The organism is Paraburkholderia sp. SSBN10T, assembly GCF_056619545.1.
The window spans coordinates 1-55,494 of record NZ_JBWQQI010000038.1 but is presented as its reverse complement, the minus strand read 5'-3'; the positions used below and the strand labels follow the sequence as shown (position 1 = coordinate 55,494).

General features: G+C 62.8%; 44 protein-coding genes. 12 read left to right on the top strand and 32 right to left on the bottom strand.

From position 1 onward, the window contains the following. The first annotated feature begins 193 nt into the window (after window positions 1-193). A complete protein-coding gene (gene acnD / locus AC1ECK_RS35435; RefSeq protein WP_480327743.1) occupies window positions 194-2,791 on the top strand; it encodes a Fe/S-dependent 2-methylisocitrate dehydratase AcnD in 2,598 nt (865 codons plus the stop codon). Window positions 2,792-2,801: 10 nt separating this feature from the next. Continuing rightward, window positions 2,802-3,992, top strand: coding sequence for a 2-methylaconitate cis-trans isomerase PrpF (gene prpF / locus AC1ECK_RS35430; protein ID WP_480327741.1), 1,191 nt, complete (start codon window positions 2,802-2,804; stop codon window positions 3,990-3,992). A gap of 85 nt (window positions 3,993-4,077) precedes the next feature. On the opposite strand, the gene AC1ECK_RS35425 is transcribed toward prpF, so the two are convergent. Both AC1ECK_RS35425 and AC1ECK_RS35420 read right to left on the bottom strand, forming a co-directional pair. Further along, window positions 4,078-5,121, bottom strand: coding sequence for a peptidoglycan DD-metalloendopeptidase family protein (locus AC1ECK_RS35425; RefSeq protein WP_480327739.1), 1,044 nt, complete (start codon window positions 5,119-5,121; stop codon window positions 4,078-4,080). A 527-nt stretch (window positions 5,122-5,648) separates the two neighbouring features. Next, a complete protein-coding gene (locus tag AC1ECK_RS35420; RefSeq protein WP_480327737.1) occupies window positions 5,649-6,803 on the bottom strand; it encodes a porin in 1,155 nt (384 codons plus the stop codon). A 581-nt stretch (window positions 6,804-7,384) separates the two neighbouring features. Between AC1ECK_RS35420 and AC1ECK_RS35415 the strand changes: the two genes are divergently transcribed. Together AC1ECK_RS35415 and AC1ECK_RS35410 are read left to right on the top strand one after the other, a co-directional pair. Continuing rightward, window positions 7,385-8,494: an OpgC domain-containing protein gene (locus AC1ECK_RS35415; RefSeq protein ID WP_480327735.1), complete on the top strand. Its 1,110-nt coding sequence runs from the start codon at window positions 7,385-7,387 to the stop codon at window positions 8,492-8,494. Between the two features lie 99 nt (window positions 8,495-8,593). Beyond that, window positions 8,594-9,565, top strand: coding sequence for an alpha/beta hydrolase (locus AC1ECK_RS35410; protein WP_480327733.1), 972 nt, complete (start codon window positions 8,594-8,596; stop codon window positions 9,563-9,565). Here AC1ECK_RS35410 and AC1ECK_RS35405 read toward each other — a convergent pair. Further along, window positions 9,507-10,586 carry an AI-2E family transporter gene (locus AC1ECK_RS35405; protein ID WP_480327731.1) on the bottom strand — a complete coding sequence of 360 codons (1,080 nt, stop codon included), beginning with the start codon at window positions 10,584-10,586 and terminating at the stop codon, window positions 9,507-9,509. The genes AC1ECK_RS35410 and AC1ECK_RS35405 overlap by 59 nt on opposite strands. A 337-nt stretch (window positions 10,587-10,923) precedes the next feature. Here AC1ECK_RS35405 and AC1ECK_RS35400 point away from each other — a divergent pair, with 337 nt between their 5' ends. Then, a complete protein-coding gene (locus tag AC1ECK_RS35400) occupies window positions 10,924-11,223 on the top strand; it encodes a DUF3331 domain-containing protein (protein ID WP_480327729.1) in 300 nt (99 codons plus the stop codon). Between the two features lie 22 nt (window positions 11,224-11,245). Here the strand turns inward: AC1ECK_RS35400 and AC1ECK_RS35395 are convergent, their stop codons facing one another. The 5 genes from AC1ECK_RS35395 to AC1ECK_RS35375 all read right to left on the bottom strand — a co-directional run bounded on the left by AC1ECK_RS35395 (window position 11,246) and on the right by AC1ECK_RS35375 (window position 15,828). Next, complete coding sequence (locus AC1ECK_RS35395) at window positions 11,246-12,187, bottom strand: alpha/beta hydrolase (protein WP_480327727.1); 942 nt, start codon at window positions 12,185-12,187, stop codon at window positions 11,246-11,248. Window positions 12,188-12,229: 42 nt separating this feature from the next. Continuing rightward, window positions 12,230-12,724 (bottom strand): thioesterase family protein, encoded by a 495-nt coding sequence (locus AC1ECK_RS35390; RefSeq protein WP_480327725.1) that lies wholly within the window; start codon window positions 12,722-12,724, stop codon window positions 12,230-12,232. Window positions 12,725-12,858: 134 nt separating this feature from the next. Then, a complete protein-coding gene (locus tag AC1ECK_RS35385) occupies window positions 12,859-13,824 on the bottom strand; it encodes an L-carnitine dehydrogenase (protein WP_480327723.1) in 966 nt (321 codons plus the stop codon). Between the two features lie 40 nt (window positions 13,825-13,864). Then, window positions 13,865-14,794 carry a 3-dehydrocarnitine:acetyl-CoA trimethylamine transferase CdhC gene (cdhC, locus tag AC1ECK_RS35380; protein WP_480327721.1) on the bottom strand — a complete coding sequence of 310 codons (930 nt, stop codon included), beginning with the start codon at window positions 14,792-14,794 and terminating at the stop codon, window positions 13,865-13,867. Window positions 14,795-14,850: 56 nt separating this feature from the next. After that, window positions 14,851-15,828, bottom strand: coding sequence for a choline ABC transporter substrate-binding protein (locus tag AC1ECK_RS35375; RefSeq protein WP_480327719.1), 978 nt, complete (start codon window positions 15,826-15,828; stop codon window positions 14,851-14,853). A gap of 300 nt (window positions 15,829-16,128) precedes the next feature. Here AC1ECK_RS35375 and AC1ECK_RS35370 point away from each other — a divergent pair, with 300 nt between their 5' ends. Continuing rightward, a complete protein-coding gene (locus AC1ECK_RS35370) occupies window positions 16,129-17,124 on the top strand; it encodes a GlxA family transcriptional regulator (protein ID WP_480327717.1) in 996 nt (331 codons plus the stop codon). Between the two features lie 39 nt (window positions 17,125-17,163). Here AC1ECK_RS35370 and AC1ECK_RS35365 read toward each other — a convergent pair whose 3' ends face one another. The 3 genes from AC1ECK_RS35365 to betC form a co-directional block, all read right to left on the bottom strand. Further along, the gene (locus AC1ECK_RS35365; protein ID WP_480327715.1) at window positions 17,164-18,306 is read right to left on the bottom strand and encodes a porin; all 1,143 of its coding nucleotides are present in this window, start codon (window positions 18,304-18,306) and stop codon (window positions 17,164-17,166) included. Window positions 18,307-18,604: 298 nt separating this feature from the next. After that, on the bottom strand, window positions 18,605-19,561 hold the full coding sequence (locus AC1ECK_RS35360) for a choline ABC transporter substrate-binding protein (RefSeq protein ID WP_480327713.1): 957 nt from the start codon (window positions 19,559-19,561) through the stop codon (window positions 18,605-18,607). 79 nt (window positions 19,562-19,640) lie between these two features. Further along, entirely contained in the window at window positions 19,641-21,179 is a 1,539-nt protein-coding gene (betC, locus tag AC1ECK_RS35355; protein ID WP_480327711.1) for a choline-sulfatase, read from the bottom strand. Window positions 21,180-21,338: 159 nt separating this feature from the next. Here betC and AC1ECK_RS35350 point away from each other — a divergent pair, with 159 nt between their 5' ends. The 4 genes from AC1ECK_RS35350 to AC1ECK_RS35335 all read left to right on the top strand — a co-directional run bounded on the left by AC1ECK_RS35350 (window position 21,339) and on the right by AC1ECK_RS35335 (window position 24,714). Further along, window positions 21,339-22,253 (top strand): choline sulfate utilization transcriptional regulator, encoded by a 915-nt coding sequence (locus AC1ECK_RS35350; protein WP_480327709.1) that lies wholly within the window; start codon window positions 21,339-21,341, stop codon window positions 22,251-22,253. A 242-nt stretch (window positions 22,254-22,495) separates the two neighbouring features. Next, on the top strand, window positions 22,496-23,368 hold the full coding sequence (gene purU / locus AC1ECK_RS35345; protein WP_480327707.1) for a formyltetrahydrofolate deformylase: 873 nt from the start codon (window positions 22,496-22,498) through the stop codon (window positions 23,366-23,368). Between the two features lie 213 nt (window positions 23,369-23,581). Then, on the top strand, window positions 23,582-24,409 hold the full coding sequence (locus tag AC1ECK_RS35340) for an RNase A-like domain-containing protein (protein ID WP_480327705.1): 828 nt from the start codon (window positions 23,582-23,584) through the stop codon (window positions 24,407-24,409). Between the two features lie 11 nt (window positions 24,410-24,420). After that, a complete protein-coding gene (locus AC1ECK_RS35335; RefSeq protein ID WP_480327703.1) occupies window positions 24,421-24,714 on the top strand; it encodes a contact-dependent growth inhibition system immunity protein in 294 nt (97 codons plus the stop codon). A gap of 495 nt (window positions 24,715-25,209) precedes the next feature. Here AC1ECK_RS35335 and AC1ECK_RS35330 read toward each other — a convergent pair whose 3' ends face one another. The 10 genes from AC1ECK_RS35330 to AC1ECK_RS35285 all read right to left on the bottom strand — a co-directional run bounded on the left by AC1ECK_RS35330 (window position 25,210) and on the right by AC1ECK_RS35285 (window position 37,569). Then, entirely contained in the window at window positions 25,210-26,085 is an 876-nt protein-coding gene (locus AC1ECK_RS35330; protein ID WP_480327701.1) for a glycine betaine ABC transporter substrate-binding protein, read from the bottom strand. A 126-nt stretch (window positions 26,086-26,211) separates the two neighbouring features. Next, a complete protein-coding gene (locus AC1ECK_RS35325; RefSeq protein WP_480327699.1) occupies window positions 26,212-27,357 on the bottom strand; it encodes an FAD-binding oxidoreductase in 1,146 nt (381 codons plus the stop codon). 45 nt (window positions 27,358-27,402) lie between these two features. Further along, on the bottom strand, window positions 27,403-28,644 hold the full coding sequence (locus AC1ECK_RS35320) for an aromatic ring-hydroxylating oxygenase subunit alpha (RefSeq protein WP_480327697.1): 1,242 nt from the start codon (window positions 28,642-28,644) through the stop codon (window positions 27,403-27,405). A 41-nt stretch (window positions 28,645-28,685) separates the two neighbouring features. After that, window positions 28,686-29,465: an electron transfer flavoprotein subunit beta/FixA family protein gene (locus tag AC1ECK_RS35315; RefSeq protein WP_480327695.1), complete on the bottom strand. Its 780-nt coding sequence runs from the start codon at window positions 29,463-29,465 to the stop codon at window positions 28,686-28,688. Beyond that, a complete protein-coding gene (locus AC1ECK_RS35310; RefSeq protein WP_480327693.1) occupies window positions 29,462-30,661 on the bottom strand; it encodes an electron transfer flavoprotein subunit alpha/FixB family protein in 1,200 nt (399 codons plus the stop codon). Before AC1ECK_RS35310 ends, AC1ECK_RS35315 begins: the two co-directional genes overlap by 4 nt. Window positions 30,662-30,665: 4 nt before the next feature. Further along, window positions 30,666-32,585 (bottom strand): (Fe-S)-binding protein, encoded by a 1,920-nt coding sequence (locus AC1ECK_RS35305; RefSeq protein ID WP_480327691.1) that lies wholly within the window; start codon window positions 32,583-32,585, stop codon window positions 30,666-30,668. A 2-nt stretch (window positions 32,586-32,587) separates the two neighbouring features. Continuing rightward, a complete protein-coding gene (locus AC1ECK_RS35300) occupies window positions 32,588-34,651 on the bottom strand; it encodes an oxidoreductase (RefSeq protein WP_480327689.1) in 2,064 nt (687 codons plus the stop codon). Window positions 34,652-34,688: 37 nt separating this feature from the next. After that, entirely contained in the window at window positions 34,689-35,222 is a 534-nt protein-coding gene (locus AC1ECK_RS35295; RefSeq protein ID WP_480327687.1) for a DUF5943 domain-containing protein, read from the bottom strand. Between the two features lie 34 nt (window positions 35,223-35,256). Then, window positions 35,257-36,228, bottom strand: a complete 972-nt coding sequence (locus AC1ECK_RS35290) for a dipeptidase (RefSeq protein ID WP_480327685.1) — start codon at window positions 36,226-36,228, stop codon at window positions 35,257-35,259. A gap of 66 nt (window positions 36,229-36,294) precedes the next feature. Next, complete coding sequence (locus tag AC1ECK_RS35285) at window positions 36,295-37,569, bottom strand: serine hydroxymethyltransferase (RefSeq protein WP_480327683.1); 1,275 nt, start codon at window positions 37,567-37,569, stop codon at window positions 36,295-36,297. Window positions 37,570-38,043: 474 nt separating this feature from the next. Between AC1ECK_RS35285 and AC1ECK_RS35280 the strand changes: the two genes are divergently transcribed. Together AC1ECK_RS35280 and AC1ECK_RS35275 are read left to right on the top strand one after the other, a co-directional pair. Next, a complete protein-coding gene (locus tag AC1ECK_RS35280) occupies window positions 38,044-39,090 on the top strand; it encodes a GlxA family transcriptional regulator (protein WP_480327749.1) in 1,047 nt (348 codons plus the stop codon). 250 nt (window positions 39,091-39,340) lie between these two features. After that, a complete protein-coding gene (locus AC1ECK_RS35275; protein ID WP_480327681.1) occupies window positions 39,341-41,887 on the top strand; it encodes an adenosylcobalamin-dependent ribonucleoside-diphosphate reductase in 2,547 nt (848 codons plus the stop codon). 63 nt (window positions 41,888-41,950) lie between these two features. Here the strand turns inward: AC1ECK_RS35275 and AC1ECK_RS35270 are convergent, their stop codons facing one another. The 11 genes from AC1ECK_RS35270 to AC1ECK_RS35220 all read right to left on the bottom strand — a co-directional run bounded on the left by AC1ECK_RS35270 (window position 41,951) and on the right by AC1ECK_RS35220 (window position 53,315). Beyond that, window positions 41,951-42,259, bottom strand: coding sequence for an H-NS histone family protein (locus AC1ECK_RS35270; protein WP_480327679.1), 309 nt, complete (start codon window positions 42,257-42,259; stop codon window positions 41,951-41,953). An 83-nt stretch (window positions 42,260-42,342) separates the two neighbouring features. Then, a complete protein-coding gene (locus AC1ECK_RS35265; protein ID WP_480327677.1) occupies window positions 42,343-43,485 on the bottom strand; it encodes an EAL domain-containing protein in 1,143 nt (380 codons plus the stop codon). Between the two features lie 75 nt (window positions 43,486-43,560). Continuing rightward, window positions 43,561-44,877 carry a glycosyltransferase family protein gene (locus AC1ECK_RS35260; RefSeq protein ID WP_480327675.1) on the bottom strand — a complete coding sequence of 439 codons (1,317 nt, stop codon included), beginning with the start codon at window positions 44,875-44,877 and terminating at the stop codon, window positions 43,561-43,563. Further along, window positions 44,874-45,563: a class I SAM-dependent methyltransferase gene (locus tag AC1ECK_RS35255; protein WP_480327673.1), complete on the bottom strand. Its 690-nt coding sequence runs from the start codon at window positions 45,561-45,563 to the stop codon at window positions 44,874-44,876. Before AC1ECK_RS35255 ends, AC1ECK_RS35260 begins: the two co-directional genes overlap by 4 nt. Further along, window positions 45,544-47,349 (bottom strand): glycosyltransferase family 9 protein, encoded by a 1,806-nt coding sequence (locus AC1ECK_RS35250; RefSeq protein WP_480327747.1) that lies wholly within the window; start codon window positions 47,347-47,349, stop codon window positions 45,544-45,546. Before AC1ECK_RS35250 ends, AC1ECK_RS35255 begins: the two co-directional genes overlap by 20 nt. A gap of 71 nt (window positions 47,350-47,420) precedes the next feature. Continuing rightward, window positions 47,421-48,548 (bottom strand): DUF2827 domain-containing protein, encoded by a 1,128-nt coding sequence (locus AC1ECK_RS35245; protein ID WP_480327671.1) that lies wholly within the window; start codon window positions 48,546-48,548, stop codon window positions 47,421-47,423. Window positions 48,549-48,680: 132 nt separating this feature from the next. Then, window positions 48,681-49,235 carry a hypothetical protein gene (locus tag AC1ECK_RS35240; RefSeq protein ID WP_480327669.1) on the bottom strand — a complete coding sequence of 185 codons (555 nt, stop codon included), beginning with the start codon at window positions 49,233-49,235 and terminating at the stop codon, window positions 48,681-48,683. A gap of 5 nt (window positions 49,236-49,240) precedes the next feature. Further along, window positions 49,241-50,401, bottom strand: coding sequence for a DUF2827 domain-containing protein (locus AC1ECK_RS35235; RefSeq protein ID WP_480327667.1), 1,161 nt, complete (start codon window positions 50,399-50,401; stop codon window positions 49,241-49,243). Beyond that, a complete protein-coding gene (locus AC1ECK_RS35230) occupies window positions 50,398-51,552 on the bottom strand; it encodes a DUF2827 domain-containing protein (protein ID WP_480327665.1) in 1,155 nt (384 codons plus the stop codon). The genes AC1ECK_RS35235 and AC1ECK_RS35230 overlap by 4 nt, the downstream gene beginning before the upstream one ends. 64 nt (window positions 51,553-51,616) lie before the next feature. Further along, on the bottom strand, window positions 51,617-52,342 hold the full coding sequence (locus tag AC1ECK_RS35225) for an OmpA family protein (protein ID WP_480327663.1): 726 nt from the start codon (window positions 52,340-52,342) through the stop codon (window positions 51,617-51,619). Window positions 52,343-52,445: 103 nt separating this feature from the next. Next, a complete protein-coding gene (locus tag AC1ECK_RS35220) occupies window positions 52,446-53,315 on the bottom strand; it encodes a YadA family autotransporter adhesin (protein WP_480327745.1) in 870 nt (289 codons plus the stop codon). Between the last annotated feature and the right edge of the window lie 2,179 nt (window positions 53,316-55,494).

The following is a 55,494-nucleotide window of genomic DNA, read 5'->3' as shown; positions in this document are numbered from 1 at the left end:
TACGGCGGGCTGGAGCGCGCACATCATCGAGCAACGCATCGACAACAAGATCATCCGGCCGAGCGCGAACTACACCGGTCCGGACAACCTGAAGTTCGTGCCGCTCGCAAAACGCTGATCGGGAAAGCGCGATAATCGCCGGTGATGTCCGGCGATTATCACATTGAGCACTACATTCTTACTCCCCCACGGTATGAACACTGCAAACCGCAAACCGCTGCCAGGCACCAAGCTGGACTTCTTCGATACGCGCGCCGCGGTCGAAGCGATCCAGCCGGGCGCCTACGACACGCTGCCGTACACCTCGCGCGTGCTGGCCGAAAACCTCGTGCGCCGTTGCGACCCGGTGTCGCTGAACGCCTCGCTCAGGCAGATCATCGAACGCAAGCGCGACCTCGATTTCCCGTGGTTTCCGGCCCGCGTGGTCTGCCACGACATCCTCGGCCAGACCGCGCTCGTCGACCTCGCCGGCCTGCGTGACGCGATTGCCGCGCAAGGCGGCGACCCGGCGCTGGTCAATCCGGTCGTGCCGACGCAACTGGTGGTGGACCACTCGCTTGCGGTCGAATGCGGCGGTTTCGATCCGGACGCGTTCGCCAAGAACCGCGCCATCGAAGACCGGCGCAACGAAGACCGCTTCGACTTCATCAACTGGACCAAAAAGGCGTTCAAGAACGTCGACGTGATTCCGCCGGGCAACGGCATCCTGCATCAGATCAACCTGGAACGCATGAGCCCGGTGGTGCAGGTCAAAGACGGCGTAGCGTTTCCCGATACGCTGGTCGGCACCGATTCGCATACGCCGATGGTGGATGCGCTCGGAGTGATCGCCATCGGCGTGGGCGGCCTCGAAGCGGAAAGCGTAATGCTGGGACGGGCTTCGTATATGCGTCTGCCCGATATCGTCGGCGTCGAACTGACCGGCAGGCCGGGTCCGGGGATTACCGCGACGGACGTGGTCCTGTCGCTGACCGAATTCCTGCGCAAGGAAAAGGTGGTGGGCGCGTATCTGGAGTTTTACGGCGAAGGCACGGCGAACCTCACGCTGGGCGACCGCGCCACCATCGCCAACATGGCGCCTGAGTTTGGCGCGACGGCCGCGATGTTCTATATCGACGAGCAGACCATCAAGTATCTCAAGCTCACCGGCCGCGACGACGAACTCGTCAAGCTGGTGGAGGCCTACGCGAAGCAAACCGGCCTGTGGGCCGACAGCCTGAGCAACGCGCAATACGAACGCGTGCTGACGTTCGACCTGTCGAGCGTGGTGCGCACGCTCGCTGGTCCGTCGAACCCGCACCGCCGTTTGCCGGTGTCGGAGCTGGCGGCGCGCGGCATCAGCGGCAAGGTCGAGAACGAAGCGGGTCTGATGCCCGACGGCGCGGTGATCATTGCGGCAATCACGAGCTGCACCAACACCAATAACCCGCGCAACATGATTGCCGCGGGGCTGCTCGCGCGCAACGCGAATCAGCGCGGCCTGACCCGCAAGCCCTGGGTGAAAAGCTCGCTCGCGCCGGGATCGAAGGCCGTCACGCTGTACCTCGAGGAAGCGAAGCTGCTGCCGGAACTGGAGCAGCTCGGCTTCGGCGTGGTCGCTTATGCGTGTACGTCGTGCAACGGCATGTCGGGCGCGCTGGACCCGGTCATCCAGCAGGAAATCGTCGGACGCGATCTCTACGCGACGGCCGTGCTCTCCGGCAACCGCAATTTCGACGGCCGGATCCACCCGTATGCGAAGCAGGCCTTCCTCGCCTCGCCGCCGCTGGTGGTGGCCTACGCGATTGCCGGCACGATCCGCTTCGACATCGAGAAGGATGTGCTGGGCACCGACGCCGCGGGCAATCCGGTGCTGCTCAAGGACATCTGGCCGTCCGACGAGGAGATCGACGCGATCGTTGCGTCGAGCGTCAAGCCGGAGCAATTCCGCAAGGTGTACGAACCAATGTTCGCGGTCACGGCCGACACCGGCGAACAGGCCAATCCGCTGTACGACTGGCGGCCGCTCAGCACCTATATCCGCCGCCCGCCGTACTGGGAAGGTGCGCTCGCCGGCGAGCGCACGCTCACGGGCATGCGCCCGCTCGCCGTGCTCGGCGACAACATCACCACCGACCACCTGTCGCCGTCCAACGCGATCCTGCCGGATAGCGCCTCGGGCGAGTATCTGGCGAAAATGGGCCTGCCGGAGGAGGATTTCAACTCGTACGCGACGCACCGCGGCGATCACCTGACCGCGCAGCGCGCCACCTTCGCCAACCCCACGTTGAAGAACGAAATGGTGCTGGAAGACGGCAAGGTGAAGGCCGGTTCTTTGGCCCGCATCGAGCCCGAAGGCAAGGTCACGCGCATGTGGGAAGCCATCGAAACCTATATGGAGCGCAAGCAGCCGCTGATCGTGATTGCCGGGGCCGACTACGGCCAGGGCTCGTCGCGCGACTGGGCCGCCAAGGGTGTGCGTCTGGCCGGCGCGGAAGCGATCGTCGCCGAAGGGTTCGAACGCATCCACCGCACCAACCTCGTGGGCATGGGCGTGCTGCCGCTCGAGTTCAAGCCGGGCGTGAACCGCCTGACGCTCGGCATCGACGGCACCGAAACCTTCGATGTGATCGGCGAGCGCAAGCCGCGCACCGCCCTCACGCTGGTAATCCAGCGCAAGAGCGGCGAGCGCGTCGAAGTGCCGGTAACCTGCCGTCTCGACACCGCGGAAGAAGTGTCGATCTACGAAGCCGGTGGCGTGCTGCAGCGTTTTGCGCAGGACTTCCTCGAATCGTCGAAAGCAGCGGCTTGAGGAGATCAACATGAGCCACGTACCGCAGATCAAGATTGCCGCCACCTACATGCGCGGCGGCACCAGCAAAGGCGTGTTCTTCCGGCTGCAGGATTTGCCCGCCGCCGCCCAGACGCCGGGCGCGGCGCGCGATGCATTGTTGATGCGCGTGATCGGCAGCCCGGACCCTTACGGCAAACAGATTGACGGCATGGGTGGGGCGACGTCGAGCACGAGCAAGACCGTCATCATCGCGAAGAGCAGCAAGCCCGATCACGATGTCGACTATCTGTTCGGCCAGGTATCCATCGACAGGGCTTTTGTCGACTGGAGCGGCAATTGCGGCAATCTGTCAGCCGCAGTGGGACCGTTCGCCATCAGCGCCGGGCTGGTCGAGGCGAGCCGCATTCCGCACGACGGCGTGGCTATCGTGCGGATCTGGCAAGCCAATATCGGCAAGACCATCATCGCTCATGTGCCGATCACGAACGGCGCCGTGCAGGAAACCGGCGACTTCGAACTGGACGGGGTGACCTTCCCCGCCGCCGAGGTGCAACTCGAGTTCATGGATCCGGCCGCAGAGGAAGACGGCGCGGGCGGCGCCATGTTCCCCACCGGCAATCTGATTGACGACCTCGAGGTGCCGGGCATCGGCACCTTGAAGGCCACCATGATCAACGCGGGGATTCCGACGATTTTCGTCGACGCCGAGGCGATCGGTTACAAAGGCACCGAACTGCAGGACGCGATCAACGGCGACGACAAGGCGCTGGCGAAGTTCGAGACGATTCGCGCGCACGGCGCGGTGCGCATGGGCCTGATCGCGCATATCGACGAAATCGCGACGCGGCAGCATACGCCGAAGGTCGCGTTCGTCGCGAAGCCCGCCGCGTACGTGGCCTCGAGCGGCAAGCAGGTTGCCGCTGGCGATGTCGACCTGCTGGTGCGGGCGATGTCCATGGGCAAGCTGCATCACGCGATGATGGGCACGGCTGCGGTGGCCATCGGCACGGCTGCGGCGATTCCGGGCACGCTGGTGAATCTCGCGGCCGGCGGCGGCGAACGCCAGGCGGTGCGCTTCGGTCATCCGTCGGGCACGCTGCGCGTGGGTGCGCAAGCCGGCCAGGTGGACGGCGAATGGGTCGTCACGAAGGCTGTCATGAGCCGCAGCGCACGCGTCCTGATGGAAGGCTGGGTGCGGGTGCCCGGCGATACGTTCTGAGCGCCCCCAAGATGCGAACCTGAAATCGAGCGAAAGCGCCGGCCGTCCGCGAGGATGCCGGCGCGCCTTCACCCTGCGTGCAAACTCAGCCTTGCCTGGGCGGCAGATACGGCATCGGATCGACCGGTTTGCCGTCGCGGCGCACCTCGAACAGTACCGAGACGCGCGAGTTGTTTTCGTCGCCCATCTCCGCGATTTCCTGCCCTTGCCGCACGATGTCGCCGGTCTTCACCAGCAGCTTGCGATTGTGTGAATACGCAGTCAGAAAGTCCTTGTTGTGCTGGACGATGATCAGGCTGCCGTATTCGTTGAGCCCGGTTCCCGCATACATGACCTTGCCGTCGGCGGCTGCGCGCACCGGATCGCCCGGCTTGCCACCGATCTCGATGCCGCGCGTCTCACCGGGCTGGAAGCCTTCGACCACCTTGCCCTGCGCGGGCCACGCCAGCACGACACGGCTGGCGTGACGCGACATCTGAGCGTCGATCTGACGCGTTTGCGCGGCACTGGGTGCGGGGGAGTCGTTTGAGGTTGTCGAGGCTGTGGATGTGGAAGCCGCTGCAGTGGCCAGTGCTGCCGCTGCAGTACCCGACGCAGCCGCCGCCGGGGCTGCCGCCGCATTTGCTGCGGCGCCTGCCACAGCATTGGACGCCGGCACCGCTGCCGCCGCCGTCTTCGCCGCTGCCGCGGCCCTGGCCGCAGCGTCTGCAGCGGCGGCCTGAGCGGCGAGCGCTGCAGCAGCAGCCGCGTCAGCCTCCTTCACCGCCTCGGGCGAGGCGACGTGCAGCACCTGCCCCAGCTTCAGCCGAGTGGACGGTTTCAGGTGGTTCCACGCCAGCAATTGCTTGACACTGCAGTGATGCTGCTGCGCGATATGGCTCAGCGTATCGCCACGCCTGACGCGATACACGAGCGGCTGCGCCGCCTTCAACCTGGCCGCGCTGGCCGCCGCCGATGCCTGTAACGACGCCGTCGCCGCCGCATCCGACGCTGCGGCAGCTGCTGCTGCCGCGGCCGTTGCCGCCGGAACCCCTGAGGCGGCGCCATCCGCCTGCGTACCCGGCTGCGCCACGTTCGCACAACCGCTGATCGCCACTGCGACCCAGACGCCAGCAACGCTGGCCATCATGGTTTTGTCGAAACGACTTCTCAACAAATTCGACTCCTGCTTTGTTCTTGGCGAGCCCGAATGCTCCCGCGTCGCGGGCGATGCGCGCATTCGTGCGAAGCGCTGCGATCTCGCGAACCGGGGAACCGCCTCGTTGCGGCTATCACCCGTGCCCTGCCTGCCATCCGGCACTTGTGCAGCAGATATCTCAAAAATGAGGCGATCTACCACAAAAAGGGCCAGACAGACGATTAAAATTCAAGCGGAATTGTAAAATGCGCCGGACAAAAAGCGAGCCGTCCGAACAGACTGATACAAATCCTTACGTTCGGTATTGCGGGGAATGTGACCCGCGATAACGTTTTCTTTAACGGCAAATCGTCATAAAAACTTGAATTCCGGCAGGAACGGCGGCTCGCAGGCGGCGCGCCCAGCGATGGGAGTCGTTGCGAAACAGATGGCGAAAAAACGGCCGCCCTTTTTCGAGGTAGCGGCCGTTTGCGTTTGCCTGCCGCGCAACCTGGCGCAGCAGCGCAGGCGCCAGTCGTTCAGAACTTGTGGCGGATCGCGGCGCGCACCGCGAACTGGTTAGATGACGACGATACGCCCGCCGAGCCCGGGATATAGGCATCGTCGAGCACGGTATCGGTCTTGTCGCCGGTCACTTTCTGATACGCCGCCTGGAAATAGAAATCCGTGCGCTTGGACAGGTTGTAGTCGGCCATCAGCCCGAACGTGTGGTATTTCGGATTCTCATTGCCTGAGGTGGCATCCATGGTGGCTGCCGTGTAGACATACTGCACGCCCACGAAGAAGGCCGGCGTGAACTGATACTTGCCGTTCACCTCGAAGTTCTGGAACTTGAGTGCCGTCAGCGTGCCGCCGTTGGGCGGCGTGATCGAACCGACGTATGCCGAAGTATCGGTCGCAGCCGGTTCCCCGACGTTCGTATTGGTATAGACGAAGCCGACCGTCGCCGCGCCGAACGTGTAGTTGACCCCGCCGCCGAATATGCGCAGGCGCTCCGAGATGAAATTGGCGTCGTCGGTCGCAATCGCGCCGCTCGTCGTCAGGCCGGGATTGTTGGCCTGCAGGTAGGCGCCCGTCACCAGCAGGCCGCCGTTCGTATACTGGCCGCCGAGGCTGTACTGCCGGTTGTTGGCGAAATTCGTAGCGTTGCTGAAGCTGTACGTGCCGCCGAACTGCAGGCCCGCGAAGTCCGGACTCGCGTATTTGACCGTGTTGTTGACCCGGAACGAGTTGTCGGTATTGTCGTTGTCGTAGGGATGCGAGAGCAGGTAGCCGCCCCAGTTGCCGTTAGCCGTGGTCTGCGCAAGATAATCGACCAGCGAGTCGTACTGCCGGCCGAGCGTCACCGTACCGTAGTTGGCCGCCGTCAAACCAACGAACGCCTGGCGGCCGAACATCCGCCCACCCTGTCCGAGCGCCCCGCTGTTCACGTCGAAACCGTTTTCGAGGTCGAAAATCGCCTTCAGGCCGCTGCCGAGATCCTCGGAACCCTTGAGGCCCCAGCGGCTGCCTTGCGCGTAGCCGCTCTGCAACTGGTAGGCGGACTTGTCGCCCGCATTGCTCGTGTAGTTGATGCCCTCGTCGATTACCCCGTACAACGTGATGCTGGTCTGTGCGCACACAGGCAGGGCGAAGGCTGCAGTCACAGCCAACGCGATCATGTTCTTTTTCATGAAGATCTCCCGAATCTCTAGTCAATAGCCAAGGGCTAGCCAACTTTGAGAAAGCTCTTCTTGTATTTTCAGCAGCAACTACATCTCTGGGCTCTAACGACCACGAGTGGTGAAAATGATGCTTGCACACCGATAGCGGGCCGTCCATCGGGACAAGTTGGACCGTCGCAATTCGTTGCTAAATGCCCACGCGTACACATTCCCATATTGCGCAATTTAACAGTTCGCGCTTGGTGTAACGCGGTGGTCATACGGGTGGGTTGGATTGCCGCCGGCAAAGCGCCCGGCGGCCCTTGGCCGGACGGCCTGTAGCAATCCGTCAGCCCGTCTCATGCAAGCCGCGCACACCTTTTCGTAATTACATGAAATAATTCCGAAAGAAATGTCGCCCAGCCAGCCGAACTCGCTTCGCTGCCGCGGGTCTGGTTTTATCGCCCTGTGAACAGCCGGTCTGTTCGCTCACACGGCAACGCGCGCCGTCGCCGGCTGCCGCGCTGCCGGCGCTCCCCCAAAAACCCAGTGCACGCACGCTGCGCTCCTCCAACAGCGTGCGTTTGCATGGATCGTTTCGGTAATACGCAATGCAAAAGTCATCCTCCCGTCTGCTCGAGCTCGATTTCTTTCGCGGACTGGTCCTGTTGATCATCGTGGTCGACCATATCGGCGGCAGCATCCTGTCGCGCGTCACGCTGCACGCCTACGCGCTATGCGACGCGGCCGAGGTGTTCGTGTTCCTCGGCGGCTTCGCCACCGCAACGGCCTATGCCACGCTTGCCGAACGGCGCACCGAAGCGGCCGCGCGCCACCGCTTCCTGCGGCGTTCGCTCGAAATCTACCGCGCCTTTCTCGTCACCGCCGGCTTGATGCTCGTGGTCAGCGCGGTGCTGATCGCCTTCAGCATCGACGCGCCCAATCTGACCAGCGACGATCTCGAAGAATTCATGGATGCGCCGCTCGCCGCCCTGCGCGACATCCTGCTGTTCAGACGCCAGCCCTATCTCGCGTCCGTGCTGCCCATGTACGCGTTCTTCGCGTTGAGCGTGCCGCTGGTTGTGCCGCTGGCGCGGCGCCGCCCCTGGTGGTTGCTGGCCGGCAGCGTCGCGCTGTGGGCCGCGGCGCCCGCTGCGGGTGCGTATTTGCCGGCCGTCGAAGACATGCAGTGGGACTTCAATCCGCTCGCCTGGCAACTGCTGTTCGTGCTCGGGGTGCTGGCGCGCTGCCAGCCGGTCTATCAGAAGATCGACGCGCAGCGGATGGGATGGCTGGTCAGCGCGCTGGCGCTCGCTATTGTCGTAGCCGCGGCTTGCTACAAGCTGTTTATCGAACACACCCCGCTCGACGCGAGCTACAAGCAGAATCTGTCCTGGCTGCGGGCCGGCAATTTTCTGGCGGTCGCGTGGCTCGTCGCCAACCTGATCCGGCTCGGCTGGGTGAAGAAGCTCGCGCAATGGCTGCCCTGGGTCGGCATGATCGGCCGCAAGGGGCTGCTGTGCTTCGTGGCGGGGGCGGTGATCTCACTGGTCGCCGATTCGCTGCTGTACACCGCGACGGATGGATATCTCGACATACCGCTCGGGCTCGTCACCGATGCGGCGGCCATTGGCGCGCTGTTCGTGGTTGCCCGTCTTGCTGAGCCGGTTAAACGCCTGATGACCCTGCGCGCCCGGACTGCGGGCCGCGTGTCGAGTTAGCGGCAAGGCTATTGGCCGCAGGGCCAGGCCCAACCGTAGCCGTAGCCGTAGCCGCAGCCAAAGCCAAAGCCACAGCCGCTTCGCTTATCTTTCACCGCCATGCTCAGACTGTCATTTCCCGTACCGCTGCCGTTCGCGCGTAACGTCGTTCTCGATGCGCTCGCCGTTTCCATCCTTACCGCGCTTGCCGTCGCCAGCACCTCCGCGCTCGCCAGCACGGTCGCAAGCCGGAGTTTTCATGCCGCGGCCCTCGAGCGCGACTGGGCCTATACCGTCTACCTGCCCACCGGCTACCGCGCCAACGGCGCACGCTACCCGGTGCTGTATCTCCTGCATGGCAACAACGGCAATGCCAATGACTGGATTTCGCAAGGCCATCTGCAAAGCACGGTTGATGCGCTGATCGAACGCAAGGAGATCCCGCCGGTTGTGATCGTGATGCCGCAGGGCGGCACGGACTGGTACGTCGACCGCAAGGAGAAAATGGAAAGCGCATTCTTCAACGACTTGCTGCCGGAAATCGAAACGCAGTATGCGGTGGCCAGGCAGCGCGCCGGGCGGATGATCGGCGGCGTCTCGATGGGCGGTTTCGGCGCGCTGCGCTACGCGATGACGCAGCCGGCGCAGTTCTGCAGCGCCATGCTGCTAAGCCCTGCGATCTATCCGAACGAACCGCCGCCTTCATCGGCGGCACGCCGGGTTGGCGTGTTCGGCGAACACCAGTTCGATCCGCTCGTCTGGGACGCACTCAACTATCCGGCGCAATGGAAACACTATATGAGCGGCCCGTACCGGCTGCCGATGTTCATCGGCGCCGGCGACGACGATCTGACTATCCAGGCCGACGCTTCGCTGCTCTATACCAACCTGCGTCTGGCGGGTAATCCGGCGGCGCTGCGCGTTGTCGACGGCGCGCACACATGGAATGTCTGGAGCGCGCTGCTACCGGAAGCGTTGAAATACACGCTGGCCTGCGCGAAACCGGCGGCGCAGGAGTCGGAGCCCCAAACCGCTAGCGCACCCAATCGGTCCACAGCACCATCAGCACCGTCATCAGCGCCGGACCGATAAACAGACCCAGTAGCCCGAACGTCTCCGCACCGCCGAGTATGCCGAACAGCACCAGCAGGAACGGCAAGCGAGTCGAGCTGCCGATGATCACCGGCCGCACGAAGTGTTCCGCGATAAACACGACCACAAAGCCGAACACAGCAAGACCGATCGCCCACGCCACCGCGCCTTGCGCGAACAGCCACAGCGCCGCGCCGCAGAACACCAGCGGCGCGCAGAACGGCAGCATCGCGGCAACCGCTGTCACGAGGCCGAGCAAGGCCGCATGCGGCACGCCGGCCACCGCATAGGCGAGCCCAAGCAGCGCGCCCTCGCCGATCCCGACCACCACGAGCCCCGCCACCGTGCCGCGCACCGCGGCGGCCATCCGCTCGAGCAACTGCGCCCCGTTGTTGCCGAAGGCACGCCGCGCCCCTTTGAGCAACGCCCCGGACAGACGCGGTCCGGCCTGAAAAATCACGAACAGCGTCACCAGCATGAAGCCGAACACCATCAGCCCGCGCACAGCCTGCGCACCAAAATGGCGGCCAAAGGTCATCACAGCTTCGCCGTGCAACCCCTTCATGGCCGGCGACTCGCGCAGCGGCTGGGCGAGATTTGCCTGCCACCACGCCGCAGCCTGCTGCGCGCCGAACGGCAGGCGCCGGACGAGATCCGGCATGACGATGCCGTTTTGCTGCACATCCTTGAACCATTCCATCAGATCGTGCGCTTCATGGCTCGCCTGGCCGATCCCCAAGGCAACCGGCAATACCACCAGCAATGCAATTGCAAGCGTCAGGACGGCCGCGATCGACGTCGTGCGTCCCTGCAACCACGTGTGATCCTCGATTTTGCGCAACGCCGGCCACAGCGCGATGGCGATCACGCAGGCCCAGCCGACCGCCGGCAAGAAATCACGGATGATCCACAAGGCCAGCAGCACCAGACCGGCATACAGTACGCCGGAGGCCACCTGCTGGATTTTCTGGCGGCTCGGCGAATCGGGTTCGGGAGATGTGGCGGGCGGACGTGTGACCATGTGACCTCTGGTGAAATGTGTGCACGAGCCGACCGGAAAAACGCAAACCAGATACACTAGCCCCGGCTCGGCTCATCAATCTTCACATCTTAAATGATGCGCCCGTCCCTTCCGCCTCGCCCCGTTGCACGTCGCGCTGCGATCAACACTGCGTTGCAAAAAGTCGCTCTATATCAAGATTGCGCGCCGTCCCACCCCGCAAACCCGCGTCTTTTCGTCCCATCGATAAAGTCAAGTTTCATTGTTGCTGTTTGGAGAACAGTGTTTCAACTGGCACACAATGGCTCTCGGGCTTGCACAGGAATACATTCGGCACACCACATATACGGAGCCGACGATGAAGACCATAGAGTCCTTGCCCCTTGACGGTGCCAATGGCGTACGCATCGAGATTCTCGAGCGCTCCGACACCACGCTGGTGATCCGCTGGGTCGAGCCTGGACGCTGTCACTACGGCGAGCAGCGCTGGCGCCGCCGCTCCGCGCATACGTCCGGCACCTGCGCAGTCTCACGCCGCAAGATTCGTCGCGGCGATGCGGTGTTCAAGCCGGCCGAACGCCCGGCGCCGTCGAATGCATCCGCGATGATTTCCGTCGAAACGCTGTGCAGTCTGGTTGGGGAATTGCAAGCGGCATAAGCCGGCGCAACCGGCTGGCCAGTCAGTCAGTTTGGACGTGCATAGCGTCCAGCAAAAAGCGGCATACCGTGTCGTGCAAACATTGCACGGCAGGGCTGGTCGCCAAAGCGCGCCAGCAACCATGCACGAGCCCTTCGCCTATCCATAGTTGAGCGCGCCCACCGGCCGCATGGATTCGTTCTGCGAAAACACGTGCGTCATCGCGCAGCGGATCGTGTTCGACGCCGATCGCAAGCGTCGCAGGCAGACCGTCGAAGCGGCGCGCATGAAGCGGCAAGGTCCATGGCGGCGACACTGCGTCGCCCCAGTACAGATGTCGAAATGCGAGGACATCCGCCAGCGTGAGCATCGGCGCATGGGCTTCGGTGTCACGGGCCGGTAGCTGCGGCTCGGCGCCCAGCATCGGGTAGACCAACGCCATGCCGCGAACCCCGTCAATCTCACGATCGCGCAACACCATCGCGACGCTTGCCGCCAGATTGCCCCCGGCACTATCGCCGGCCAGCAGCAACGGCGCCGATAGCGAGGCAAACGGCAAACGACCCGCGAGGGCCGCAAGCGTGACCTCCAGACAGTCGTCATGCGCCGCGGGCACGTGATGTTCAGGCGCAAGGCGGTAGTCCACTGCAATCACGCATAAGCCAGTATCGGCAGCAAGTCGCGCTGTCACGATCTCGTGGCTATCCAGCGAACCCATCACAAAACCGCCGCCGTGAAAGTACAGCACGGTGCCGCGTGTCGCTTGCCGGTTCACGGGCCGGTACAAACGCAGTGCAATCGGATGACCCAATTGCGAACGCAACCGCACCTCCTCGACATCCAGACCCGCGGGTAACGGTGGAGTGAAGCTGGCCGCGTAACGGTCGTAGAGCGCACGCTGCTGCGCGACAGGTAGCGTAGCCGCATTGGCGGGATAAGCCGCCTCGGTCCGCGCGACGAATGCGGCCATTTCAGGCTCGAGCATCGTGCCGCTCCTTGCGTTGCTGCGCCCGCTTTCGCGAACGGCTCATCCGCGTGTTTTAGCCGGCGGCAGGCCGATCACCCGCCCGGCCCACGCCGCGGCCGGCAGCATCGCATGCGAGCGTGCAAGCTGCTCCACCCGCGCCGCGACGTCCTTGTCGAAGGCGACCGAACGCGGGCCGCCAGTATCTACGTGCAGCAGCATCTGTTCGCTCGCCGCCACCGCTTCTGTCCCGCTGTCGGCAAACATCTCGAGGTAGATGTGCAGGCGCTTGGCGTCGTGTGCCAGCAGCCGGGTCTCGACGCGCACGCGGGCGCCCTCCTTGATCTCGTGCAGATAGTTGAGATGCGCTTCGAGCGTGTAGATCGAACGGCCACGCGCACGGCGAACCGCATCCGGCAGGCCGATCTGATCGATCAGCGCATCGGTGGCGAAGCTGAAAATCAGCATGTAGAACGCGTCGCGCAGATGGCCGTTGTAGTCCACCCACTCGGGGCGAACGATATCGTGGTACGTCGGCAGCGGTAAGTTGTGCGGCATGTTCAGGCGTCCCTGGTTCGTGGCGGCCAGCGCAGGCCCGTTATTAGCGTGAACAGGCCTTGGTGTACCCAGCATACGCCGCAGGCCGATCGGCACGTGCGTCGCACCGCGTCCCGGCCTGCAGCGTAGCAGAGTCAGTCTTCCGGACGCAGGCCGTGACGCGCCTTGGTCTCGCCAATCGCGGCAAGCACGCTCGTGATGCACTCGTCACGATACCGCTCGAGTTCCTTGATCGAGCGCGGCCCCACCTGTTCGGCCGTGCCATCGACCACGCGATCGATCAGTTCGTCGGTCAGCTTCGGCGCCACCAATCTGGTCCACGGCAGCTCCAAAGCCGGACCGAACTGCTGCATGAAATGACGCATGCCCGCATCGCCGCCCGCCAACGTATAGGTCAGGAACGTGCCCATAAACGACCAGCGGATGCCCGCGCCGAAGCGGATCGCATCGTCGATCTCACCGGTGGTGGCGACACCATCGTTGACCAGATGCAGCGCCTCGCGCCATAGGGCTTCCAGCAGGCGGTCGGCGATAAAGCCCGGCACTTCCTTGCGCACGCGCAGCGGCCGCATGCCGAGCGAACGATAGATCGTCATGGCCGCTTCGACGCTCGCCGGTGCGGTACGCTCGCCGCCTAACACTTCCACGAGCGGCAACAGATAAACCGGGTTGAACGGATGCCCCACCACACAGCGCTCAGGGTGAACGGCGCGTGCATAGAAGTCGCTCGGCAACAAACCGGAGGTGGACGAGCCGATGAGCGCATCCGGTTTCGCCGCACGGCTGATCTGCTCGTGCAAGGCCAGTTTCAATTCTTCGCGTTCAGGTGCGCTTTCCTGAATGAAGTCCGCGTGCTCAACGCATTCCTCAATGGTACTGACGAATCGCAAGCGCTCCTGCGACGCGCCCGGCGCCAACCCTACCCGCTCCAGTGCGGGCCATGCGTTTGCGACGTTGTCGCGCAACTGCTTGCCGGCGCCGGGCGCCGGGTCCCACGCCACCACGTCCAGCCCATAGGCGAGCGCGCGCGCCACCCAGCCGCTGCCGATCACGCCTGCGCCAATTGCTGCAAATGTCTTGATATCGACGATCACTGCCATTGCTGACGATCCTTTGCGAAGTGCCTTGAGTTGTGCATCTTTATGCGAACTGTTCGACGGCGCGGCGTTCCAGCAACCGCTCGCCGCGCGCCGGCAAGCCGAGTTTCCTGCGCCCTTCGGCGGGCGTCAGCGCCCGGCCGCCGAGCCGCTCGATAATCTCGACCGCGCGCTGCACGAGCGTGCCATTGGTGGCGTGCACGCCCTTATCGAGCCAGAGGTTGTCTTCGAGACCGACTCGCACGTGGCCGCCGAGCAACATGGCCTGAGCGACCATCGGCATCTGCATGCGGCCGATGCCGAAGCCGGCCCAATGCGCACCGGGCGGCAGATTGTCGGCCATGGCCTTCATCGTCGTCGTATCGGCCGGCGCGCCCCATGGGATGCCGAGGCAAATCTGAAACAACGGCGGTGCATCGAGGAGTCCTTCCTTGAGCAACTGCTTGGCGAACCACAGGTGCCCCGTATCGAAGATCTCCAGTTCCGGCTTCACGCCGAGCGCCTGGATGCGCTTCGCGCCCGCCCGCAACTGGGCCGGCGTCGACACATAGATATAGTCGCCGTCGCCGAAATTGAGCGTGCCGCAATCGAGCGTGCAGATCTCCGGCAGCAACTCCTCGACATGCGCCAGACGCCTGAGGCCGCCCACCAGATCGGTGCCCGCGCCAAAGCGCATCGGGTCCTCGCCGGGGCCGATTTCCAGATCGCCGCCCATACCCGCGGTGAGATTGATGATGACGTCCGTCCCGGACGAGCGGATGCGGTCGACGACTTCCCGATACAGATTCGGGTCGCGGCTGCCGCGCCCCGTTTGCGGATCGCGCACGTGACAATGCGCGACGGTTGCGCCGGCCCTGGCGGCTTCGATGGCGGCTTCGGCAATCTGCTTCGGCGTGACCGGAATCGCCGGATGCTTGCCGACGGTGTCGCCTGCGCCGGTGACCGCGCAGGTCACGATGACTTCATGGTTCATGCTTGCATATTCCTGTTGGTTCGTTCTGCTTTCCATCTTCTCCGTGCGTGGCTCGATCACAGACCTAGGTACGCCTTCACCGCCGGCAGACCGTCCTTGCCGTCGTAGGTCTTCACACCCGCGAGCCAGGCGTCGAGCACCTGGGGATTCTTCTTCAGATAGTCTCTCGCGGCATCGGCCGGTTTTTCCTTGTTCATCACCGACTGCATGACCACGTTTTCAAGCTGCGTCGTGAAGCGCAGGTTGCTGACGAGCTTGCCGGCGTTCGGGCAACGCGTCACGAAGTCCGGCGAAGTGAGGGTGTAGACGCGCGCCTCGCCGTCGTTGGGGCCGAACACGCCCTCGCTGCCCGTCAGGTATTTCATGTCGATGGTGATGTTCATCGGATGCGGTTCCCAACCCAGGAACACCACCCACTTCTTGTCGCGCACGGCGCGATCGACTGTCACCAGCATGCCGGCTTCGCTCGACTCGATCAGCTTGAAGCCGCCGAGGCCGAACTGATTGGTCGCGATCATCTTCTGGATCGCGGCGTTGGCGCTGCTGCCGGGCTCGATGCCGTAGATCTTGCCGTCGAGTTCGGCGCGATGTTTGGCGATGTCCGCGAAGGTCTTCAGGCCCGCGTCGTATTCATAGGTGGGCACCGCAAAGGTCGCCTTGGCGCCGGTCAGATTAGGCGGCTGCAGCACGTTGATCGTCCTGGCTTCGACAAACGGCGCGATGGCCTTCTCCTGCACCGGCCACCAGTAACCGAGCGAGACGTCGATCTGTCTGGTCTTGAGCCCGGCGAACGAAATGGGCACCGACGCGACCGTCGTCACCGGCTGATAGCCGAGCCCTTCGAAAACGGTGGAGGCGAGCGCGGTGGTCGAGGTGATGTCGGTCCAGCCGATATCGGCAAAGCGCACCGCACGGCAGGACTCCGGGTCTTGCGCGAAGGCCTGCTGAGGAAAGGCAAGTGTGGCGACTACTGTAGCCACGGCCGCAACCGCGGCGGCAAGACAGATGGACAAGGCTTTGACGCTCGACTTCATGAGGTTCCCCCTTTCGGACACGTTTAACTGCGTGTTTCGAGTCAGGCCGCAAGACGGGCGGCCAACCGGATATCTGAACTGCGTGGTGTGACGTAAAGGTACAAGTGCATATTCTGCGCAAAGCGACCGTCAGCGACCCGTTCTTGCTCGCCCGCGACCATGAGGGAAAACCAGCATGGCGGCCGGTGCGGTGCAGCATCGGCCCGCAGACGAATATTGGCGAGCCTTGCCGGCCCGATCGCCGCTTGTTACGCTTTTGCGCGTCCCTCGAACCGCATGCCCTCCCCGAGCCGCCGCACGATGCCCGAAGATATTTCGTTTCTGTTGCTGCCGGGCTTCTCGGCAATCGGCTTCATGTCGGCCGTGGAGCCGCTGCGGGTCGCGAACCGCTTCCGCGAGAACCTGTACCGCTGGCACATCCTCAGCGTCGATGGCGCGCCGGTGGCGGCGAGCAACGGCATTTCCCTGAACGCCGAGGCGGCCTTCGAGACAGTCAAGGAGGCGCAGACGCTTTTTGTAGTGGCAGGCTTCGAGCCGCTCGCCTGTTACACCCGTGGGCTAGGCAACTGGCTGAAGCGGCTCGACCGTGCCGGCGCGACATTGGGCGGAATCGACACCGGCAGCTTCGTGCTCGCGGAAGCGGGGCTGCTAAGCCCGGCGGACAGCCTGACCGTGCATTGGGAGGCGCTCTCGGCGTTTCGCGAACGCTATCCGGCGCTCACGGCCAGTCAGGAATTGTTCGAGATCGGCGAGCACCGCATCACGTGCGCGGGAGGCACGGCCTCGATCGACATGATGCTCGACCTGATCGGCCGCAGTCATGGGGCGGCGCTGGCGTCTGCCGTGTCGGAGCAGTTCGTGGTTAGCCGGATCCGGCAGCGTTCGGACCATCAGCGCATGGAAATCGCCGCGCGGTACGGCGTGCACAACCGCAAGCTGATCCAGGTGATCGGCGTGATGGAACAGCATATGGAGGAACCGCTAGCGCCGGATCAACTCGCGCAGGAAATCGGCGTGACGCGCCGCCAACTGGAGCGGCTCTTCTGCGCCGCGCTGAAGGACACGCCAACGCATTTCTATCAGCAACTGCGCCTGAATCGCGCGCGGGAGTTGCTGCAGCAGACCGATATGACGATTACCTCGATCTGCGTGGCTTGCGGGTTTGAATCGCCCTCGCATTTTTCGCGGACGTACCGGGCACGGTTTGGAACGAGTCCGCGGGGTGACCGGCATCCGTTGGGGGCGGCAAGACCCAAGTACGAACAGGCTGACGAGCGTGGTCTAGATCCACACTAGCGCAAGCCCCCCTCGAAACCGGTCAGGCCGCCCCGCCGCTTAGAACGAATGCCGCATGCCGATACGCACATCGGACTGCGTGCTCGTGGTGGACGGCGTGAAGCTATAACCGATCACCGCATTCACGCCGCTCGATGCCTTCAGGTAGTCACCCGAGATATAGACATCCGTGCGCTTCGACAGCAGGTAATGCAGGCCGAGCGTGCCTTGGTTCCAGTGGTGTCCCTCGAAGGTCGTGTACTGGTAACCGCCCACCGCGCTGAACGCCGGCGTGATCTGCCAGTTCGCACCGCCCTCGCCCACCTGCATATGCGACGACTCGCCGTATGCCTTGATCGTCGTATACGTATAGTTCGCGTTCAGCGTCACGTCGCCGATGGCGTAGCTGGCGCCCACACCAAACGTGCCTTGCTTGTCGATCGCGAACGAGGTGCTCGAATACAGATCGGTAATCGCGCCGGTGGTCGAATTCACGCTGATGGTCGGGCGGCCAAGAAAGGTGCTCGTGCCGAGCATCGCGTACGGGTCGAATGCGTAGATGCCATACGGATTGTTCAACTGCGTGTAGGCCACACCCATCGTAAACGCACCGTTCGCGTAGTGCGCGCCCAGGCTGTAGGCACTGTCCTGATGGAAGTTGCCCGCGACGCCCCCGAACGAATACAGGCCGCCGAACGTAAAACCCGCAAATTCATTCGACAGGAACTTCACGGAGTTGGGCAGCCGGTCGCCGTTGAAACGGTCGAAGTCGCCCTGGTGGATCGCATAGCCGCTACCCCAGGCCGAAATGTTATAGATGGACACCATCTCGTTGGTCAGGTCTAGCTGATTGCCTAACGACAGCGTGCCCCATTGATTTTTCAGGCCAACGTACGCCTGGCGGCCGAATTCCGCGCCGCCGAAAGCGAGCTTGCCGGTGCCCAGGTGAAAGCCGCTTTCGAGCACGAATACGGCGGACAAGCCGCCGCCGAGATCCTCCGTGCCCTTGAGGCCGAAACGGTTGCCGTACGCGATGCCGTCGTCGAACTTGACGACGTGTGAGCCACCGGTATTGCTGACGTAGGTAATGCCCGCGTCGACAATCCCATACAGCGTCACGCTGCTTTGGGCCTGACTCACGGCGGGAAGGCTGGCGAGCGCAAAGGCCACGCCAGACAGTGCTGCGGCATTCGTTCTTTTCATTTGTGTCGTTCTCTCTTGCCTTTGTCAATGGGAAGAGCGTTCCGCATTCACTACCGCGGAACGGCCCGGTCTTGCTGGAATGACGCGCCGTTTTTGGAGCGCTCGCCGCGTGTTTCCACGCAATCCCACGCGACGATGCTGGGACAGTACAAGCCCATATTTCCGGCAACTCGACCAAAGACGACGCCGATTGGTCTGATTGCGACAACAAGGGAAAATGCTAAAGATGTGCTGCGACGCGGCGGGCTTGGCGCGCTTCTTGAGGAACGCTCTTCATGGGTGACGTCAATTCTTCAAACTAATGCAATCCTAAAGACGCCTGCACCGCATGCAACCCATCTGCACCACTAATGGTCGTCACTCCCTTCAGCCACGTTGACAGCAACTCGGGATTGGCCTGCAAGGCATGGAGCGCAGCGGTATTCACATCGAGCTTGTTTTGCAGGACGTTGGTGATGATCTGATTCTCCAGATCCACGTTGAACGTGACCTGCTGGAACAGCTTTGCCAGGTTCGCACACTGCCCCGCGAAACCCGCCCGCGTGACCGTATTGACCGTTGCGCCACCGTAGTTCGGGCCGAAGTACGCATCGCCGCCCGACAGATAAGCAAGGTGGAATTTTGTGTTCATCAGATGCGGTTCCCAGGCGAGGAACACGATCCACTTCTTGTCCCGCACCGCTCGCTCCACCTGGGTCAGCATGCCTGTTTCGCTCGACTCGACCAGCTTCCAGTCGCCAAGCCCGAACGCCTTGTCGGCGATCATTTTCTTGATGTTCTGGTTAGCCGGCGCGCCCGGCTCGATACCGTAGATCTTGTCGTCGAACTGGTCGCCATGTTTGACGAGATCGGCGAACGAATGCACGCCGGCAGCGGCAACATAGTCCGGCACCGCCAGCGTGAATTTGGCGTTGGTCAGGTTGGCGTGCAGCACGTCCACCGAATGCTCGTCGATGAAGGGCTTGACCAGCGGCCCCTGGGCAGGCATCCAGTTACCGAGGAACACGTCTATCTGCCCTTTCTTCAAGCCTTGATACGTAATCGGCACCGATAGGTTGGAGACATTCTGTTGATAGCCGAGGCCCTTCAGCAACAGGCCGGTGACGGCATTGGTCGCGTCGATGTCGGACCAGCCCGGGTCGGCCATGCGGACCTGCGTGCAGCTTTGCGGGTCAGCCGCGTCGGCCATGAAGCTCGCCATGCCGCACAACGCGGCCAACAGCGTGGAAAGCAGGAAAGTCCAGCGTTTGTTCATGAGGAACTCCGGTTCTGTCAGTTCGTTCAGTGCGTCAGGTACGGTGGTCGATGCACTCGATGGGTTAGGCGAATGGCGGCTAAGGCGCGACGCGCGGAAAGCGCGCCATGGCTTCCAGCGTGTCGAGTTCGATGTGGTTGCGCATGTAGCGCTGGCTGGCGTCGCTGAAAGGCTGCCAGTCCCACGACTGGATACGACCTTGGGTCGTCGCCTCGAAGTGGAAGCGGCGCCGCTTCTGGCTCGCCAGGACGGCTTCGTGCAACGCAGGCAGATCCCAGCGGCGAGCGGTTTCCGCGCGGAAGGCCTCGAGCACGTCGGCGAATGCCGGATTCGCGGCGAGATTGGTCAGTTCTTGCGGATCGGCAGCCAGGTTGAAGAGTTGATCGGGATCGACCGGCGAATGAATGTACTTGAAGTCGCCGCGCCGGATCATCACCATCGGCGCAATTGCGCCTTCAGCGAGGTATTCGCCGAGCGCCTCGTCGTGCCCGGCATCGCCCCGCAGATACGGCACGAGACTGCGGCCGTCGACCGGATCCGGCCACTCGCTACGCGCCGCGCCGGTGGCAAGTTCGACGAGCGTCGGCAGCAGATCGAGATGCGACACCGAAGCCGAGACGCGATGCGCCGCGAAGCGCCTGGGCGCATGCACGATCAGCGGCACGCGAATGCCGCCTTCGAAACAGGTCATCTTGTACCAGAGACCGCGCTCGCCAAGCATCTCTCCGTGGTCCGAGGTGACGATCACAATGGTGTCGTCGGCCAGCCCCGTCGCGTTAAGCGCATCCAGAATGGCGCCGAACTGCCGGTCGACGTACGACAACGCTCCGTAGTAGGCGTGGCGTGCATTGCGGATCTGCTGCACGGTGGGCGGCGTACGGTCGGTTTCACAGACCGTACGCAAGCGCCGCGAATGCGGATCGCTTTGCTGCGCGCTCAGCGAGGTGCGCGGCAGATCGATCTCGTCCTCGCGGTACAAGTCCCAGTACTCCTGGGGAATCGCATAGGGGTCGTGCGGATGCGTAAGCGAGGCGACCAGGCAAAAGGGCCGCCGATCCCGCCCTGCCTGCCGTTCGCGGACGATATCGAACAGCTTCTGGCACGCGGTGAAGGTGACCTCGTCGTCGAAATCGAGCTGATTGGTACGCACGCAAGGGCCGGCGTCGAGCACCGAACTCATGTTGTGATACCAGCTTGGGCGCAGTTCCGGTTGCGACCAGTCCGGCACCCAGCCGAAATCGGCAGGATAGATGTCGGTCGTCAGCCGCTCCTCGAAGCCGTGCAACTGATCCGGACCGCAGAAGTGCATCTTGCCCGACAAGATGGTGCGATAGCCGGCGGCACGCAGATAGTGCGCGAAAGTCAGGGTTTGCGCTGGAAATTCGGCGGCGTTATCGTAGGCGCCTATGTTGGAAGGCAATTTGCCCGCCAGCATCGAAAAGCGCGCCGGTGCGCATAGCGGGCTCGCGCAATAGGCGGAATCGAACACGACCCCTTCGCGGGCGAGCGCATCGAGACGCGGCGTATGTGAAATCGTATGACCGTATGCCCGCAATGCGAACGGCGTCATCTGATCCGCCATCAAGATAAGGATATTCTGCTTTGTGTTAAGGCTCATGAGCGGGGTCGATTAGAATCTTGATGATTTCCACGCGGCTGACAACGAGCCGAAGCGCTGCTTCGTGGCGTGCTCTGTCATGCGCGAGTGTCTTCACTATTGCCGCTCATAAACGCACTGTGAAGGTGCTCAATGCTTATGGGTTCATAAGGGGGCGTTATGTCGAGACAGGATCGTTTACCGCCAATGCAGACCTTGTCGGTGTTCGAATCGGCGGCGCGACTCGCCAGCTTCACGGCAGCAGCGCGCGAACTCGGCTCTACCCAGCCGGCGGTGAGCCAGCGCGTCGTGCAACTGGAAGAAGACCTCGGCACGCCGCTGTTCGCCCGCGGGCATCGCGGCGTTTCGCTCACCCCTGAGGGCGAACGGCTGTTCGAAGCCGTGAGCCAAAGCTTGGACACCCTCCGCGTGGCCACCGCCGATATCCGCGCCCGCCGCGCAACCGGCGCCCTGACCATCCTGACCGATTTCGGTTTTGCGACCTATTGGCTGATGCCGAGGCTCACGCGCCTGAAGCAGTTGATGCCGGAGGTGAACGTGAAGATCATCACGTCGCAGGCAGGCTTCGATCCGCGCCACGACCATGCGGACGTCGCGATTGCCTTCGGTGATGGCGATTGGGCGCCGTGCACCGCGACGCGGCTATTTCCCGAGGAAGTCACGCCCGTGTGCTCGCCGACGTTTCGAGCCGCACATCCCGAGGTAGCGGATGCCGCCGACCTCAGCCGCCTGCCGCTGCTGCATGTGCAGCCGACGCAACCGGAACGCTGGCTGGCATGGAGCGACTGGTTTGCCGCGCAGGGGAGCCATCCGCCAGCGGACCGGGACGGCATCACCTTTAACAGTTACGCGCTGGTGATTCATGCAGTGTTGATGAATCAAGGTATTGCGCTGGGGTGGACACCGCTGGTGGACGAGCTGGTGGAAACCGGACAACTGATCAAACTGGTCGACAAGCCGGTGACGACTTCACGCGGGTATTTTCTCGTGCGTCCGCAGGCACGGCCCGAAGCGGCGGCGGTGCCGCTGTTCCGGAGGTGGTTGTTCGACGAATGCGCGCACGGCTCGGCGTAAGGCGCCGAGCGCGCTGGTGGCGACGTGTTGCGGTTGCGGCTGCGACCCGGTCAGGCGGATCAGCAGCTTGATCGACGGATTCGCTGCATTGTCGTACGCCGTGCTGACGCGCTGATACCAGCATCACGGCGTTTCGATTCTATTCGCGGGAAATCTGGCCTGATTTACTTCAGCATACCCGCGCGCAGTAGTGTGTTCTGCTTGCGTTCGCGCGGATTTCCCTTTTGAAGCCAAGGACCCGCATGCCCGCCACCGATCGCTCCCACCAGTTCGCCCTGACCCTCTCATGCCCGAGCGCCGCGGGACAGGTCGCCGCCGTTGTTGGCTTTCTCGAGCGGCATCATTGCTATATCGACGAGTTGACTGTCTTCGACGACGACATCAGTACGCGGTTTTTTGTACGGTGTGTGTTTCATGGAGTCGGGACTGCGTTGCCTTTGCAGATTGACGTATTGCGGCGGGAGTTTGGGCCTATTGCCGGCGACTTCGACATGACGTGGGCGATTCATGATGTCGCTGCGCGGCCGAAGGTTTTGATTATGGTGTCAAAGCTTGAGCACTGTCTGGCGGATCTGCTGTTCCGCTGGAAGATGGGGGAGCTCAAGATGGATATTGTGGGGGTCGTGTCGAATCATGCTGATCTCGAAGGGCTTGCGGTACAGCACGGGTTGGCGTTTAGGCATTTGCCTGTTAGCGCGGAAACGCGTGCTTTGCAGGAAGCGCAGGTGTTGGAGCTGTTCGAGTCCAGCGGCGCTGAGTTGATGATCCTCGCGCGGTATATGCAGATTCTTTCAGATCAGACTAGCCGGGCGCTTCCTGGGCGGGCTATCAATATTCATCATTCGTTCTTGCCTGGGTTCAAGGGCGCCAGGCCCTATCATCAGGCGCATGCGCGCGGGGTTAAGTTGATTGGCGCTACCGCGCATTTTGTTACTGATGATCTGGATGAAGGGCCTATCATCGAGCAGGTTGTCGAGCGGGTCGATCATTCTTATGGGCCTGAGAGGTTACTTGCGGTTGGGCGTGATGTTGAGTGTATTACTCTCGCGAGGGCTGTTAAGGCTTTTGTCGAGCGGCGGGTTTTTATTAATGGGGATCGGACTGTGGTGCTTTGAGGTTTTTTCTTCGCTGCGCGGCTGGCTCAGTGACTGTCAGCACGTGACAGCGCTGTCCGGCTTATAACACTGGTGCATGATCGTAGCCCAACCTGAGCAGACCTTAGCGTCTTGCCGTTGGCAGCCATGTCACAGAATCATCTATCGCCCATTCCATATCACTGCAGTCCCCGCTAGCCTGACCAGTTCCTAAGACTACAGAGGACATTTCGAATGTCACAGGAACAGGAATCAGACAGCGTTCGCCTGGTGCTGAGTGCCCCGCAACTGGCGGCGGTACTGTCCCGCGAGTCGATCAACCAGACGGAGACGCTTTCGAACCGGCTGTGGGGCGGCCTGCAAGTTGTTGGCGGCGTGCTGGAAATGGTCGGGGCGGGGGTGCCGTGCGCGGTGCCGGAGCCGACGATGGCGAGCAAGTCCGGATGTATTGTGTTCGGCGTACATGGTTCGGACACGGTGCTGTCGGGCTTGCGGCAAGTCTGGACGGGCCACGATACGGCCACGCTGACACAACAGGGCACCGCGAAGCTGGCCGAGGCGATGAAAGCTAGTCCCGACATGGCGAGCAATATCGGGTTGTCGCTCGACATCGCCGTGCCGTTCGGCTTCGCCGGATCAATCAAGGCTGCCCGCGCGGCTCGAATCACGATGGGCCGCGTCAGTCTGGATGCACATGAGGCGAAACCAGGCAGCCGGCTCGGCGGCCACACCATCCTGAAGCATGTTGGGAAAACCGAGGCTCAGTTACGGCAACGTCTGATTGACGAACCGAAACGACAGATGGTGTCCACCTTCTACGATCTTAACGCCGCCGAATGGGCAATATCCGAGACGATGAGGGAAAACGCGCTGAAGATAAGCGCGTGGGCAAAAGCGCCGATACGAGACCTAGACCTGGAAAAAAACGTCGGGAAAAATGTTGGCTTTGCCGTTACCCGGAGCGCGGGCAAGAGAGTCGAGCTCCAGAAGGTCGTTGTGATCGTCAGGCATAAGACATACAACGGGATGCCGTACTATATCGTGACATCGTACCTGGAGTGAGGGCCTGTCGTATGGCTGACAACGAAAAATATGGCGATCTGAAGGGGCTGATCCGTTCCCGTTTCCACGAAGATTTTGACCTTTTCGGCAACTCAGTGGAGGAACTCGTTTCTTCCTATACGGAGGCAATGCCAAGGAGCAACATTGACGCGATCATAGCTGACATAGATTCATTCAAAGCCGACTATCCAGAGACCCTGGACTTAGAGTTTAAGGAACGGTTTGGCCGCCAGTTCGAGCCTGTTTTGTGGGGCTATACGACCTCGTCCTTTCTGGATGAGGTGAAGCGCCTCTTGAGCGAGTAGTCGACTGCAATCGCGTCCAGGTGACTTCGTACCACCAGGTGCGCCGTAGATGGCTAGTCCTTGTCCGCGCCGAAATCCGGTTCGGCCCCACGCCCGAGTTCCGCAAGCTACTAGCAAGCACGAAGACTCGGCTTACAGGCGGCGCTAGCTGACCAAAATCTGGCAAGCCAAAATAGTTAGAATACCTACGTGGCTAGCAGAAGGTGCTATACCCAACGGCGGAGCGCGCAGCGCGACGCTGGAACGGATGACGGCCTTGTCACCAGGTAGGATGGTGCGAGGGCCGCTCCTCGTGCGGACCACTCTGTGTTGGCCTAAGTGGCGGACACCTACGAGCTAGCGGTTATCAGCCCGCTTTCTTTGCTTACTTTCTTTGCGGCGGCAAAGAAAGTAAGTGCCGCCCCGCACAGGGGCAACACTAATAGACCAATAACAAAGCAAGGAAAGGCCAACACCACAAGAACAACCACCAAAGCACCGCAGGCCCACAAACCCTTACTGCACTCCCCCCACCCAACTATCCACCCGATCGCCATGCGCAGCAATCCAGGCATCAGCCGCCGCCGCAGGCTTAGCCCCATTCTCGGTCGCCAGCATCACACTATCGATCTCCCCCGGCTTCCATTGAAATTTCTTAAGAAACGCGACCACAGGCGCCGCCTTCGCCTCAAGCCCCGGATTCACCACATTATCGACATGCTCTGCATCCCCAAAAACCTTCTTAGGATCATCAAGAAACTTAAGCTTCCACTTAGCAAACATCCAATGCGGCGCCCAGCCCGTCACGATTACAGGTTTATTAGCATGCATCGAGCGCGCCAGCTCAGCGGTCATAGCACTACCGGAACTCGGCATCAGTTGATAATCAAGGTTATAGGCCTTGATCGCATCATCCGTCTTCTTCATCACGCCAGCACCGGCATCGATGCCGACAATACGCCCGCCGAAATCCGCTTTGTGCTCGGCCAGATCGCTAATGCTTTTCTCCGGCACGTCGGCCGGCACGATCAAGCCGATCTTCGCATCCGGGAAATTGGTGCCGAGGTCCGTCACCTTGGTCTTGAACTGATCCCAGTAGGCGCCTTGCGTCACCGGCAACCAGGCCGAGAGCGTAGCGTCGAGGTCACCGCGCGCGACGCCCTGCCACATGATGCCCGCCGCTACCGGCACGAGCTGAACCGGGTAGCCCAGGCGTTTTTCGATCACCTCGGCCGCAACGTTCGACGTCGCCACGCTATCGTCCCAACCCTCCACGTAACCGATCTTGATGGTCGGTTTCGTGTCTGCCGTCGCCGTCACGCTGGTGCCGAGCATCGTAATCAGCGCAGCGCCCACAGCGCCGCAAAGCAGCCGTTTTTTCAAGCCATTCATGGTGATCTCCTTGTACCCGCCCCACGCGGTGAGCCTTTAGAATCCCCAGCCAGAAATCCCCACGAAGTAAGCTTTGCGACACCTGCTTGCCTAAATGCGACCTGCATAGCCACCTGATTCCGCAGACTATTTCTCGACCACCAGATCCGTCAACGGCTTGCTGCAACACAGCAGCACCATGCCCTGATCGATCTCGCGCTGGCGGATGCCGCCGTTGTGCTTCATCTCCACCTGTCCCGACACCAGCTTGACCTTGCAGGTGCCGCACATTCCTTGTGTGCACGACGCGGGCAAACGCACGCCGGCTTGCCGTGCCGCGTCGAGCACGTGTTGATCGGGACCGCAAACGATCTCGCGGTTGCTGCGCGTGAAGCTCACGGCAAACGTGGCCCCTGCCGCTGTTGTTTCAGAAGCGTCCGGCGTCACCTCGGCAAGCAGTTCGGGGGCATCTTCAATAAGCGTCTCGAACGAGAAGCTCTCTTCGTGATAGTGCTTGCGCTCGAACCCGGCTTCGTCCAGCAGATCGCGCACCGCCTTCATATACGGCGCTGGGCCGCAGGTGAATATCTCTCGCTCCATGAAATCCGGTGCGATCAGCTTGAGCAGCGGCAGGGTCAGAAAACCGGTGACACCTGGCCAGTTCGTTCGCGCACCGACCCGTTCACACACGAACGAGGTGCGGAAATTGCTCTGGTTGGCTGCAATCAGATCGAGTTCGCGTGCAAAGATAATGTCGTCCGGCGTGCGGGCGCTATGCACGAAGACAATGTCGCGGTCTTCGCTCAACTCGTGATGCGCGCGGCTCATCGACATGAGCGGCGTAATGCCCGAGCCCGCCGAGAGGAACAGGTACTTGCGCGCCGGATGCCGCGCGCAGGTAAATTCACCGGATGGCCCCAGCACGCGCACTTGCGCACCCGCCTGTAGATTGTCGTGCAGCCAGTTCGACACCTTGCCGCCGGGCACGCGTTTTACGGTAATCGAAATCGTGTGGGGCCGGGTTGGCGACGAGGAGATGGTGTAGCACCGGTTAACCGTCTCGCCGTCGATCTCGAGTTCGAGCGTCACGAACTGGCCCGGTTCGAAAGAAAACCCATGCCCTGCCGGCGAACGGAAGAAAAAGCTCTTTACGTCGTGCGTTTCCTGACGAATCTGGCAGCAGACGAGCGTCTCTTCGAGGTCGCTCGTCCAGCGCGCCGGCAGCGCGCCCCAGAACTGCGGCCGGGTCAGCCGGCTTTCAACGGGTTCGAAGGTTGCCGCATCCCGCATCATTGTTCGCTCCACCTGCCGCCAGGCATCCAGTTGTGAATTCAGTCTTCAGTTGTCGATCTGTGCTGCGAGGCGCCGGATATACCAGTCGCTGAACTTCTCGACGAGTCCTTCGGTGAACGGCGAATACGGACCCGGCTCGTAAGCGCTGCTCGCCGCGCCGCGCTGCGAATACTCCACCAGCGCGCGATCCTGATCGTTGGTCGCGTTCCATACGGCGGTGAGGTTCTTCACGTCGTAGTCGATGCCCTCTTTCGCGTCCTTGTGCACGAGCCATTTCGTACGCACCAGCGTTTCGCCCGCCGACAGCGGAATCACCGAGAACGTCACAATGTGATCGCTCATGAAGTGGTGCCACGAATTCGGTTGGGTCCAGAACGACAGACCGCCCAGATCGGCTTGCCTGAATTCGCCGAGCAGCTTCTTCGATGCAACCTTCGCGTCGAGCGTCTGCGACTCGCCGCTGCGATCGAGCGGCAGGCGTTGGGTGCGAAAACCCGTCACATCCGACAAGCGGTCCACTTCGACCGAAGGCAGGTTCAGCGCTTCCCACTGCGCAGCCCGCTCCACACAGGTGCGCTCGAACGCGGCCATGCCCTCGGCGTTGGCCGGGGACGGCTGATAGCCGAAGCCGTATTCGTAAAGCGAAATCGTCAGCTCCGGATGGTTCGCGACGCAGTGATAGCACTCGCGGTTGTTCTCCATCGTCAGCTTCCAGTTGCCTTTCTCGATGATGTCGATGGTCGCGGCGATCTTGCAGTTTGGCAGGTCGTGCGGCAGCAGGTACGGCTCCATCGCGGCGCGCATCATCTCGAAGTCGACCGGCGGCTCGTCTGCGAGGCAAATGAAAATCAGACCGGCGAGGCTCTGCACATGAACCGTCTTGAGGCTGTGCTTGCAGCGATCGAACTGCTCGCCCATATGCTCCGCAAACATCAACTGGCCGGTCAGGTTGTAGGTCCAACTGTGATACGGGCAGACGATGTTGCCGACCGAACCCTTGTCCTCATTGCACAGCCGCGCACCGCGATGACGGCAGACGTTGTGAAAGGCCCGCACCTGCATGTCGTCGTCGCGCACGATCAGGATCGAGTCGTTGCCGAGCTGAACGGTCGTGTAGTCGCCGGGTTCGGGGATATCCGGCTCCACGGCGACCTGAATCCAGTGCTTGCGGAAAATCGCTTCCATGTCGAGCGCGAAAATTTCCTCGCTCAGATAAAACGGCGCTTCGAGGCTGTAACCCTTCTTGCGCCGGTCGACCAGTGCGTGAATGTCTGCCGATACTTTCATCGTGTGCTCCGGAATTGCTGGGGCCGTAGTGCGGCGCAAAATCAGTAATCGATGAGTTGATGCTCGCGCAAATAGCCGAGTATCGCTTGTGCTTTTTCGACCGAAGTCCCTTCAATTACGACGCTGCCGTCGCGGCTTTCGGTAGTCGTCGCCGAGAGCATGCGCGCGTGACCCGAGCGCTTCTCCTGGGCGGCAAGGCGAACCGGCTTGCGCTGTGCGGCGGTGACACTCCATTCGGCGGCGTCGGCGCTCACAGGCGGCTTGATCTGCGAGATGCCGATCGAGCCGGCCCGCTGGCGTGCGTACGCAAAGCGCGGTGTCACACCGGCAAGTGGATGCACGGCAACCACGGCGGGCAGTGTGGCTTCGACACGCCTACGAACACCTTTCGGCAAGAATTGCCGCACCGTAACGCGCGCCTCAGCCACCGCAACGTCGACGGCTGCGCCGACCAGCGGGTAGCCGAGCGCGTCGGCAAGCTCGTACGGCAGCATGCCGCTGTCGAACGCGCCTTCCGCGCACGTGCCGGTCAACACGAGGTCGTAGTCTTGCAAGCGAGCCGCCAGCGCCGCGGCGGCATCGCCATCCGGGCCGCACACAAGCACCTCGACATGCTCGGCACCTAGCGCCAGATAGTCTTCCAGCGCGGGGTTCGCAGGGTCGCCGACGTGCAGCGTATCGAGCCGCGCGCCGTGTTGGCGCGACAAGGCGAGGCCGGTTTCGAGCGCCGCGGCATCGTTACGGCTGTAGCGCGCCACCCCGCTTACAGGATGACGGCCGACCGAAACGAGCACCGCAATGCGTGTCAGTTTCCGGCTCATGCTGCGACTCCTTCGGCAATCGCTTCGACAGACGGCATACCGGGCTGCGATCGCGCCGCCCGCGCGAGTCCCACGGCCTCGATCAGCGAGGCAATGGTGGTCTGCGTATCGCCGATGATCGTCAGGTTGGCGCGCTTGACGATAGGTGCGCTGGCGTCGAGATTGATGGCGATCACATGACGGCAATCCTTGATGCCCTGCAGATGCTGCACGGCGCCCGAGATGCCGAAGGCGATATACACGCTCGCCTCGACCGTCTTGCCGGTCGCACCGATCTGCTTGTCGCGGGTAAACACGCCGTTGTCGACGGCCACCCGGCTCGCGCCGATCGCCGCACCGAATGCGCCTGCCAGCTTCTCGAACGCGCCGACATCGGTCACGCCGTTGCCGGCCGAGACGATGAAATCGGCTTCCTCAAGCGCAACCTGAGCAGCGTCGATCTCCTCTATACCCAGGTCGCGATAAGCCGCGTTGACCGGCTTGCTACCCGCCGCCAGGGACGGCATCTCCACACGCTCGCCTGCGCCGGCAAACGGCAGACGCGGATCGACAGCGCCCGCGGCGAGCAGGACGATGTCGGGCAACGCGCGCGTCGCGAACGACTTCTTCGCATGCACATAGGTCGCGACGTGGGTAGCTGAGATTTCGACCACATGCGTGGCGACGCTCGCCCTCGCATAGGCCGCGTAACGGCGGCCGAGGTCGCCATCGCCGGTCGCGTTGTCGGGCATCAGGATATGCGCAGGCGCAAACTGCGCGACGCACGCTGCAAGCGCCTGCAATTCGCTTTCGGGCGCAAACGTGCGGCGCTCGAACGACGCCAGCTCGATCACCTTGTCCGCGCCAAGCGCAGCAGCGTCATCATTCAGCTCACCTAGCACCAGCAAGACAACCTGGGTTTGCGCATTGGCGATCAACGCAGCGGCGGCCAGCGTCTGACGGGCATGTTCGTCGAGCGAGCCGCGCTCGCTATGGGTCACTACCAGCAGCGTGCGTTGCAGCGCTTGCATCGTGCGGCGCGGCTTCACCGCGGTTGCGCCATGCATCGCGGCGTACCCATGAGCCTGCAAGCCGCCCAGCGCTTCATCCTGCACAGCCCCTGCTTCCAGCACTGCGCCCAGCACAATGCGCTTGAGTCCCGAGGCCGTAATCGTGAACGGCCTGCGCGGATCGATACGTTTGAGGATCGTGTTCATCGCTTCACTCCAGCGCCGCAGCAACGAGCTCGGCCACGTCGAGTACTTCAGGACGCGGACCGACCACGCCTTCCAGCATCGCCGTGCAGTTCGGGCAACCCACTGCGACGACCTCGGCGCCAATCGCCCGGGCGTCGGCCATGCGGATGTCCGGGATGCGCTGTTTGCCGGGAATATCCGTCAAAGGCGCGCCGCCGCCTCCGCCACAGCAGCGGCCACGTTTGCCGTTGCGCTCCATCTCGACCACCTTGATGCCGATCGACTTGAGCAGTTGCCGCGGCGCTTCCGTTTCGCCGTTATAGCGGCCCAGATAGCACGGATCGTGATACGTGATGCGTTTGTCGGCCAGGGCCTCGGCGGCTTTCGGCGACAGCTTGCCCGAAGCGACGAGACCCGCGATGAAGCTCGTGTGATGCAGCACTTCAAAACGCGTGCCCATGGCGCGATATTCGTTGCGCAGGCTATGCATGACGTGCGGGTCGGCGGTGACGATGCGCCTGAACGACAGGTTCGACAAGGTGCCGGCCAGTTGCTTCGCCATCCGCTGGAAGGTGGCTTCATCGCCGAGACGGCGCGCGACGTCGCCGGTATCGGTTTCATCGCCGCCCAGCACGGCGTAGTCGACGCCGGCCTTGTTCAACACCGTCACCAGGGCCCGCAACGTGCGCTGATAGCGCATGTCGAAAGCGCCCTCACCGGCCACCAGCAGCACGTCAACCGGCTTGCCCGCTTGCGCGACCGGCGCATTCAGATCGACGGCCCAGTCATAGCGCGCGGCCTTGTCGTAACCGCCCGCCGTGCCCGTCTCACGCAGATTCGCCAGCACCTCCGGGCCCTTGCCCGGCACCGTGCCGTGCACCAGTGTCTGATTGCGGCGCATATCCACGATCGCATCGACGTGCTCGATCAGCATCGGGCATTCCTGCACGCAAGCGCGGCAGGTCGTGCACGACCACAGCGTGTCCGCTTCGATCAGGCTGGAGACGATCGGCCGGTCCGGCGCACCCGCATGCTGTCCGATCGAGAAGCCCGGCGTTGGGCTGCCGGCATAGGCCGCGTCCGAGCCGCCCACCATGCCCGTGACCAGATCCTGAATCAGCTTCTTCGGATTGAGCGGCTGACCGGCGGCGAATGCGGGACATGCCGCTTCGCACTTGCCGCACTGCACGCAGGCATCGAAGCTCAGCAACTGGTTCCAGCGAAATTCCACCGGCTTGCCCACGCCATATTCGTTCTGTTCGAGCACGGGTGTTTTCAGCGCCGTGGGTGGCGTTGCGTCGGCGCGCACGTTAGCGTCACCGGCAAAACGCTCCTGACGCGGATGGAACGCCAGATGCAACAGCCCGGCCAAGGCATGCTTCATCGGCCCGCCGCGTGCCGCCCCCATGGTCATGGCAAAGGCGCCCACCGCGATCAGCAGCGCGAAGATCACCGCAAGACCACCGGACATCGTCGAGGCCGGCACCAGCATGAACAGCAACAACCCCAGGGCGAACGAGCCCAGCAACCAGGGCAAGGTATCCCACGGGCCACGCGACAAGCGCGCCGGCACCGCTTTCGCGCCGCTGCGGCGACGCCAGACGAACACCGCGCCCACCAGCATGACCAGGGCCGCGAGGAAGATCAGCTTGTCGAGCCACGGCGAATAGATCGCAAGGCCGTAGTTGAGGAACACCAGCGCAAACGCGGCGATCGCGCCCCCTGCCGTGGCGACGTGCGTCTTCGCAATGTACGGATCGCGCGCCACCACGTGATGCAGATCGACAAAATAGCGCCTGGGGATAGTCAGCAGGTTGGTCCAGCCGAATGCGCCCGCCGCCGTCGCGCGTCCCAGCCGCCAGTACGACGAACGCTTGACGACTGCAAACGCGAGGCCGGCGACCGATACCCACAGCAATGCGGTGATGAGAAACGCCGGGCTCATCGTCAGAAATCCTTGCAGAGTCGCAGCGCATCATAGATCGCGCCGTGGATGTTGTGCATCGAGATGCAGTCGCCGACCCGGAACAGCAGGAAGCGGCCATCGCCAAGCTGTTCGGAAAGCGAGGGCTGCGGCTCGGCGGCAAACAGCTTGTGCACATCGACCTGACCGCGGTTCAGCGATTCCGGCTTCAGCTTCCAGTACAGTTCGTCGTTCGGAGTACTGCCGTTTTCGATCACCACCTGATCGACGGCGCGCTCTTCCTGTTCTTCGGTGTATTCGTTGCGCAGCACGGCGATCTTCTTGCCGTCTTCTTCGTAGACGCGGTCGAGCCAGTAGTTCGGCGTGTGGATCACGCCCTGTGCATAGAGGCGCCGGTAGAAGATCGGGAAGGTCGTGCCGCCGACGTCGTCGGCCACCTTCACGTCCGGTGTGACGATCTCCACTTTCGACCCGCGGCTGGCGATAAAGTCAGCGACCCCGGCGCCCGCATGCGTGCTGACGCCGTCATAGACGAGCACGTTCTGCTTCGGCTCGACTCGGCCCGCAAGAATGTCCCACGAGCTGACCGCGAGGCCTTGGTCCACACCCCAGGCCGGAACCTGCTGCGTAAAGCTCGAACCACCGGTGGCGAGCACGATGATGTCCGGCTTCTCGGCGAGAATCGCCTTGTCGTCGGCCGCGACACCCAGACGCCGGTCCACGCCGAGACGCTTGGTTTCCATATCGAACCAGCGCACGATGCCCGCCATCTGTTCGCGCTGTGGCGCCTTCGCTGCCAGCATGATCTGGCCGCCGACGGCATCGCTCTTTTCGAACAGCACGACGTCGTGGCCGCGCGAGCGGGCCACCCGTGCCGCCTCGAGCCCCGCGGGTCCGGCGCCGACCACCACCACCTTGCGGCGCGGCCCCCGCGTCTTCTCGATCACATGCGGCATGGTCGCTTCGCGCGAGGTCGCGGCGTTCTGCACGCACAGCACGTCGAGCCCGTTGTACTGGCGGTCGATGCAGTAGTTCGCGCCGACGCACTGCTTGATTTCGTCCTCGCGCCCGTCGCGGATCTTGATGACCATATGCGGGTCCGCGATCTGCGCGCGCGTCATGCCGACCAGATCGACCATGCCGTTGGCCAGCAGACGTTCCGCCTGACCCGCGTCGCGGATGCTCTGCGCATGCATCACCGGCAGCTTCACGACCGACTTGATCCCCGCCGCTAGATGCACGAACGGTTCAGGCGGCAACGCCATCGGCGGCATGCAGTTCGCCAACGTGTTGTGGGTATCCGCACCTGAGCCGATCACGCCGATATAGTCGATCAAACCGGTCTCGGACATCGCCTGCGCGATCTCCTTCAACTGTTCATGGTCGAGTCCGTCCTCATGGAACTCGTCGCCGCACATGCGCAAGCCCACGCAGAAATCGCGCCCCACCGCTTCACGCACCGCGCTCAACACTTCCACGCCGAAGCGCAGCCGGTTTTGCAGGCTGCCGCCCCATTCGTCCGAGCGGAAGTTGGTACGGGGGCTCCAGAACTGATCGATCAGGTGCTGGTGGGCGGCGGAAATCTCGATGCCGTCCATGCCCGCCTGCTGCACACGTTTGGCCGCCGCGGCAAAATCCGCGATGATCCGGCGGATTTCCTCGACTTCGATGATCTTGGCGTTGCCGCGGTGCACCGGCTCGCGCACGCCCGAGGGCGTCATCAGATGCGGCCAATGCTCGCCATGAAACGCCGAGCGGCGGCCCATATGCGTCGCCTGAATCATGATCTTCGCGCCGTGCCGGTGCATGGCTTCAGCCAGACGCCCAAGCGGGTCGACGATCCTGTCGGTCGAGAGATTCACCGACTTCCACCAGCCTTGCGGGCTGTCGATCGACACCGGGCTCGAGCCGCCGCACACGGCGAGGCCCACACCGCCCTTGGCCTTTTCCTCGTAGTAGCGGATATAGCGGTCGCCGGGCAGGCCGCCCGGTTCGGCATAGACCTCGGCGTGCGCCGTGCTGACGATGCGGTTGCGCAGCGTCAACTGGTTCAGCGTCAAAGGTTTGAACAGATTCGGGTAACGCATCGCGGACGACCTCGGACGGGTTCGATTACGACTGGTTTTAGTGGGCGAGCGGCGACACTTCGAATACGCAATGCGCGTGATGTTCCGCCGCGCACTGCACTTCTCTCGACTGCGAACGCGGTGCGTTCTTGCCAGCTTCAGTGGTGTCGTTGACCCAGTCCATGGCGCCGGCGAACCAGCCCGCGAACATGTAGCAGAGCTTGCCTTCCTTACCCGGTTGCGCCAGCACGAACGACGAGTGATGCAGTTCGATCTTCGCCCGGGCACTCGCCGGGTCGGCTTCGACGATCCTGAAGAGCCCCCAGCCGCGTTGCGACAGGCGGTTCAGGTAGTGCTCGAATACGGCCATGCCGCTGATGCCGTGTTGCTTCGCTTCCTTGTCGCACCAGTGGTAGGCGGACTTGTAGCCGGCCTTGTAAAGGATCTCGGCGTAGGCATCGTGGCCCAGCGCTTCTTCGACCGCCGTGTGGTTGTTGGTGAAGAAATGGCGCGGCACGTACAGCATCGGCAGCGAGTCGGTGGTCCAGACGCCGGTGTTCGGATCGACGTCAATTGGCAGTTGCGGTTGCATCGCGAGTCACTCCGTGGGGTTAGGTGTTATTGGCTCAAGCGCCCCAGACGTCGCGGAACACGCGCACCCAGTTTTCGCCCATGATCTTGCGGATGCGCGTCTCGCTCCAGCCTGCCCGTTCCATCGCGGCGGTCAGGTTCGGGAATTCGCCGATGGTGCGGATACCTTCAGGATTCACAACCTTGCCGAAGTTCGTCAGGCGGCGATAACGTCCCTTGTCGTGCGTGATCCAGTCGAAGAAATCGACGGTATAGCCCTGGGTAAAGTCGGAACCGATCCCGACGGCGTCTTCGCCGATCAGATTCACCACATAGTCGATGGCTTCGACATAGTCCTCCACCGTCGCGTCGATGCCGCGCTTGAGGAACGGTGCGAACATCGTCACCCCGACGAAACCGCCCGCATCGGCGATCTCCTTCAGTTGCTCGTCCGACTTGTTGCGCGGATGCTCCTTCAAACCCGAGGGCAGGCAGTGCGAGTAGCACACCGGCTTCTTCGAGAAAGCAATCGCTTCGGACGAGGTGTTGCCGCCGACATGCGACAGGTCGACCATGATGCCGACGCGATTCATCTCGCTGATCACTTCGCGCCCGAACCCGGACAGGCCGCCGTCGCGCTCATAGCAGCCGGTGCCCACGAGGTTCTGCGTGTTGTAGCAAAGCTGTACCACGCGTACGCCCATATCGGCGAACGCTTCGATGTAGCCGAGGTTGTCTTCGAACGCATGGGCGTTCTGAAAGCCGAGAATCACGCCCGTGCGCTTTTCCTTCTTCGCGCGCAGGATGTCGTCCGTCGTGCGCACCAGCGTCAGTAGTTCGCTGTTCTCGCGGATCTGCTGCTTCATCAAGGCGATGTTGTCGACCGTCTTCGCAAAGCTTTCCCAGACCGACACCGTGCAATTCGTCGCGGTGATGCCGCCTTTTTGCATGTCTTCGAACACCGAGCGGTCGAACCGCGAGATGTTCAGACCGTCGATGATGATGCTGTTCTCGTGCAGTGTGCTCATTCTGTTTGCTCCATCTGGCTGGCGTGTGGGGGCGCTGCTATGGCCGTGGGTTGGCATGACAGCGAATCAGTAGATCGGGAAGCGCTCGCACAGCGCGAAGATTTCGCGGCGCACGCGCTGTTCGGTGGCGGCGTCGCCTTCGGGCGAAACGCGCAGCGCCTCGAAGACTTCGAGAATCAGCCGGCCGATCTCGCGGAACTCGCCGACGCCAAAGCCGCGTGTCGTGCCCGCAGGCGTGCCGAGGCGAATGCCGGAAGTGATCGTGGGCTTTTCCGTATCGAACGGAATGCCGTTCTTGTTGCAGGTGATGCCGGCGCGCTCGAGCGCCTGCTCGACCTGGGTGCCTTTCAGGCCCTTCGGACGCAAGTCGACCAGAAGCAGATGGTTATCGGTGCCGCCGGTCACGAGATCCACGCCGCCGGCCTTCAACACTTCGCCCAGCGCCTGGGCATTGGCAAGCACGCTGTCGATATACGACTTGAAGCCGTCCTGCAACGCTTCGCCGAACGCCACCGCCTTGCCGGCGATCACATGCATGAGCGGTCCGCCCTGCAGGCCGGGGAAAACGGCCGAGTTGATCTTCTTCGCGATCTCTTCGTCATTGGTCAGCACGAAGCCGCCACGCGGGCCGCGCAGCGTCTTGTGCGTGGTCGAAGTCACGACATGCGCGTGTTCGAGCGGGTTCGGATGCCGGCCCGCGGCTATCACCCCGGCGATATGCGCCATGTCCACCATCAGCTTCGCGCCGACGCTATCGGCAATCGCGCGGAAGCGCGCGAAGTCGAGCACCCGTGGATACGCCGAGAAGCCCGCGATGAGCAGCGTCGGCTTATGTTCATGCGCAAGCGCTTCGACCTGGTCGTAATCGACGCGCAGCGTAGCGCGATCCACCCCATACTGAACGGCGTTGAACCACTTGCCCGACAGCGCGGGTTTCGCGCCGTGCGTCAGGTGGCCGCCCGCATCGAGCGACATGCCGAGCACCGTATCGCCCGGCCTGGTCAAGGCCAGCATCACCGCGCCGTTGGCCTGTGCGCCCGAATGCGGCTGCACGTTCGCATAACCGGCGTTGAACAGTTGCTTGACGCGTTCGATGGCCAGCGCTTCGATTTGATCCGCGAATTCGCAACCGCCGTAGTAACGCTTGCCTGGATAGCCTTCCGCATACTTGTTGGTCAGCACCGAGCCTTGCGCTTCGAGCACGGCGCGCGAGACGATGTTTTCCGACGCGATCAGCTCGACCTGCGACTGCTGCCGCTCGAGCTCTTTAAGCAGCGCGCTGCGCACCGGCGCGTCGCGTTCGGCGAGAGTCTGCGCAAAGAAAGGGTTGGCGTTCGACATGGGGCGTCCGTGAGTAATGGAATGCAGTGATGGAGGCGGCCCGCAAAACACCGTGAATCCCTTGACTGGCCTGCTGCCGCCGGCTACCGACGGCTCTATTCTTCCCCCTCGTCTGCCCCGCCAATTTACGAATTCAGACGCGTTCTTTGCCTTTTCCGCCATTCAGGTCCGTTTTGGACAAGTGACCGGTCGTGCGGATCGCGGCGCAAGGCGTCGCCAGCGCATCACTTCGTGGCATTGACTGCATGGTTTCGTCCAGACTCGAGTGGGAATGCGCCGCTGCTGCGCCGCAACGCATGCGCACTGCTTGCGTGCGCAACGCGCCCGTGAACAGTGCCCGCACCGCACATGCGCGGTGCGGCAGCGCGCCCGAGCCTTTCATCCACCTTGATGAGGCCAGGGTTTAGCCGTATGGCATGCTTGTTGCGCTCGAACCCAGAATGACGGAGCCGCCTCCCCACGGCAGCCGCAAAAATACAGAGCCGAAGGAACACTCGCACCATGTCGCCTGACCGCACCGCGTCGTTGTCCCACTTCGCTTTCATGCCCTTGCCCAACTTCACGATGATCGCGTTCACCAACGCGATCGAAGTGCTGCGCATGGCGAATTACCTGAGCGGACAATCGCTCTACCGCTGGTCGATCATCAGCCCGGACGGCGGCCCGGTCACGGCAAGCAATGGCCTCGCGGTCGACACGGGTCCGGCGGAATGCGTAGGCCAGCCCGATATCGTGTTCGTGTGCGGCGGCATCGACGTGCAACGCGAGACCACCCCTGCCCATCTGTCGACGCTGCGCCGTTTCGCACGCGCGGGCGTGGCGCTCGGCAGCCTGTGCACCGGCACTTATGCACTTGCGAGATCGGGGCTGCTGGCGGGTTATGCATGTGCGATCCATTGGGAAAACATGTCGGCGCTCAAGGAAGAGTTTCCGGACACGCGCTTCCTCAAAGAGCTCTTCGTGATCGACCGCGACCGCGTGACCTGCACCGGCGGCGTCGCGCCGCTCGACATGATGCTGAACCTGATTGCGGCGCGCGTCGGCACCGCACGCGTCACGCAGATTGCTGAGCAGTTCATCGTCGAACACGTGCGCGACACCAATGCGCAGCAGCGCATGCCGCTGGTCGCGCGGCTAGGTTCGGCCAACAAGTCGCTGTTCGAAGTGATCGCGCTGATGGAGAACAACATCGAGGAGCCGCTATCGCGCGAAGAACTCGCGCGGCTCGCCAATATGTCGCAGCGGCAACTGCAGCGCCTGTTTCGCGAACACCTCGGCATGACGCCGACCCATTACTACCTGACCCTGCGTTTGCGCCGCGCCCGCGAACTGCTGCTGCAGACCGATATGTCGATCATGCATATCACCATGGCGTGTGGTTTTCAGTCCGCGTGCCACTTCAGCAAGAGCTATCGCGACGCGTTCGGCACCGCCCCAACCCGCGAACGGCGCAAGCAGGTTGCACCGCTTGCGCACACCATGCCTGCCGGCGCGCCGGTTGGCATCGCACTGCAGGCCTGAGCGCGGCAGCAATCCTTCGTCCTCCCCTTTCCTCTCTCAAGCCGTGCGCCGGCCGGCGCGGCTTCCTTCACGTCGCCGGGCCCGGTCTCCATACCCATCCTGTCACCGTGCCTGGGATTGCGGCCAGGCGCCGCGTGAGCTATGGTGAACTGGTTGCGGCACGTCACAGCGGAGCGGCTGAAGCCCCGCTAAAGTGACGGCTTTCCACCCATCGCGCTGCGCGATCCGCGGCGCCCTTAAAGGCGGGACCATGGCAGAAGACAGCGTTGACACCCGTGTGAACTCCTCCGCAACCCGGCTGCTGGTTGCGCCGCAACAATTCTCGCTGGACGTGCTGCTCGAGAAGTACGCCAAGGGCGACGAACAAACCGCCGACGACGTTTACCGGCGCGTGGCCCACGGCGTCGCGATGGCGGAGCCCGAGGCGCTGCGTGAAGCCGTCGAATCCCGCTTTGTAGAAAACCTGCGGCAGGGTGCGCTCGGCGCGGGACGCATCATGAGCGCGGCGGGCACCGGCATCGCGGCCACGCTCATCAACTGTTTCGTGCAGCCGGTGGGCGACTGCATCCAGGGCCGCGACGAGCAAGGCTTGCCGGGCATCTACGTCGCGCTGCTACAGGCCGCGGAGACCATGCGCCGCGGTGGCGGCGTCGGCTACAACTTCTCGGCGATCCGCCCGAAAGGCGCGCGGGTTCACACTACCAGCTCATCGGCATCCGGTCCGTGCAGTTACATGGACGTGTTCGATGCTTCATGCCGCACGGTCGAGAGCGCAGGCTCGCGGCGCGGCGCGCAGATGGCCGTGCTCGATTGCAATCACCCTGACCTGCTCGAATTCATCGAGGCCAAGCATTCGAAGGGTCGCTGGAACAATTTCAACGTGTCGGTCGCGGTCAGCGACGAATTCATGCGCGCGGTCGAAGAGAATCAGCCGTGGCAACTCGTCCATCGTGCCGAGCCGTCGCCCACCTTGCGCGCAGCCAACGACATACAGCAGCGCGCAGACGGCATGTGGGTCTATAGCGAGAAACCGGCGCGGGCGATCTGGGATCGCATCATGCGCTCGACCTACGACGTGGCCGAACCGGGCGTGGTCTTCATCTCGCGGATGAACGAGGACAACAATCTGCGCGCGCTCGAAACCATTCGCGCGACCAACCCCTGCGGCGAGCAACCGCTGCCGGCCTATGGCTGTTGCAATCTCGGGCCGCTGAATCTGACGCGCTTCGTGCGCGAGCCGTTTGCGCAGCTCAAGAACGGCAAACCTTCGTTTGATTGGGAAGCGCTCGCGCAAAGCACGCGCACCCAGGTGCGTTTTCTCGACGACGTGCTCGACGTCACGCTCTGGCCGTTGCCCGAGCAATACGACGAATCGCGCGCCAAGCGCCGCATCGGCGTGGGTTTTACGGGTCTCGGCGATACGCTTGTGATGCTCGGGTTGCGCTACAACTCGCCCGAAGGCCGCGAACTTGCGGTGCGCATTGCCCGTCTGATGCGCGACGAGGCCTACCGTGCCTCGGTCGAACTGGCGCGCGAGCGCGGTGCGTTTCCGTTATTCGACGCGAAGCACTATCTGGCAGACGGCACCTTCGCTTCGCGCCTTCCCGACGACATCAAGGACGCGATTCGCCGCGACGGCATCCGCAATAGCCACCTGTTGTCGATCGCGCCCACCGGCACGGTAAGCCTCGCGTTTGCCGACAACGCTTCGAACGGCATCGAACCGGCCTTCTCGTGGACCTACACCCGCATGAAGGTGATGGCCGACGGCAGCCGCGAATCGTTCGCGGTCGAAGACTACGCGTATCGCCTCTATCGCGAACTGGGCGGCGATATCAACGCGTTGCCGGACTATTTCGTCAGCGCGCTGGAGATGTCGGCGCGCGATCACCTCGACATGATGGCGGCCGTGCAACCGTATGTGGATACGTCGATCTCGAAGACCGTCAACGTCCCGGCGGATTATCCGTTTGAAGCCTTCGAGAGTCTCTACTTCGATGCATGGAAAGGCGGCCTCAAGGGACTCGCCACCTACCGTCCCAACGAAACGCTCGGCGCCGTGCTCAGCGTCGCGCCGCAACAGCCGGACGACTCGCTGGCCGAAGCGGATCTCGATCCGCTGCGCATCGCCATCGATCACCGCCCCAAGGGAGAATTGCCGGCGATTATCGAAAAGGTCGAGTATCTGACGCAAGCGGGCAAGAAATCGCTGTATGTCGCGGTGTCGTTCATGGAAGTCACCGGGCGCCTGTCCGGTGACGATGTGACGATCGAGCGCCCGATCGAGTTCTTCATTCCTGCCGGCCAGCGTGACGAATCGCAGCAGTGGATCACCGCACAGATGCGCTCGCTTTCGCTTGCCGCCCGCGGCGGCTTCGTGGCCCGCAATCTGCAGGATCTGCGCAAGGTATCGTGGGATCGTGGCCAGGTGCGGCTAGGCGAAGTGCAACGGCTCGACGGTCATCGCTCGCCGCTCTGGCACGACTCCGAAGTGGCCGCGCTGGCCTACGCGATCCAGCAGATTCTGCATCGTCGCGGCTTTCTCGATGCCGACGGCAATCAGGTGCCGTCGCGCGTGCTGGCGCGACTCACGCGTGAGCAGACTGGCGGACAAGCGGCGCTCGCGGGGGCGGGTGTGGCTAGCAAGGACGACGAAGCATCCTCGGAAGAAGCCGGCATCAACCAGTTACGCACCATGCTCGGGCGCAAGTGCGGAACCTGCGGCGCCAATGCGGTGATCAGAAAGGACGGTTGCGACTTTTGTACGGCATGCGGAGAGGTGGGAGCGTGCGGATGAGCGTTACGTGCGCGCCAATGCGGCGACTCTCGCATGGTTTCGAGATCAGACCGAAACTCACTGTCAACCTGTGTCAGGTCCGTCCGATGGAATACGAAAGGCCGTCAGGTCTTTTCCAACGAGCCATCGAGGCTTTCGCCCACGCCCGGACCAGGTTGCCCCCGTCTCGGGATTCCAGTACTTCGGCTTGGCCTGCCGGGGGACGTGTTGAGCTTGCGCAGATAAACTCATCAGTTCCCGGACATCAATGCCATCCTCTAAAAGTAGCGCCAGCACACGTTCAGCGATAAGTCTTGCCTCACGCTCCCGCGCAGTGTCGATCTCCCGCATCACCTGATACAGCTGGGCGACTAATTCGCGGTACGTCTTCATGACATTACCTCTCTCGGTTTGCTGGCCACCAGACGCGGGTTTCGTGCAGACCGGAATGCCGAGCACGTTGTGAGCTACGACGACTACAGGGGAGACACTCCATGCAGCACAAAGTCCTCCGTTCCACCGTGCAAATATCCCTGAGCCCACTCACAGCCAGCACTCCTGACGATATCCAGATCTTCACTGCTCTCAACTCCCTCGATTACAACGGTGCGAGCCAGGTCGCGAGCCAGATCGGCGAAGCTACGGAGCCGTTCGATGCCCTGGCGGCCGCTTCTCGCATTTCTGAGCAGGCACGCATCGAGCTTCACGATGTCCGGCGTGCCAATCTCGACTCCATTCTGTACTCCATAGCCCGCACCAAAATCGTCAATCGCTATCTGACATCCCAATGCATTCAGGCGCCGCGAAAAATCCCGCCCTCTGGAGGGAACAACCGGAGCGGCCTCAGTTATTTCGATGATCAGTCGCCTCGCAACGTCCGGCATCCGCTGCAGCCTCTCGAAGATGGCTGTCCACCAATGGGATTCGGTCGCGCTTTCCGCCGAGATATTGCATCCAAGGACGCGCGTTTTATCCGCTACCAGTCTATCGATGACGCACGAGACAACAATCTGGTCAAACTCGTTTACGAACCCTACCCGCTCAATGCTGGGAATGAAGCTCGATGGCATCATGGCGCAATTGGACTCAGGAAGAATGACCCGCGCGAGACATTCATCGTATAGGGATTGATCCTCGTTATTGACGTTAAAAACGGACTGGCACGAGAATGCCAGATGCCCTTCCACCATGGCGTTCAGCATCTGACCTGCATGTGCGAGATGCATGCTCCCTTCTGAAGCAGGAATCCTCAGCGCCTTCGCACCGAGCTTGCCGTCCGTCCGCTCAACGCTCACTTCCAGAACTGCGAGCGAGAGCAGCCCTCCGGTTACGACAATATGCCTGAGCACCGCTTCCATATAGGTACTCACCTTTGAAAGGCTCGCGCCGGTCCGTAGCACGTTGGCTATCCTGATAAATCCAGGGCCTAGTCGAAGAACTGTCGATCTGCCGTCGACGGCATCCTTAAAGCGCTCAACCAACTCGAGATCTATCGCATAGGAAACATCTTTTGGAAACCGCCGTTCAAGCGCCTTGAGGTTTGTTATGGTCACAACCATATCCAACCAGTCAGCGCCGTGATGATCCGTCAGCGATATGCTGGAAGTCGAGTTAGCCAAGATGATCTCCGCTTCGTAATGCCTTGAATAAGGTCTTGCTGTAACCGGCACATCAGTCCACCTATGGAGAGCGGTTCAATCAGGTAGTCCGTTATCGTGCGACATCATCAGTGCCCTTATTTGCGGCCACATGCCGAAGTAATGGACCATGAAGCTGCCGGGACGTCGGAACATCCACGGCGTATTGCACGTCACAAAGTCCGACACCTGCTCCTCGTCGAGCAGACCACTCCCTGTCAACGCCCGAATCAGATAAAACTGGTCGCCGTTCTCCGCATAGACCGTCGAGCGGTCGGACAGACCGGCAATCTCGGCCATCCACGACGCCAGCAAGTTTTGATTGGCCGGAGTCCGGCGCAGGCCGACGACTCCAGCGTTGAGCGGCCACTGTCCGACATCGTGGGCGAACAGCCTGTCGCGTCCTTCCAGGAGTGAGGCAAGCGGTCGGTCCGGATCGGCAATCAGAATGTCCGAGTCGAGCCAGACGACCCACTCGTGATGCTGGAGATAGCCCTGCAACAGCCAGGGCTTGAACCAGTTGCCGCTGCCGACCAGCCCCACTTCGGCCGGAATCTCGCGATGCACGTACAGCGTATAGCCGTGCCGTTCGCAATAGCGGCGCATATTCCGCTCGGCGATCCGTCCGAATACCCCGATGTTGGGCGTATACAGCGTCGTCAGTGCGATCCGATTGCCAGGTGCGTAGGTGCTGCGCTCGACGGACTCGGCGGCGTCGTAATCGGGAAACGCAAACAGCGGCAGACCTGCCGCGCGCCGCTCGTTCAGATGCGCGACGAGCACGTCCCGGAAACGCGAACAGACGCTCCTGCGTCCAGCATGGTCGGGCTCGCCGTCGATGCTGATAGCAAAGGTTGTCGTGCGCGCCCAGGCAGGATCCATCGAATAACCGCACGGCATGACCGGTGCGATCTCATCGTCGGCATCGCGAAAGTGCAGCGTCGCCAGGTCGCCGAACAGCTCGATCTCGGCGGGCGGTTCCTCATTGCCTAGCCGGCAACACGCAACGATCCGCAGTATCCGCTCACGAAGCTCCTCCGTATTGCGCCAGATCTGCACGTTCGTCTGCGGAAAATCCTGCGCCCACGTACGCACCAGCAGCCAGTCGCGGCCGTTCATCAGCGATTCGAGCGGCACCGGATCGACGATTGCTGCGTTCTCCGTGAGCATCGCCACCAGTTGCCCGGGCGAAGCCTGCCGCAGCGTATGCAGCAGGGTTTCGTACTTGTAGAGCATGCGCAACTGGGGGCTCTCGTGCATGGCCGATACATCGACGACTTCGTGCCGGTAGCCGTAGCGCCGCGCATAGTGCCTGTGGTTATCGAGGCTCGGCCGCGCCGGACCACAGAAATAGCTGAGCACGATCGAGCTCAAGGCCGACCCTCCGCTGCGCGCTGCGCCAGGCGCGAACGGACGCAGGCCATGTCCCATAACCCCAGGCAACGGTCGTACATCGGCACTGCGCCGAGATCCGGGCCGTACACGATGCTTTCCTGGCTCCCTTCGATCAGGAGCGCGAGCGGCGGCGCAAGATCGAACGGCGCCATCTCGAGATTGATCGGCGTCCACTGTCCGGTCTCGATATCGCCGTTGCGCGGATAGGAGCGGTAGACGAAAGTCGTCGTCAGCAGATAACGTGCGTGCGTCCCGGCGAAACGCACCAGCGCGCGAAACACGTCCTCATGCGAGAAATGGAACAGGCAGTCGCGGCACAGGATCAGGTCGGCGTCGGGCAGCGGCTCCTGCAGCAGGTCCAGACGCAGGAAACGCCGCCCCGGCCCCTCGCCATAGGTGGCGCGATTGGCCGCAACCAGGGCCTCGACGATATCGGCGCCGGTATAGTCGACGCCATCCAGATTCACGTGCCGCATCCAGTTGAAGTCGCCGCATGGCACGTCCAGCATCGAACGCACACCGAAGCGCGCCAGCAACCCCGGCAGCTCGCGGATCACGCGCTCCGTGTTCCTCAGTTCGGAACCCCAGCCGGAGACCGACTCCTGCGAATGCCAGCCGCGTTCCTGGTAGATCTTCTCGAATACGTCAGTCGTCTTGTTGTCCACCTTGTTCTCCCCGTCGAGCCAGCCATCGGGCCAAATCCTCGCCCACCTTGCGCAGCGGTTCCGACCAGTCCCGGTATTGACGCTGCCGATACAGCACGACCGACGGATACCAGGGACTGTCGCTGCGCTCGAGCAGCCAGGTCCAGTGCGGATTGACGTCGAGCAACAGCCAGGTCGGCTTGCCGAGTGCCCCGGCCAGATGCGCGACCGACGTACAGACGGTGACGACCAGGTCGAGACTCGCTATGAAGGCAGCCGTCTCGTCGAAGCTCGACAGCTCCCCGGTCAGGTCGATCACCTCGAGCCCGGCTTCGGCCATGCGGGCCACGTCGTCGGCACCGCCGATCTGCAGGCTGTAGAAATCGACATCGGACAATTCGCGCAAGGCCTGCGCATAGCGTTCGGGCGGCACGGCGCGCAGTGGGTTGCGCTGATGCGTGCGGCTGCCGGTCCAGGCCAGGCCGACGCGAAACCGGCCGCCATTGGCGAGCCGTTCGCTCCAGGCAGCGGCGCGCCCCTCGTCGTGCCGCAGATACACGGTCGGCGCGGGCAGGTTCTCCAGCGTGGTCCCGAGTATCAGCGGCAGGCTGGCGAGCGGCAGATGGTAGTCAAACGTGAGGGGCTCCGCGCTGTCGTGCGCTACGATCTTCGCGCCGCAATCGGCGAAGCTGCGCTGGATCAGCGCAAAGGCCTCGGCAAAGCAGCACAGCGTCATCTCCCCACCCGCCTGACGCACGCGCCTGGCAATCTGCGGCACGAAACGGGCGAACTGGAATACGTCGCCGAAACCCTGCTCGCCCCACACCAGCAACGTCTTGCCCGAGAGTTCCTGGCCGCGCCAGCGCCGCTCGGGATGAAAAACAGGAACCCGTTCCAGTTCGGGCGAACCCGACCATCTCGCCTCGAAATTGATCCAGCCATTCTGGAAATCGCCGCGCATCAGTTGCAGCATCGCCACCGCCCACTGGATCGTCACGTCGCTGTCCGGCGCGCGCGCCGCGCGAACGATCGTCTCGTATGCCTCGTCCCAGCACTGCATTTCCCTCAGGGCATTGCTGAGCGCCAGCAGCGCGAGCGTGTAACCGGGTGCCAGCGCGCAGGCGCGCCGCGCAGCGAGCTCGGCTCTGGCCGGTGCACGCATCGCCAGCAGCACATTGGAAACATTGGTCCAGGCCAGATGCGTATCGCTTCCCGAGCGCGTCGCGTCCATGCCGAAACGCAGCGCCGCGGCGTGATCTCCGAGTCGATAATGCAGGGCCGACAGATTGTTGCGCAGCATCGGGCGGGCGGGATTGAGCCCGAACGCCTGTTCGTAAGCTTCCCGGGACTGGACATAATGCCGGGACGACTGCCGGAACAGTCCGAGCTTGAACCAGGCGTCCGGGTCGTCGGGGGCCAGCTCGCACCATTGCTGAACGACGGACAGTCCGAGATCGAACCGTTTCATCACATATAGCGTTTCGCACCACTCATCGAACCATTGCGTCGCATCGGGCGCCGACCGGTGCGCACGCTCGTACCAGGCATGCGCATCGCCCAGCCGGCCCGCGCGCAGGGCCAGCCGGGCAGCTTCGATCATGGCCGGAGCGAAGCCCGGCGTCACCGCCAGGGCGCGCTCGACGGCAGAGTGTGCCGCGTCCAGACGATCCGTGAGCCGCAGCAACTGACCCTGAGCCGTCAACGCGCCCGCCTCGTCCGGCGCCACCGCGAGCCACTTCGCTATGGCATCGGCCGCTTCGATCAGATTGCCGCGCCCGAAGTCCTTCTGGATGCGCTCGAACGGCATCGCAGCCACGGTCCCGCTTCCCTTGCCACGTCGTACCCGGGCTCGACGCGCCTTGTCGTGTCGAAGAAACATCAGCGCACCGGCCGGCTCAGCAGATCGTCGAGCAACGCGCCGTAGATCGCCACCAGCGTCTCGTCGTGCGGCAGATACGCTGCGATCAACGTACGCTGCCGTTCGCGATACCAGGACGCCTGCGCATCGTGCATGTCGAGCGCCTCGATCATGCGTCTCGCGCCCTCTTCCACGTCGTTGCCATCGTAGTAATAGCCGAGATCGGCGCACAGCGAGGCGTTGTGCACGAGCGGATAGCCCTGCCAGCAGACTTCCAGATACAGATAGTTCAGTGGGTTCTCCCATTGATGGGAAATCACGATATCGGTCTGGTTGGCGAGGAATTCCGGCGTATCGAAACGGCCGAGAAACACGGCGTGGCCATCGCGCACGATATCGAGCTGGTTCATCAGCGAAACAAACTCGGGACTTTCGTGCGCAAGCCGTTCCGCATTGGCGACCTGAAGCAGACTGATCCGGTCGGGCCGCCTGCGGTATACGAGTTCGGCAATCAGGATCGGATACAGCGCGAATTTCACGACATTGATGTTCGGTTCCAGTACCGACAGCCGCTTCTGTCCGAAACTTGGACGGTACCGGCCGCGCTCGGGCAGATCTCGCGAACGCGCCTCCACGAACATCGGACTCCACACGAACGGTACCTGCCGCGCCGGCACGCGCCGCAGGACTTCGAAGTACGCGCGGCTGATATGGTCGACCTGCGGAATGATCCAGATGTCGTCGTAACGCTGATTGACAAACAGATGCTCGCCCCACAGCCGCCTGTCGAAGAGGATCGACTCCATTGCATGGATATACTCAAAGCCGCAGCAATACGACACCAGGCGCACGCCCCTGGCTTTCAGATAAGCGGTCTGCTCTGCATCGACCTGTCCGCCAAGCTCGATCATCACGTCCACGAGATCCTTCGCACCTTCGAACGCCATGGTCGGATAGCGCTCCAGATCCCAGGGCAAGGCATTCGTCACGGGCACGTCCGTCGTATTGACGAGGATCACCTCCGATACGCGCGGACAGTGACGCAGTGCTTCCGCAAGAAACACGGCGTTCTGCTTGATACCGTTGTTCCAGAGCGTCTCAGCGGCATGGTGCAGGCCGATCGTGATGCCGATCCGCAATCCGCTCATGGCAGCCGCTCCGTGCCTACCTCGTCCGGCACGTACGCCGCGCTCCGGTCAACCTTCACGTACTTCACATCACACCTCTTGCCTGATGGCACACATATGCAGCTTGTTGCATGAATCGGTGAAATCTCGGCGCTATCGTCCAGCGCTCCCGGCCGACGCAGAGAATTTCACGTAACGGCGGATGACCAGGCAGCCTGGCGACGAATCGATCAGGGACACTGACGAACTGCTATCACTCGGGGCCGTATACACCGTCATATGTTCGAGCAGCGGTGTCGCGTGATAGCCCGGCAGTTCGCGTCGAGCCACCTGCTTGCAGGGCGTCGCCGTGAACGACATGCGCTCGGCCTCGACCGAGCACGTGCCGTCGGCCTCGGGTACCGCAGCCACCGACAATGCGGCGCCGGAACCCGGAAAGTTGAGCCCAAGCAGCGAGAACACCGGGCCGCCGCCCATGCGCTTGCGATCCCAGTCGAACAGCACGTCATTGTTCGAGGTGTCCTGTATCGCGAGCGCAGACAGCGACGAGATTTGCGCCAGACATTGGCGCGCACCGACCGCGTCTGCCGCGAGCGCGAGCGTATTGCGCGGCGTCTTCTCCGCGTGCGGCACGAGTACGTTCTGAGCGAAGGCGTGGCCAGCCAGCAGCAAACTGCCCCATGCGATCCGTCCGGCGAGTCGACGCACCGTCCTCATTTGTTCCCGCCCGAGTAGAGTGCGAGCAAAGCCTCGTCGTAGGCGCGGAGGTTGGCTTCGCTTTCGGGATCCAGCGTCGCCAGAAAGGTACGCGCAGTCTCGCGATAAGCCTCCAGATTCGCATCATGTTCGGCAAACGCGCGCTGCAACGCACGACCACCCGCCTCGCAATCGAAATCCTGGTAACGGTAGCCGCAGTCGCCGATGAGATGCGAATTGTGGATCAGCGGATAACCGCCGTACAGCGCCTCGTAGTAAACGTAGTTCTGCGCGTTTTCCCACTGGTGCGTCACCAGGACATCCACATCCGACGCCACGACCCGGCACAGCGGGAAACGCCCCTCGAACGACGCCAGGCCATGCCTGACGATGTCCAGGCTGATCGCAAAACCGTGGAAGGACACGTGGTCCTTCATCTGCAGCGTGTTGTAAACCCAGACGTGCTCGAGCAGTTCGCGATTGGCCCGATGTGCAGCCTCGCACGCAAGCATCGGCACAAACGAGGTCTTCACCATGCAGATGTTCGGCTCGAAGATTCCGGCGCGCCAACGCGACCGCCCCGGCCGGTAGCCGAAATGCATCCCCTCCGGCAGCATGGCGGCCTCGCGTTCGAGAATCGCCGGGCTCCACAAATGAGGCACCACGCGCACCGGCGCCCGAAACGTAGTGGCAAAGTACGGCACGCATGTGCGCTCGTATTCCGCCAGTGTCCATACCGCGTCGTACGGCGCCCCCGAAATCAGCAAGGCATTCGGTTGATCGAACACCATGCGCTCGTTGTCGATCACGTAATCGTTGCCCACGCGCATCGACGCAACCCTGCCGCCGCTCGCCCGGAATGCCACGATCCATTCGCGGTCGAGCTGGGCGCTCATTTCGATCATGACATCGAGGCGCGACGCGGCGCTGTCCATGTCGATCACCGGTACGGGCGAATCGGCCAGAAAATGGCTCGCATCCGAAGCCCTGCCGTCGCCCCCGCCCGCCACCAGATAGACCTCCCTGACGAGCGGCGAGCGCTTGAGCAGCATCGCGAGAAAGATACAGTTCTGGAAAATGCCGTTCTCCCAGACCGACTGGCTGCCCTTGCGCACGAAGATCGATATGCCGATACGCAGCCGCATCAGCGAATCCGGCTGTCCGGTCTGGCCGTTCATTGCCGCCCCCTGCCCGCGGAAAACGCCGTATCCCGGCACAGATGCCGCAGACGCACTGCGTAGCCTTCGAGATTGTGCTCGGCCACCGGATCGACCGCGTCGAACACGCGCCGCGCACGGGCACGGTAGTCGTCGAGCCCTTGCTCGTGCCGGTCTGCGGCAAGCAGCAACTGGGCCGCGCCCTTCGTGATCTCGAAGTCGGGATAGTAGTAACCGGCCTCCTTGAGCCACGGCGAGTTGTGGATCAGCGGATAGCCTCCGTACAGGGCGTCCAGATAGCTATAGTTCTGGTCGTTGCACCACTGGTGCGACACCACCGCATCGGCATGCTGGGCCATAAAGCCGACGATGTCGTGGCGGCCATGGAAGGTGGCGCGGTGGTCGCGCACGAGATCGAGTGAATTGGCCAGATGCAGCATTGTCATATGGTCTTTCAAGTGCAGCGTGTTGAGCACATGCAGGAACTGGATCGCGCCCGGTTCGGCCCGGTAGGCCTCGTCGCAGATCAGCATCGGGATGGTCGAGGTCTTGACGACCGAGATGTTCGGCTCGAACACCGCGACGCGCAGCCCCGCGCGCAGCCAGTCCGCGCCGGTCGGACGCGGACGGTAACCGAAATGCAGATCGTGCCCGGCCGCTTCCTGCACGCGCTGTTCGATGAACTGCGGGCTCCAGATATAAGGCACGATATGGACGTCGCAACGATGCAGGACGCGCATCAGCGGCGCCAGTGCGGCATCCTTCGGCAGCAGCCAGACCTCATCGCAACGATCCGGACGCGGTGCATGACCCGGCTTGCCGAACACCGGCGCTTCGGCCAGGCCGACAAACGGCTGCCCGCAGCAGTAGAAGATCACCTTGCGGCCGCGCGCGCGCATCAGGTCGAGCCATCGGACGTCGAGCGCGCCGCCGAGCTCGATGACTACATCCACCGCTTCCGTCGCGGCTCGCGTGTCGAGGATAGGCAACTGGTCCGGGCCCAGGTCGACCTGCGGCGGCAGCACGCCCTGGTCGCCGACGTCGATCAACACGACGGACTTTACGAAAGGCAGGCTGCGAAACACCTGGACCAGAAACACAAGGTTCTGACCCAGGCCGTTTTCCCAGATGCTCTGACCGGCATGAGTGACAACCGAGATTCCTATGCGCATCGCTCGACCCCGGACACGGCGGGGCCGCGCTCCGCCCACACGAGAGTGACAGCAGCCATGTTCGTCATTGCGCGCCCGATCCTTCCTGGATCGTGCTCAGCCGCACTTCGACGCGACGATTCTGGGCACGGCCGGCCGCCGTGCTGTTCGAGGCAACCGGATCGGCCTTGCCGAAGGCATGTGCGTTGAAGCGTTCGGCCTTGAGGCCGTGCGTCTGCAGATAAGCGACGACCGACTCGGCGCGGCGCCGCGACAGATCAAGGTTATAGGGATCCGAGCCGACCGAATCGGTATAGCCGTTGACTGTCACGGTCCCGGCATCGAGGCCGCGCGTACGGTCAATGAGCTGGTCGAGCTGAGCCCGTGAGACGGGCGTCAACGTCGCCTTGCCGGTGTCGAAGGCAGCGTCGCCACTCAGCGTCAGGCCTTGTGGCGCGACGGGTGCGGCCTTGACGACCGGTGCCGGTGCCGGCACTGGCGCGGCCTGCTGCGGCGTACCGCACTGGAACGTCAGCTCGCGGTCATCGGGCGCGCCGTTGCGCGTCTGCCCCAGCGGCGCGACGCCTTCGAGAACCTTTACGTTCTGCTCGCGGCAAATCTTCTGAGCCTCGCGCTGGCACGTCTGCGGACCTTCGAGCAGCCCACCGCAGATCACGCGGTAGGCCTGTCCGCCGTCCGGCAGGCTCACCGAATAGGCGCTGAAGGTCGGGCCGGAGGCCGCTGTACAACCGGCCAACCCCAGGATCGCCAGCAAGGCGATCTCCGTCATGTTTCGCATGGCAAATTTCATGATGCTTCCATCTATTGAGAGTCGATACGTTCTGTTCCGGGAGCCGGCTGGCCCTGGCGCACGGGATCCGCCAGACCGGCCGAAACCGGTCCGGCGGGTCCGCTTACCAGGAGTAGCCGACACCGACGTTGAACATCACGGAGCCGCTGTCTGCAGCACTCACACCGAGCTTGACGATGGTGTTCGTCGTGATCCGGGCGCTGGCTCCAAGTGCAATCGCCGTGTACCCGGCGTAGTCACCGGCACCCGCCGACAGCGCGAAGGTCTTGTACTGCTCGACCTGCGGCATCCCGGCCATGGCACTGGCCATCGCGATACCCGAGTACGCGTAGCGGGCCACATGGTTGACGCTCTGCTGCACGGCACCGAGCTGCGACACGTTGACGGCATCGGTCGGGTTCACCCCCGGCGCGACGTTCGTGATCGTGCGTAGATTGCCGGGCGAGCCGACCGAGACCGAATTCGGCTGCGTGGCGATCGATCCGGCACCCAGCGCAACCGAATTCGATGCGCTGGCCGTTGCTCCAGCACCTATCGCCATCGAGTTCGCACCGCTGGCCACTGCGTTCAGACCGATTGCCGTCGCCTGGTTGCCATTCGCCATGGCGTTCTGACCGATCGCGATTGCCGCCGTGGAAGCCGCATTCGCTCCATATCCGACCGCCACGGCGCTGGTTCCAGCAGACGTCGCATTCACGCCGAGCGCCATCGAGTTCACGCCAGTCGCACCGTCGTTGTCGTAGTTGCCCTGCTGCGTGCCGCCGTCGTTGACGCTGACGTAGTGGGTACGCGTTGTCGACACCAGCGTCGACAACGAGGTGATCCCGGTCGAGGTCGAAGACGACAGGCTGACCAGGTTGCTGCTGGTCGTGGACAATCCAGTCGACAGCGAATTGACACCGGTCGACAGGGAACTGATGCCCGTCGAGGTCGACGTCGACAGCGAGCTCAGGCCCGTTGACAACGAACTCATGCCGGTTGAGGTCGACGTGGACAGTGAAGCCACCGTGCTGTTCGTGCTCGACAGGCCCGTCGACAGGGAACTGATGCCCGTCGAAGCCGATGCCACCGTGCTAGTCACACTTGACAGGCCGGTCGACAACGAGTTGATGCTCGTCGAGGTCGAGGTGGACAGTGAGCTCATACCTGTTGACATCGAACTGAGGCCGGTCGACGTCGAGGTGGACAGTGAACTCACGCCTGTCGACAGCGAACTGATGCCTGTCGAGGTCGACGTGGACAGTGAGCTCACACCCGTCGACAACGAGCTGATGCCCGTCGACGTGGACGTGGACAGCGAGCTCACGCCCGTTGACAGCGAACTGATGCCCGTCGACGTGGACGTAGACAGTGAACTCACACCCGTCGACAGCGAACTGATGCCGGTCGAGGTCGACGTGGACAGTGAGCTCACGCCCGTCGACAACGAGCTGATACCCGTCGAGGTCGACGTAGACAGTGAACTCACGCCCGTCGACAGCGAACTGATGCCGGTCGACGTCGACGTGGACAGCGAGCTCACACCTGTCGACAGCGAACTGATGCCGGTCGACGTCGACGTAGACAGCGAGCTCACGCCCGTTGACAACGAACTGATGCCGGTCGAGGTCGACGTTGACAGTGAACTCACACCCGTTGACAACGAACTGATGCCGGTCGAGGTCGACGTGGACAGCGAACTCACGCCCGTTGACAGCGAACTGATGCCGGTCGAGGTCGACGTTGACAGTGAACTCACGCCCGTCGACAGCGAACTGATGCCGGTCGACGTCGACGTGGATAGCGAGCTCACACCCGTTGACAGCGAACTGATGCCCGTCGACGTGGACGTGGACAGTGAGCTCACGCCCGTCGACAACGAGCTGATACCCGTCGACGTGGACGTAGACAGTGAACTCACGCCCGTCGACAACGAGCTGATACCCGTCGACGTGGACGTAGACAGTGAACTCACGCCCGTCGACAGCGAACTGATGCCGGTCGACGTCGAGGTGGACAGAGAGCTTACGCCCGTTGACAACGAACTGATGCCGGTCGAGGTCGACGTGGACAGCGAGCTCACGCCCGTCGACAACGAACTGAGGCCTGTCGAGGTCGAGGTGGACAGTGAGCTCACGCCCGTTGACAGTGAGCTCACGCCCGTTGACAGCGAGCTGATGCCCGTCGACGTGGACGTGGACAGCGAGCTCACGCCCGTCGACAGCGAACTGATGCCGGTCGACGTGGACGTGGACAGTGAATTCACACCCGTCGACAGTGAACTGATACCGGTCGACGTCGACGTGGACAGCGAGCTCACACCTGTCGACAGCGAACTGATGCCCGTCGACGTCGACGTGGACAGCGAGCTCACGCCCGTTGACAACGAACTGATGCCGGTCGAGGTCGACGTGGACAGTGAGCTCACGCCCGTCGACAGCGAACTGATGCCGGTCGAGGTCGACATGGACAGTGAACTAACGCCCGTCGACAGCGAACTGATACCGGTCGAGGTCGACGTGGACAGCGAGCTCACACCTGTCGACAGCGAACTGATGCCCGTCGACGTCGACGTGGACAGCGAGCTCACGCCCGTTGACAGCGAACTGATACCCGTCGACGTGGACGTCGACAGTGAGCTGATGCCGGTCGACAGCGAGCTTACACCCGTTGACAGCGAACTGATTCCTGTCGAGGTCGAGGTGGACAGCGAGCTCACGCCCGTCGACAACGAACTGATGCCCGTCGACGTCGAGGTAGACAGCGAGCTGATCCCTGTCGACAGCGACGACACAGAACTGGATGTCGACGAAAGCGTGGTCGACAGCGAACTCAGCCCCGTCGACAGCGAGCTCATACCGGTCGACGTCGATGTCGACAACGAATTGACAGCCTGGTCGGTCGCATACAGTTGCGAGCCGTTCACCGCATCGGTGCTGGTACTCGTGACTTCACCGGCCGCCACGTTGGTGATCTGCCGCTCGGCGCCCGGCGCGCCAACGCTCACCACGCTTTGCGGATTCGTCCCGGCATACGCATAGTTCACGCCGCCGATCGTCGAGCCCGACGTCGGATTGGGCGCCGCCGTCACCGAGCCGGAACCCAGCGCCACGTCATTGGCGTTGTTCGCCGTCGCACCCGAGCCGAGCGCAATTCCGCCCGCCGCCACCGCA

Coding starts and splice junctions, on each gene's coding strand:
- acnD (WP_480327743.1), top strand. CDS start 194: ATGAACACTGCAAACCGCAAACCGCTGCCAGGCACCAAGCTGGACTTC.
- prpF (WP_480327741.1), top strand. CDS start 2,802: ATGAGCCACGTACCGCAGATCAAGATTGCCGCCACCTACATGCGCGGC.
- AC1ECK_RS35425 (WP_480327739.1), bottom strand. CDS start 5,121: ATGATGGCCAGCGTTGCTGGCGTCTGGGTCGCAGTGGCGATCAGCGGT.
- AC1ECK_RS35420 (WP_480327737.1), bottom strand. CDS start 6,803: ATGAAAAAGAACATGATCGCGTTGGCTGTGACTGCAGCCTTCGCCCTG.
- AC1ECK_RS35415 (WP_480327735.1), top strand. CDS start 7,385: ATGCAAAAGTCATCCTCCCGTCTGCTCGAGCTCGATTTCTTTCGCGGA.
- AC1ECK_RS35410 (WP_480327733.1), top strand. CDS start 8,594: ATGCTCAGACTGTCATTTCCCGTACCGCTGCCGTTCGCGCGTAACGTC.
- AC1ECK_RS35405 (WP_480327731.1), bottom strand. CDS start 10,586: ATGGTCACACGTCCGCCCGCCACATCTCCCGAACCCGATTCGCCGAGC.
- AC1ECK_RS35400 (WP_480327729.1), top strand. CDS start 10,924: ATGAAGACCATAGAGTCCTTGCCCCTTGACGGTGCCAATGGCGTACGC.
- AC1ECK_RS35395 (WP_480327727.1), bottom strand. CDS start 12,187: ATGCTCGAGCCTGAAATGGCCGCATTCGTCGCGCGGACCGAGGCGGCT.
- AC1ECK_RS35390 (WP_480327725.1), bottom strand. CDS start 12,724: ATGCCGCACAACTTACCGCTGCCGACGTACCACGATATCGTTCGCCCC.
- AC1ECK_RS35385 (WP_480327723.1), bottom strand. CDS start 13,824: ATGGCAGTGATCGTCGATATCAAGACATTTGCAGCAATTGGCGCAGGC.
- cdhC (WP_480327721.1), bottom strand. CDS start 14,794: ATGAACCATGAAGTCATCGTGACCTGCGCGGTCACCGGCGCAGGCGAC.
- AC1ECK_RS35375 (WP_480327719.1), bottom strand. CDS start 15,828: ATGAAGTCGAGCGTCAAAGCCTTGTCCATCTGTCTTGCCGCCGCGGTT.
- AC1ECK_RS35370 (WP_480327717.1), top strand. CDS start 16,129: ATGCCCGAAGATATTTCGTTTCTGTTGCTGCCGGGCTTCTCGGCAATC.
- AC1ECK_RS35365 (WP_480327715.1), bottom strand. CDS start 18,306: ATGAAAAGAACGAATGCCGCAGCACTGTCTGGCGTGGCCTTTGCGCTC.
- AC1ECK_RS35360 (WP_480327713.1), bottom strand. CDS start 19,561: ATGAACAAACGCTGGACTTTCCTGCTTTCCACGCTGTTGGCCGCGTTG.
- betC (WP_480327711.1), bottom strand. CDS start 21,179: ATGAGCCTTAACACAAAGCAGAATATCCTTATCTTGATGGCGGATCAG.
- AC1ECK_RS35350 (WP_480327709.1), top strand. CDS start 21,339: ATGTCGAGACAGGATCGTTTACCGCCAATGCAGACCTTGTCGGTGTTC.
- purU (WP_480327707.1), top strand. CDS start 22,496: ATGCCCGCCACCGATCGCTCCCACCAGTTCGCCCTGACCCTCTCATGC.
- AC1ECK_RS35340 (WP_480327705.1), top strand. CDS start 23,582: ATGTCACAGGAACAGGAATCAGACAGCGTTCGCCTGGTGCTGAGTGCC.
- AC1ECK_RS35335 (WP_480327703.1), top strand. CDS start 24,421: ATGGCTGACAACGAAAAATATGGCGATCTGAAGGGGCTGATCCGTTCC.
- AC1ECK_RS35330 (WP_480327701.1), bottom strand. CDS start 26,085: ATGAATGGCTTGAAAAAACGGCTGCTTTGCGGCGCTGTGGGCGCTGCG.
- AC1ECK_RS35325 (WP_480327699.1), bottom strand. CDS start 27,357: ATGATGCGGGATGCGGCAACCTTCGAACCCGTTGAAAGCCGGCTGACC.
- AC1ECK_RS35320 (WP_480327697.1), bottom strand. CDS start 28,644: ATGAAAGTATCGGCAGACATTCACGCACTGGTCGACCGGCGCAAGAAG.
- AC1ECK_RS35315 (WP_480327695.1), bottom strand. CDS start 29,465: ATGAGCCGGAAACTGACACGCATTGCGGTGCTCGTTTCGGTCGGCCGT.
- AC1ECK_RS35310 (WP_480327693.1), bottom strand. CDS start 30,661: ATGAACACGATCCTCAAACGTATCGATCCGCGCAGGCCGTTCACGATT.
- AC1ECK_RS35305 (WP_480327691.1), bottom strand. CDS start 32,585: ATGAGCCCGGCGTTTCTCATCACCGCATTGCTGTGGGTATCGGTCGCC.
- AC1ECK_RS35300 (WP_480327689.1), bottom strand. CDS start 34,651: ATGCGTTACCCGAATCTGTTCAAACCTTTGACGCTGAACCAGTTGACG.
- AC1ECK_RS35295 (WP_480327687.1), bottom strand. CDS start 35,222: ATGCAACCGCAACTGCCAATTGACGTCGATCCGAACACCGGCGTCTGG.
- AC1ECK_RS35290 (WP_480327685.1), bottom strand. CDS start 36,228: ATGAGCACACTGCACGAGAACAGCATCATCATCGACGGTCTGAACATC.
- AC1ECK_RS35285 (WP_480327683.1), bottom strand. CDS start 37,569: ATGTCGAACGCCAACCCTTTCTTTGCGCAGACTCTCGCCGAACGCGAC.
- AC1ECK_RS35275 (WP_480327681.1), top strand. CDS start 39,341: ATGGCAGAAGACAGCGTTGACACCCGTGTGAACTCCTCCGCAACCCGG.
- AC1ECK_RS35270 (WP_480327679.1), bottom strand. CDS start 42,259: ATGAAGACGTACCGCGAATTAGTCGCCCAGCTGTATCAGGTGATGCGG.
- AC1ECK_RS35250 (WP_480327747.1), bottom strand. CDS start 47,349: ATGCCGTTCGAGCGCATCCAGAAGGACTTCGGGCGCGGCAATCTGATC.
- AC1ECK_RS35245 (WP_480327671.1), bottom strand. CDS start 48,548: ATGAGCGGATTGCGGATCGGCATCACGATCGGCCTGCACCATGCCGCT.
- AC1ECK_RS35235 (WP_480327667.1), bottom strand. CDS start 50,401: ATGAACGGCCAGACCGGACAGCCGGATTCGCTGATGCGGCTGCGTATC.
- AC1ECK_RS35230 (WP_480327665.1), bottom strand. CDS start 51,552: ATGCGCATAGGAATCTCGGTTGTCACTCATGCCGGTCAGAGCATCTGG.
- AC1ECK_RS35225 (WP_480327663.1), bottom strand. CDS start 52,342: ATGAAATTTGCCATGCGAAACATGACGGAGATCGCCTTGCTGGCGATC.
- AC1ECK_RS35220 (WP_480327745.1), bottom strand. CDS start 53,315: ATGAGTTCGTTGTCAACGGGCCTGAGCTCGCTGTCGACGTCGACCTCG.